Here is a 55,829-nt window from a genome sequence, read left to right as displayed (position 1 = left end):
CGGACGCGGACACGCGTTGGCGCACAGCGGGTGAGCGGATCCAGACGCTGCTGGACGCCAGTTCGGCCGGCGGCGCGGCGGCGCGGGAACGCGCCGAGCACCTGGTCGGCGAGGTCACCGACCTGTACGGCGCGGCCCTGGGCCGCCTGCTTCGCCTCGCGGTGGACGCCGACCCCGACCTGGCCGACGTCGTGGCAGCCGACCCGCTGGTCGCCAGCCTGCTGCTGGTGCACGGCCTGCACCCGCACAGCGTCGAGCGGCGGATCACCGAAGCGCTCGACACCGTGCGGCCCTACCTCGGCTCGCACGGCGGCGACGTCCACCTGATCGAGGTCGACGGGGACACCGCGCGGTTGCGCTTCACCGGTAGCTGCAAGAGTTGCCCGTCTTCGGCGGTGACCCTCGAGTTGGCGGTCGAGGACGCCGTCCGGGCCGCCGCGCCCGAGATCGGTCCCATCGACGTCGTTGCGGGCGAACGTGATTCACCCGACACGGTGATCCCGGCCGAGTCGCTGTTCACCCGGGTGCACACCCCGCCGTCCTGGCTACCGGTGCCGGGGTTGGCCGACCTCGAACCGGGTGAGGTCGGTGGGTTCGCGGTCGCGGGTGCGCCGGTCCTGGTCTGCCGGCTCGGCGACACCTTCTACGCGTACCGGGACCGCTGCGGCCGGTGCGACGCGTCGATGGCCGGCGCCCGCCTGCTCGGCACGGTGCTGCACTGTCCGCGGTGCGGCGCCGGGTTCGATGCGGTGCACGCGGGCGCGGGCCTCGCCGGCCCCGAACGCCTCGAACCCGTCCCCGTCCTGCGCCGCCAGGGCGTCTGGGCGGTCGCGATCCCCGAGAGCGTGGCCTCATGACGACCTCCGCGTACGACGTGCTGGCCCGTATCCGGGCCGCCCGCACCGCCCCGCAGCCCGCGGGTGAACGCTGCGAGATGTGCGCCGAACCGATCGCCGACGAGCACCAGCACGTCGTCAACGTCGAAGGCCGCCAACTGATGTGCGTGTGCCGCGGCTGCTATCTGTTGTTCACCGACACCCAGGCCACACTGCGCTACCGCGCGGTGCCCGACCGCTACCTCGTGCTCGAGGACTTCGCGCTCGACCGCGGCCGGTGGGAGGCACTGCAGATCCCGGTCGGTCTCGCGTTCTTCTTCCGGAACTCGGCACTCGGGCGGGTGGTCGCCCTGTACCCGGGCCCCGCCGGAGCGACGGAGTCCGAACTCGACCTCGACGCGTGGGAGGGCATCCGGGTGTCGGATCCGCGCGCGGACCTGCCCGCGGAGGACACCGAGGCGCTGCTGGTGCGGATACCACCGCGCGCCGACGCGCAGACCTCACCGCAGTGCTACCTGCTGCCGATCGACGCCTGCTACGAGCTGGTGGGCCGACTCCGGTTGCTGTGGCGTGGATTCGACGGCGGCGCGGATGTCGAGAAGTACCTGAGTGGCTTTTTCGAACAGATCGCCGAACGCGCCAGAGTGGTACCGCGATGACCGCCGATGTGACGTTCTCGGTGCTGAGCGTGACGCCCGAACCCTACGCCGTCACACCGGTTCTGACGGCGCGCCTCGAGATCACCGCGACCGGTGACGACCCGGTGCACGCGATGGCACTGCGCTGTCAGGTCCGCATCGACCCGCTCCGGCGCGGTTACACCGACGCCGAGGCCGAGGGCCTCGCCGACCTGTTCGGCCCGCGCGAGCGGTGGGGTACCACGCAACACACGTTCCTGTGGCAGCACAGCGCGACGATGGTCCCGGGATTCGCCGAGATCACCCATGTCGACCTGCCCCTGGAATGCACCTACGACGTCGAGGTCGCCGCCGCCAAGTACCTGCACGCCGTGCGCGACGGTGTCGTACCACTGCAGTTCCTGTTCAGCGGAACACTGTTCACCCGCGGGGAGCGCGGATTCGCCGTGACGCAGATCCCGTGGGACCGCGAGGACTCGTACCGACTCCCGGTGACGGTGTGGCGCGACCTGATCGCACTGCACTATCCGAACACCGGGTGGCTGCGGTTGTCGCACGACACGATCGCCGCGCTCACCGCATACCGGTCCGCACAAGGACTGCTGTCCTGCGACGACGCCGTGACCGCCCTACTGTCACAGGCCAGGCAGGAGGTGCCGTGACCGCCGACTGGGACAGGGCGCGCGCCGTCGCCGACGCGGTGCTCTACGAGGGTTACCTCCTGTACCCGTATCGCGCCACCTCGCGAAAGAACCAGGCGCGGTGGCAGTTCGGGGTACTCGGTCCGCCGGGAGCCGCCGCGGCCGGGTTCGGCGAGGACGATCGCCTCTCCGCCCAGTTGCTCGTCGAGCACACGGGAGCCGCCACGATCTCACTGGTGGTGCGCTTCCTGCAGCTGCAGCACCGACGCGCGGAGAGTTCGGCTCCCGGCGGCAGCTTCGTTCCCGTCGACGAACTGCGCACCGCGGACGGTTCCTGGGTGACGTGGGACGAGGCCGTCGCCCGTGAGGTCGCGGTCGACCCGGTACCGCTGGAGGAAGTGACGCTGACCGTGCCGATCAACGTCGGCTCCGGTCGCGACATCGAACACCTCGACGGTGGCCGCCTCGTCCGGACGCGATGCGACCTGCACGCCGAGCTCACGGTCCACGCCCAACCCGAGGGCGCCCTGACCGGGGTGACGATCACCGTGCGCAACACGGGTGCGACCGCCCGCGACAAGGAGGAGGCGATCTCCAGATCGCTGATCGGCACACACCTGATCGCCGAGGTCCACGACGGCAACTTCGTCTCCCTGCTCGACCCGCCGGCCGACGCCGCCGATGCGAGCGCCCGGTGCCGCCACCACCGCTGCTTCCCCGTCCTGGCCGGCCCGCCCGGTGTCCGCAACCTGGTGCTGATCTCCCCGATCATCCTCTACGACCACCCGGAGATCGCCGAACAGAGCGGCGGTGACCTCTTCGACTCGACGGAGATCGACGAGATCCTGACCCTGCGCGTCATGACCATGACCGACGAGGAGAAGGCACAGGCGCGCGCGACCGACCCACGGGCGGCGGCGATCGTCGACCGCTGCGATGCCATGTCGCCCGAGGCGATGCTCGACCTGCACGGCGTGTTACGCGATCCGCACGCCGCGCAACCGCCCGGCCTCATCCCCGAGGTTCCCGACGGCGTCGACTGGTGGGATCCGCTCGCCGACGACGCCGTCGCGCCCGACCGCGATGCCGTACTGGTCGGCGGCGTGCGGGTCAGCCGGGGAACGCGGGTGCGGCTGCACCCCACCCGGCGCGCCGACGCCCAGGACCTGTTCTACGCCGGCCGGTCCGCGCGGGTCACTTCCGTGCACGAGACCGTCGACGGCGATGCGCAGATCGGTGTCGTGCTCGACGACGACCCCGCCGCCGACCTGCACGACTGGTACGGCCGCTACCTGTACTTCGCACCCGACGAAGTCGAACCGATCAACGATGGGAGCCCGTCATGTACGTAGTCGGCTGGATCGCCGTCATCCTCGCGGCGATCGTCGCGCTGTTCGCGGCGACGCTGGGCCTGCGTTCCCTACCGGACGCCAAGCGCTATCTGAAGATGCGCCGGATGTAGCCGGGGGTGACATCACGTCTGACATCCTGATCGCCGGAATCGGCAACATCTTCCTCGGGGACGACGGCTTCGGTCCCGAGGTGCTCCGCCGGGCCACGCCGCTGATCACCGATCCCCGCGTCCGCGCGGTCGACTACGGCATCCGCGGCATGCACCTCGCCTACGACCTGCTCGAGCCCTGGGAGTTGCTCGTGCTCGTCGACGCCCTGCCGAACCGCGGTGCCCCCGGCACCCTGCACGTCTTCGAGGCCGATCACGACGGGCTCCGCACGACGGCGGGTCTCGACGCGCACGCGATGGACCCTGCGGCGGTCTTCGCCGGTCTCACCGCGCTGGGCGGCACCGCACCGCCCACGGTGGTGATCGGGTGTGAGGTCGCCGACGTCGCCGAGGGGATCGGGTTGTCCGCCCCCGTCGCGGCGGCGGTTCCAGAGGCGGTCCGGGCCGTCGGCGCAGTGGTGTCCGGGCAGCCGGCGCAGACGGGGCGGGGGTGACGCCATGTGCCTCGGGATCCCAGGACAGGTCGTCGGCATGCTGGACGGCTACGGCGGCCAACTCGCGCTCGTCGACGTCGCGGGCGAACACCGCAGGGTCAACGTCGGCATGCTGCCGGAAGAGACGTTCGGCCCCGGCGACTGGGTGATCATCCACATGGGGTTCGTCGTCGAGAAGACCGACCGCACCGGCGCCGACGCCGCGATGGCCGGACTCGAACTGATGGGCCGCGGAGCACCGCCGGATGGAAAGACCTCGCCGTGAACCGCCGGAGGATGCGACTGTGCGTGCGCGGGGTGGTGCAGGGTGTCGGATTCCGGCCCTTCGTGTACACCACCGCGACGGCGCTCGGACTGACCGGATCGGTGCGCAACGACAGCGCAGGCGCGGTCGTCGAGATCGAGGGGGCGCCCGACGCCGTGGCCGCCTTCCTCGAGCGCCTGCGCACCCGCCCGCCACCGCTGGCCGTCGTGGAAGCCGTTGACACCGAGGAGCTTCCACCCACCGGCGGCACGGGTTTCTTCATCGCCGACACCTCGCGCGGAGGCGGCCGCACACTGGCGTCTCCGGATGTCGCGATGTGCGCCCGGTGCGCCGCCGAACAACGCGACCCCGCCGACCGGCGCTACCGGCATCCCTTCGTCAACTGCACCGACTGTGGGCCCCGGTTCACCATCATCGCCTCACTGCCCTACGACCGCGCCGCCACCTCGATGGCCGGCTTCCCGATGTGCGCGGACTGCGCCCGCGAATACGCCGACCCGACCGACCGCCGTTTCCACGCACAGCCCGTGTGCTGCCCCGACTGCGGCCCGACACTGACCTTCCGTGACGCCGACGGACAGCACACCACGGGTGAGGACGGCCTGCGCAGGGCCCGGCGGCTCCTTCGCGACGGAGGCGTGGTCGCGGTCAAGGGCATCGGCGGGTACCACCTGGCCTGCGATGCGCACAGCGACACCGCGGTGACCGAGCTACGACGCCGGAAACGGCGCGGGGACAAACCCTTCGCGGTCATGGTGCCCGACCTGGCCACCGCGAATCGGATCGCCGCGCTCGACGACGCGGCCCGACAGCTGTTGAGCGGACCCCAGCGGCCGATCGTGCTGGCGCCGCGACGGACACCGACGCCGGTCGCAGACGCGGTGGCGCCGGGAAATCCGGACCTCGGTGTGCTGCTGGCGTATTCGCCGCTGCACGCACTGCTGTTCGGGCTGCCCGGCGACGACCCGGGCCCCCAGGTTCTGGTGATGACCTCGGGCAACCTCTCCGGGGAACCGCTCTGCCACACCGACGGGGACGCCGTCGCCCGGCTTACCGGACTCGCCGACGGCTGGCTGATGCACGACCGCGAGATCCGGGTTCCCTGTGACGATTCGGTGGTCCGGATGGTCGACGGCGCCGAACTCCCGATCCGCCGGTCCCGCGGTTACGCCCCGCTGCCGGTCGCCCTGCCCGTCGCGGTGGCGCCGACGCTGGCCTGCGGCGCCGACCTGAAGAACACCATGGCCGTCGCCGACGGCCGCTACGCCTGGCTCAGCCAGCACATCGGCGACATGGACGACGTCGCGACGCTCTCGGCGTTCGGCACCGCCGAACGGCATCTGCGGGCACTGACCGGCGTGGCGCCGCAGATCGTGGCCGCCGACGCCCACCCGCGGTACCGGTCGAGCCAGTGGGCCCGCCGACACGCCGGCGGCCGGCCGGTGCGGGCGGTGCAGCACCACCACGCCCACATCGCCGCGGTGATGGCCGAGCACGGGCTCGACGGTTCGGCGCCCGTCCTCGGATTCGCGTTCGACGGAACCGGTTACGGGCCCGACGGCGCGGTGTGGGGCGGTGAGGTGCTGCTCGCCGACTACAAGGGATACCGCCGGATCGCGGCGCTGAAATACGTCCCACTGGCCGGCGGTGACGTCAGCGTGCTGCGGCCCTACCGCATGGCGCTCGCGCACCTGTGGGCGGCCGGGGTGGCGTGGGCCGATGACCTGCCACCGGTGCGGGCGTGTCCCGCCGACGAGCGGCGGGTGCTGCGCCACCAGCTGGAGACCAGCCTGAACTGCGTGCCCACCTCCAGCATGGGGCGGTTGTTCGACTGCGTCGCCGCGCTGGCGGGCGTCCGGCAGACCGTCGACTTCGAGGCCCAGGCGGCGATCGAACTCGAGTCGCTCGCCCGCACCGTCGGCCACGATGCCGCGCCGTACACGTTCACCGCGGCCGACGCGTCGGCCCCGGCGCGCATCGACGCCACCGCCGTGATCGCGGCGATCGTCGCCGACCACCGGCGCGGCACCCCGCCCGCGGTGATCGCCTGGCGATTCCACCGCGCGGTCGCCGACCTCGTCGTGCGGTTCGCCGAGGGCACCGGCGGTCCCGTGGCGCTGTCCGGCGGAGTGTTCCAGAACCCCCTGCTGCTGCGCATGACGTTGCGCGGGTTGGCTGCCCGCGGCATCGAGGCGCTGACCCACCGGCGGGTGCCGCCGAACGACGGCGGTATCGCACTGGGCCAGCTGATGGTGGCCAACGCAGGGTGACGGCCGGAGTAGAGAAGGAGTCTCGCATGTGTCTTGCGGTACCGGGAAAGATCGACAGTGTCGCCGACCGTGACGGCACGCTGATGGCCGTCGTGGACTTCGGCGGCGTCAAGAAGGACGTATGCCTGCAGTACATCCCGGATGCACAGGTCGGGCAGTACGTCGTGGTGCACGTCGGATTCGCGATCCAGCGACTCGACGAGGAATCGGCCATGCGCACACTGCGGGAGTTCGAACACCTCGGTGTGCTCGACGAGGAGTTCGGTGACGGCTTCGAACTCGCCGCACGACAGGCCGGTCTGGCCAACCCGAATGGTGAGAGGGCACAGAAATGAAGTATCTCGACGAATTCAGCGACCCACAGCTCGCGGGCAAGCTGATCGAGCAGATCAAGTCCGTCACGACGCGGCGCTGGTCGATCATGGAAGTCTGTGGCGGCCAGACCCATTCGATCATCCGCCACGGGATAGACCAGCTGCTCCCCGATCAGATCGAGATGATCCACGGGCCGGGCTGCCCGGTGTGCGTCACCCCGCTGGAGATCATCGACAAGGCGCTCGAGATCGCGTCGCGTCCCGAGGTCATCTTCTGTTCCTTCGGCGACATGCTGCGTGTGCCCGGCAGCGACAGCGACCTCTTCCGGATCAAGAGCCGCGGCGGTGACGTGCGGGTGGTGTATTCACCACTCGACGCGCTCTCGGTGGCCAAGGACAACCCGGACCGTCAGGTGGTGTTCTTCGGCATCGGCTTCGAGACCACCGCCCCGGCCAACGCGATGACCGTCTACCAGGCCAAGAGACTGGGCATCCCGAATTTCTCGCTCCTGGTGTCGCACGTCCTCGTCCCGCCGGCGATCTCGGCGATCATGGAGTCGCCCACCTGCCGCGTGCAGGCGTTCCTCGCCGCCGGCCACGTCTGCTCGGTGATGGGCACCGACGAGTACCCGCCGCTGTGTGAGAAGTACCGAATCCCCATCGTCGTCACCGGTTTCGAACCGCTCGACATCCTCGAAGGCATCCGGCGCACGGTCGTGCAACTCGAGGCGGGCCGACACGAACTGGAGAACGCCTATCCGCGCGCGGTGCGCGCCGAGGGGAACCAGGCGGCCAAGGCCATGCTGACCGACGTCTTCGAGATCACCGACCGCAGCTGGCGCGGCATCGGGATGATCCCGCGCAGTGGCTGGCGGCTGTCCCCCGCCTACCGGGAGTTCGACGCGGAGTACCGCTTCGCGGTGACCGGCATCCACACCGACGAGTCCACGTTGTGCCGGTCGGGAGAAGTGTTGCAGGGTCTGATCAAACCGCACGAGTGCGCCGCGTTCGGCACGGTGTGCACACCGCGTAACCCGCTGGGCGCCACGATGGTCTCGTCCGAGGGCGCCTGCGCGGCCTACTACCTCTACCGGCGCCTCGAGGTCAGCCATGCGTGACGAGCAGGGCGCCACCGTCGACGCGGCGGCCGTCGACATGGAGAGCTGGGTGTGCCCGGCGCCGCTGCGGGACGCGCCGAACATCGTCATGGGTCACGGCGGTGGCGGCGCGATGTCGGGCGAGCTGATCGAGCATCTGTTCCTGCCCGCGTTCGGCCCGGCCGCCGACGCGGCGATGGGTGACTCGGCCATCGTCCCGGTCGGCGGTACCCGGTTGGCGTTCTCCACCGATTCGTTCGTCGTCAAGCCGATCGTCTTCCCGGGCGGCACGATCGGCGACCTGGCGGTCAACGGCACGGTCAACGACCTCGCGATGGCCGGCGCGGCGCCGTTGGCGCTGTCGACGGCCTTCATCCTCGAGGAGGGCACCGCACTCGACGACCTGGCGCGGGTCGCCCACGCGGTCGGCACCGCGGCGATGGCCGCCGGGGTGAAACTCGTCACCGGCGACACCAAGGTGGTCGACTCCGGGCACGGCGACGGGATCTACGTCAACACCAGCGGCATCGGGGTGATCGACCCGCGCGTCGACATCCGTCCGCAGCGCGCCGCCGAAGGCGACGCGGTCATTGTCAGCGGCGACATCGGTGTGCACGGAGTCGCGGTGATGAGCTGCCGCGAAGGTCTGGAGTTCGCGACCAGCGTCGCCAGCGACACCGCGCCACTGCACGGTCTGGTCGCGGCCATGATCGACACCGGCGCCGACATCCACACACTGCGCGACCCCACCCGCGGTGGAATGGCCGCCACGCTCAACGAGATCGCGAAGGCGGCCGGGGTGGGCATCGTGCTCGACGAACGGGCGATTCCGGTACCGCCGCAGGTCCGCGACGCCTGCGGCCTGCTGGGCCTGGACCCGATGTACGTGGCCAACGAGGGCAAGCTGGTGGCCTTCGTGCCGGCCGGCGACGCCGATCGGGTGCTCGAGGCGATGCACGCGCATCCACTCGGCGCCCGGGCCGCCGTCGTCGGGTCCTGCGTCACCGACCACCCCGGTATGGTCGTCGCGCGCACCGCGCTGGGCGGGACGCGCGTGGTGGATCTGCCCATCGGCGAACAACTTCCGCGGATCTGCTGACATGCCCCTTCGAACCCGGCACGACGGCCACACCCTGTTCGCGCAGTACGCCTACCCGCCCAACGAACTCGGGTACTGCGGCCCCGTGGGCCTCACGGCACCTCAGGCAGGCGCCGACCTGGGGGCCCGGGCCGGCGAATTCGACGGCGCCTGGCCGTATCTGGCGGCGCTCGCCGCCGCCGCAGGCACCGATATCCTCGACGGTGACGTCGTGCACGACTACTGGATCGGTGGCGCGCTGTTGGACGCGGTCGACCCCGGCCGACTCCTGACGGCGCTGCGGCGCGCATTCCGCGGACAGGTCACCGGTCTGCTCGACGCGGTGCCCGCCACCGGTCACGTCAGATGCCATCACAGCTTCCACGTGTTCGTCGTCTATCCGTGGATCCGCTTCCTCGACCGTGACCCGGCGACTCCGCTGCACATCCTGCAGAACTGCCGAATCCGATGGGGCACAGTCGAATCGGTGAGCGATGACCATGCCGCACTGGTGTCGCGCCCGTTGACGCTCGACGGAGCCACACTGGCCCTCGGCGCCGCCACCGGCGAACACGTGCGCTGGCGCCGAGACGGCGATTCGCTGATATCCGCACCACGGCCCGGTGACCGCGTCGCCGCGCACTGGGACTGGGCCTGCGGCACCCTGACCGACGACGACGTCGCCGCGCTGACCGCCGCGACGCAGGCGACCCTCGATCTCGTCAACGACGTTCGCACCCTCGAGAGGAGTTGAGATGAGCACCTCGAACGAACACCTGTCCGAGGAATCGCAGGAACAGCGCGGTGCGCCGGGCTCGCGGGACACCGGTTCGGACACGCCGTCGGGCGGTCCGGCCGACCGGCCGTCGGGCACATTGCGCGGCGACGAAACGGTGCCCGCCTACGCCGAGGAGGGCAGGCCCGGTCAGACCGGCGGCGAGAAGACCGAGGCGGCGCCGTCGGACGCGAAACCCGCCGTTCCGCCGTACGAGGGCCGCCAGGAGACGGCGAAACCGGACACCGGCACCGACGGCGGCGACGCGCGCACGGGCGGCGCGGTGAAACCAGGGACGGACACCGAGTACAAGGACCCGTCACCGCACGCCACGCCCGGCGGAGCGACGTCCTCCCCGGCCGACGAACAACCCGCGGCCGGCATGCCCGAGTCCGACCGGGACGACGACGCGGTCGGCCCGGCGCACTCCACCGGCACCGGGCGGGGCGAGGACAAGATCTGACCGGTTGTCACCACTGGTCACGCGGGACGTCGAAGTCGGCGCACAGCGCCCGCCACACGTCGCGCGGTTCGACGCCGTCCTCGATGGCCTGGGCCGCGGTGCGCCCGCCGAGTCCACTCAGCACGTGGTCGACGAGCAGCGATCGGCCACGGATGGTGCCGAACTGGCCGTCGACGAGTTCGCGGAATTCCGTCAGTCGCACGACACCAAATTACGCGAGCGCGCCGTGACACACGCGGACCGGATCGGTGACCTGGCCCGCGGTCGCCGCCGCCGACCGGGCCGCCGCCCGGTAGCCCGGATCGTCGAGAACCCCGCGCACCGCCGTCGCCAGCGCGTCCGCGCTCAGCGGCCGGACCAGCCGCGCACTGCCTTGACGCACAACCCGATTGGCGATCTCCCACTGATCACCGCCGCCCGGCACCACCACCATCGGCACCCCGGCCAGCAGCGTCTTGGCCACCATGCCATGGCCGCCGCCGCAGATCACCACGTCGGCGTGGGTGAGCAGCTCGTCCTGCCGGCCCAGCCCGACGACCGCCCAGGGTGGCACCGCGCCGTCGGGCCCCGACAGGCGGGAGACCACGACCCGCGCACCGGCGGGCAGGACCTCCCCAGGTGTCAGCGCCTCCAACGCGACCTCGGCGACGCCCCGCTCTCCCGTACTCGCCGTCGACGGCGCGACCAGCACCACCGGACCGTCACCGGGCGGCACCGCCAACACCTGCGAGGTCGGCTCGAAATGCAACGGACCCACCAGCACCGCCTCGGCAGGCCAGTCCGGGCGGGGCACCTCGAGCGCGGGCAGCGTGGCGATCAGCCGTCGCAGCGGGCCGGGATCGTCGGCGGGCAGGCCGATACCGGCCCGCGCCTCGGCGCGCTGCCGCAACCCCTCCCGCCACGATCGCGCGGTCAGCGCCCGCATCACGGTGTCGCGTAACCGGCCGCGCAGCCCCACCCCGGGGGCGAGTCCGCTGCCCAGTGGAGGCAGCCCCTTCGACGGACGGTAGAGGGGGTGCGGGTTCAGTTCGACCCAGGGCAGGCCGAGCAGCTCCGCGGCCAGGCCTCCACAAGCGGTGATCACGTCGGACACCACGAGGTCCGGCGCGAGCGCCTCGATCACCGGGACGTTGAGCACCGCCATCCGCGCGGCCCGCTGATGGATCTTGGCGCCGGCGTCGGAATCGTCGTCCACCGTGGTCGGATCCAGCCCGAGCAGTTCCTCGGCCGCCAGTCCCGCAGCCCGCGCGGTGTCGAGCCACTCGACCCCGGTGAGCAGCGTCGGCTCGTCACCGGCCGCCGCGAACTTGCGGCACAACGCGATGGCGGGAAACGCGTGACCAGGGTCGGGACCCGCGACGACGGCGACACGCACCCGCCCACCCTGCCACAACGATTTCGCTGGGGAAGCACGCAGGGGACGGACTACCCTGGCCACCATGACCGAATCGAGCAACGGCTCCACCTCGGCCCTGCAGAGCACGACCAACGCGCGCACGGTCGAGAACTTCCTCTTCGCGCTGCAGGACGACGATTTCGACACCGCCGAATCGCTGATGGCCGACCACATCGCCTGGCAGAACGTCGGGTTCCCCACCATCCGCGGTCGCCAGCGCATCAGCAAGCTTTTCCGCAGCGGGCAGGGACGGATGCAGTTCGGCGTCAAATTCCACCGCATCGCCGCCGAAGGTGACACGGTGCTCACCGAACGCACCGACGTCCTGGTGTTCGGACCGGTGCGGGTGCAGTTCTGGGTCTGCGGCGTCTTCGAGGTGCACGCGGGGCAGATCACGCTCTGGCGGGACTACTTCGACAAGCTGGGCTTCCTGGGGGCGGCCGTCCGCGGTCTGCTGGCCGTGCCGTTCCCGGCGCTGCGCACCACCCTCTAGGGGTCAGGCGCCACGGCGTAGGTGGCCCAGTTCGTCGAACGCCTGCGCCCAGCCCTGCAGCCGGTCGGTGGCGTTGACCAGTTCGTCGCGGTAGCGCCGGCCATGCATCGGCGAACTCGACATCGGGCCGTTGTTGGCCGCCGAGACGAGTTGCGCTGCGGCGTCGACCATCTCGTGGTACTGCCGCACACCCTGATCCATCTGGGCGGCGAACGCCCACACCGTCGACTGCAGATGGGCGCGCGACTGCGGCGCCGAGGCCATGGCGCGTTCCATCGAGACCACCTCGGCCGCGGTGGCGGCCATGGTCGCCGCACTCTGCCGGGCCGCCGTCGTCAGCTCCCGCAGTTCGTCCTGCGGCAGCATCCGGCCCCGCTCCATCACCCCGAGCAAGGAGAACAACCCCCGCTCGGCGGACGTCAGCGCGGCCATCGGCGCCCGCGCGGCCGAGTTGTACGGCGGTAGCCGGCGCGACCCGCGTACGCGGGCGGGCGGCAGCGGTTCGGCGCGCAACCAGCGGTAACGCAGCAGCAGCAGCGTGGCGGGGAACATGGCGCCGGCCGCGATAGCCCCGGTGATGATGAAGACCCAGAACGGCGTGCTCCATGCGGCCAGCACGGCGGTGACCAGGATCCAGAACACGCTGGTCACCGTGAAGAACAGCCCGAACCGCAACGCCCAGCGCCGCTTACGCAGCAGCTTGGCCCGCGGGTCGGCGGCGGCGTGCAGTCTGTCGGCCACGACGTCGGACAGTTCGGCAGCGGTGTCCACCCCGCGCTGCAGCATCGAGCGCCACGCCGTCGGGGCCTGTCTGGTCTGCGTCTTCACTGCCTCACCTCGCGAGAACTACTGTGACAACGGGTTTTCCGGCGTCGGCTGAGCCGGGTTGGCGGCCGGGGTGGCCGGGTTGGCCGCCGGGGTGGCGCCACCGGACGGCAGGGCCTCGCCGCGCATCGACGCGCGGATCTGTTCCAGCCGCGAGTGGCCGGCCATCTGCACGCTGGCCTGCTGGACCTCGAGCATGCGGCCCTGCACGGAGTTCTGTGCGAGCTCGGCCTCGCCCATCGCGTTGGCGTAGCGCCGCTCGATCTTCTGACGCACCTCGTCGAGGCTCGGCGTGGTGCCCGGGGCCGCCAGCTCGCTCATGGACCGCAGCGAGGAGCTGACCTGCTCCTGCATCTTGGCCTGCTCGAGCTGGCTGAGCAGCTTGGTGCGCTCGGCGATCTTCTGTTGCAGCATCATCGCGTTCTGCTCGACGGCCTTCTTGGCCTGGCCGGCGGCCTGCAGCGCCTGGTCGTGCAGCGTCTTGAGGTCCTCGACGCTCTGCTCGGCGGTCACCAGCTGGGCGGCGAACGCCTCGGCGGCGTTGTTGTACTCGGTGGCCTTGGCGGTGTCGCCGTTCGCGACCGCCTGATCAGCCAGCGTCAGCGCCTGGCGCACGTTGACCTGCAGCTTCTCGATGTCGGCGAGTTGGCGGTTCAACCGCATCTCCAGCTGGCGCTGGTTGCCGATGACCTGGGCGGCCTGCTGGGTCAGTGCCTGGTGCTGGCGCTGCGCCTCCTCGATGGCCTGCTGGATCTGCACCTTCGGATCGGCGTACTCGTCGACCTTCGAGCTGAACAGCGCCATCACATATTTCCACGCCTTGACGAACGGGTTGGCCATCGCTTCACTCCGCCTTCGGGTCTTGTCGACTGTGTTCTGGTGCCAACTTATCGGTTCTGCGCACGGCGCCACAGCCCCGTCGGCATATGGGGGACGTGTCAGGCCACCGCCATCGACACGGCCTGCGGAATCACGACCTTCGTCGTCACGTCGATGTTCGGGCCACGCGCGGCGGCCAGTTCCTGATGTGCCAGTTCCTCGCCCGCATCGGAGAGCACCCGCGACAGCGGTACCTCGAGCGCCCCGCAGATCGCGCTGAGCAGTTCGCTCGACGCTTCCTTGCGACCGCGTTCGACCTCGGAGAGGTAGCCCAGGCTGACCCGGGCGGTGTCGGAGACTTCCCGCAGGGTGCGGCCCTGCGACGTGCGGGCGCGGCGCAGCACGTCGCCGATCACCTCGCGCAACAATGCCGCCATCGTGCCCTCCTTCGTCGGCTGGGTTGCTACCTGCACAACGCGGCGGACGGCGACGCGGTTCCCAGCCGGGGAAGAGTTTCAGATCACTGGGCTTCGACGAGCGCGCGCAGGTGGGTGATCGCTTCGTCGACCGCCGCCTTGCGGATGTCCCAGCGCGAACCGCTCAGCCGCAGTTCGACCACCTCGGTGTCGACCGGTCCGGCCAGGCCCAGGAATACGGTGCCCACAGGATGGCCACCGTGCGGTTCCGGTCCGGCCACCCCGGTCAGCCCCACGCCCCAGGTGGCCCCGCACCGCTGCCGTGCGCCGACCGCGAGCGCCCGCGCGGTCGGGGCGGCGACGGGTCCGACGGCGTCGAGGACCTGGGGGGCCACCCCGGCGAGGGAGATCTTGGTGTCCTCGACGTAGGTGACCAGACCGCCGCGGAGCACCGCACTGGAGCCGGGGACACCGGCCAGCGTCGCGCTGAGCAGACCGGCGGTCAGCGACTCGGCGGTCGCGACGCTCTGATGGCGCACGGTCAGGTCGGCGACCAGTGCGCGGGCATCGTCAGTGAGCAGCGGGTCGTTCACGGGAGTCCCGGATCGCCGACACCACGTAGTCCAGCCCGGTGAGCAGGGTCAGCACGACCGCGGCCACCATGATCACCCAGGCCACCGCGAGCCACGGCCCGGGCCAGGCAGCCAGGGGCAGCACGAACAGCCCGATCGCGACCGCCTGCACGAGCGTCTTGAGCTTGCCGCCGCGGCTGGCCGGGATCACCCCGTGGCGCAGCACCGCGAAACGCAGCACCGTGACCCCGAGTTCGCGGGCGAGGATGACGACGGTCACCCACCACGGCAGGTCCCCCAGCACCGACAGCCCGATCAGCGCGGCGCCGATCAGCGCCTTGTCGGCGATCGGGTCGGCGAGCGTGCCGAATTCGGTGACCATGCCGTAGCTGCGGGCCAGCGCACCGTCGAAGCGGTCCGTGATCACCGCCACCGCGAACACCACGAAAGCGACCACGCGCCAGTACGTTTCGTGGCCGTCGCCGACGAACAGCGCGGCGAGGAACACCGGTACGAGGAGGAAGCGCACGCCGGTCAGCACATTGGCGATGTTCGCCACTCGGGCGCGCGGCACCACCGGATCAGTAGGAGACGGGCCCGACACCGCAACAGAATATCGGTTGCCTCTGGCGATATTGTCGCAGCGTGAGCGCAGCCGACCAGAACCCGGCCGACGAGGTCGTCGTGCGCCGGGCGCGCACCTCCGACGTCCCGGCGATCAAGGGGCTCGTCGACATCTATGCCGGCAGGATCCTGCTCGAGAAGAACCTCGTCAACATCTACGAGGCGGTGCAGGAGTTCTGGGTCGCCGAACTGGGCGACGAACTGATCGGCTGCGGCGCCCTGCACGTGCTGTGGGCCGACCTCGGCGAGGTGCGCACGGTGGCGGTGCACCCGAAGGTCCGGGGCCGCGGGGTCGGGCATCTCATCGTCGAGCGACTGCTCGACGTGGCGCGCGAACTGCGTCTGGAGCGGATCTTCGTGCTCACCTTCGAGGTGGAGTTCTTCGCCCGCCACGGCTTCGCCGAGATCGACGGCACACCGGTCACCGCGGAGGTGTACGAGGAGATGTGCCGCTCCTACGACACCGGCGTCGCGGAGTTCCTCGACCTGTCGTATGTGAAGCCCAACATCCTGGGCAACACCCGAATGCTGCTCACCCTCTAGCGCGTCGGCTTCCGCCGAAACGAACACATGGGCGCCAAAGTGCGAGTGGCCGCCGCCATTTCGTCGATCTCGGCGTCAGAAGTCGTCCGCGGCGTCCGCCCCGTTCGCATCCGCCCCGCCGCGGATCAGCGCCAGCGTGCCCGCCAGCTCGTCGGGTTTGACCAGCACCTCGCGCGCCTTGGAGCCCTCCGAGGGGCCCACGATCCCGCGGGTCTCCATGAGGTCCATCAGGCGGCCCGCCTTGGCGAAGCCGACCCGCAGCTTGCGCTGCAGCATCGACGTGGAGCCGAACTGCGACGACACCACGAGCTCGACGGCCTGCAGGAACACGTCCATGTCGTCGCCGATGTCGGGGTCGACGTCCTTGCGCTCGCCGGCCTTGGCGGCGGTGACACCCTCGATGAACTCGGGCTCGGCCTGGTCCTTGGTCGCCGAGACGACGCCCTGGATCTCCTCGTCGGTGATGAACGCACCCTGCAGGCGGATCGGCTTGCCGGCGCCCATCGGCAGGAACAGCCCGTCGCCCATACCGATCAGCTTCTCCGCACCCGGCTGGTCCAGGATGACGCGGCTGTCGGTCAGCGACGAGGTGGCGAACGCCAGCCGGGACGGCACGTTGGTCTTGATCAGACCGGTGACGACGTCGACCGACGGCCGCTGGGTGGCCAGCACCAGGTGGATGCCGGCCGCGCGGGCCTTCTGGGTGATCCGCACGATCGCGTCCTCGACGTCGCGCGGGGCGGTCATCATCAGGTCGGCGAGCTCGTCGACGATCGCGAGGATATAGGGGTACGGCTTGTAGACCCGCTCGCTGCCCAGCGGCGCGGTGATCTCGCCCGACCGCACCTTCTCGTTGAAGACGTCGATGTGACGCACCCGCGAGGCCTGCATGTCCTGGTAGCGCTGCTCCATCTCCTCGACGAGCCAGGCCAGCGCGGCGGCGGCCTTCTTCGGTTCGGTGATGATCGGGGTGATCAGGTGCGGGATGCCCTCGTACGGCGTCAGTTCCACCATCTTCGGGTCGATCAGGATCATCCGGACCTCGTCCGGTGTGGCCCGCGCCAGCAGCGACACCAGCATCGAGTTGACGAAGCTCGACTTACCCGAACCCGTCGAGCCGGCGACCAGCAGGTGCGGCATCTTGGCCAGGTTGGCGGAGATGAAGTCACCCTCGATGTCCTTGCCCAGCCCGATCACCAACGGGTGGTGGTCGCGGCGGGTCGACGGTGCGGTGAGCACGTCGGCGAGACGCACCATCTCGCGGTCGGTGTTGGGCACCTCGATGCCGACGGCCGATTTCCCGGGGATGGGCGCCAGCATGCGGACGCTCTCGGTGGCCACCGCGTAGGCGATGTTGCGCTGCAGCGCGGTGATCTTCTCGACCTTCACACCGGGCCCGAGTTCGACCTCGTAGCGGGTGACCGTGGGCCCACGAGTGCAGCCGGTGACCGCGGCGTCGACCTTGAACTGCTGCAGCACCGAGTTGATCGCCTCGATCATGCGGTCGTTGGCCGAACTGCGCAGCTTCGGCGGATCCCCGGCGACCAGTAGGTCCAGCGACGGCAGTGTGTACGGCCCTTCGACGACACGGTCGAGCGACAGGGTCTCCTGCTCGTCGACCGGCTTCTTCTCGACGGGCGCCTTCTTGCGCTTGGGCTTGGCCTCGGCCGCGGGCGCGGCGGGCGCGGCGGGAACCTCGGGCAGCGTGGGCGCGTCGGCGTCCTGCGGGTCGAGCGGATAGTTGTCCATCGGCGAACCCGACGGCCAGAGCTGCTCGTCGCGCGAGGTCGCCGGATCGTCGTAGTAACCGTCCGAGAAGTCATCGGCCGCATCAGCATCGGCGTCGTCGTACTCGTCGTCGTAGTCGTATTCGTCGTATTCGTCGTAGTCCTCGTCGCTGTATCCGCGCGTGGAGAACATCGCCCGTACCGTCTCCGGCACTTCCCTGATCGTCGTTCCGGTGACCAGGAGCAGGCCGAACAGCACCCCGATGAACAGCAGCGGTGCGGCGATCCAGGCGGTGAGCCCGTCGGCGAGCGGACCGCCGATGGCGAAGCCGATGAAGCCGGCGGCGTGCTGCCGCTCCCCCGGGGCCTGCGGGGAGCCCGACCACAGGTGCCAGAGTCCCAGCGCGGGCAGCGTGATCATCGCCGTGCCCAGGATCAGGCGCGGACGGGCCCCGGGGTCGGGTTCGCTGCGCATCAGCACGACGGCGACGGCGGCGAGCACGACGGGAACGAGCACCACCGCATCACCGACGAGTGTGCGCAGCACCGTGTCGATCCACTGACCGACGGGACGGGCGGCGTCGAACCACGATCCGGCGGCCACCACCACCGCGATCCCCAGCAGCGCGAGGGCGATCCCGTCGCGGCGGTGTCCGGGTTCGATCTCGCGGGCCCGGCCGACCGAACGCGCCGTGCTGCCCGCCCCCCGCGCCAGCATCAACCACCCGGCACGCGCTCCCCGGCCGACCGCGGCGCCCGCCGCGCCGACGGGTGACGGATGGCGCCGCGGCGCGGGTTTGCGCCGGGGTGCGGGTTTCGTGGGCCGCCCCGGCCGGGCGCCACTCCGCGTTCCAGCCTTTGACCTGCTCGTACGGGCGCCGGAGCGGGCGACGGTCTTACCAGCCATGGGTGCCAGCCTAGTCGCAATAGCCCCACAATCACCATCAGCCACACGGGTCACAGAATGGTTTCACCTGCGTCTCAGCCGCGTCGCCATGAGTAGGCTGGACACCTGTCCGGTCTGGCCCGTCACTCATCGAGGAGTTCACCCACCCATGCCCGTCGTCGTCGTCGCCACCATGACCGCCAAACCCGAGTCCGTCGACACCGTGCGCGAGGCCTGCAGAAAAGCCATCGAGACGGTGCACGGCGAGCCGGGTTGCGACCTCTACTCACTGCACGAGGCCAATGGCACCTTCGTCTTCGTCGAGCAGTGGGCCGACGCGGAGGCGCTCAAGGCGCACAGCACCGCACCGGGCGTCACCACGCTGTTCGCTGAGGTCGGCGAACACCTCGACGGCGCCCCCGACATCAAGATGCTCGAGCCGATCCCGGCGGGCGATCCGGCCAAGGGTCAACTGCGGCCCTGATCGGAGTGACAGCAATGCGTCCACTCGAGGGCAAGGTCGCCTTCATCACCGGGGCGGCGCGCGGTCAGGGCCGCGCCCATGCGGTCCGCCTCGCATCCGACGGCGCCGACATCATCGCCGTCGACCTCTGCGACCAGATCGCCTCGGTGCCCTATCCCCTGGCCACCCCCGACGATTTGGCGGCCACGGTCAAGCTCGTCGAGGACACCGGCGCCCGCATCGTCGCCTCGCAGGCCGACGTCCGGGACCGCGCGGCGCTCAAGACCGCGCTGATCGACGGTGTGGAGCGCCTCGGCGGCCGACTCGACGTCGTCGTCGCCAACGCCGGGATCGCCCCGATGGCCGGCGAGGACGCCTGGCAGGACGTCATCGACGTCAACCTGACCGGGGTCTTCCACACCGTCGACGTCGCGATGCGGCCGATGATCAAGGCGGGTAACGGCGGCTCGATCGTGTTGACCAGTTCGGTGGCCGGCCTCGTCGGTCTGGCATCGCCGATGGCCGGCTCGATCGGCTACGCCGCCGCCAAGCACGGCATCGTGGGCATCATGCGCGTGTACGCGAACATCCTTGCCACGCACAGCATCCGGGTGAACTCGGTACATCCCGCCGGGGTGAACACACCGATGATCGACAACGAGTTCACCCGCAGCTGGCTCGAGGGCCTGGCGCAGGAGACGCAGGGCGCGCCCAGCATGACGAACGCGCTGCCGGTCCAGACACTCGACGTCGAGGACATCGCCGCCGCCGTCGCCTTCCTGGCGTCCGACGAGGCGCGCTACATCACGGGCGTCACGCTCCCGGTGGACGCGGGTTTCGTCAACAAGCGCTGACGGACGCTTGCGTTATCGCGTTACAACAACGACGCTTGGTGTCATGAAGCCGTTCATCGCCGGGGTCTTCGCGATCGCCGCGTCCATCGGGGGTCCCGCCGTCGCGTCCGCCGAGCCGGCGGGATGGGACATCAACGCCTACGTCGTCTGCACCGAGCAGTTGAAGTACGCGTTCGTCGGCGGCGACTTCACGCCGAACGGCCGGATGGACACCCCGGCGATGCACACCGCCTACCGCACATGCTGCGACGTGGCCGGCGGGGCGTACGTGCCCCAGCGCGACGGGTCCGGGTTCACCTGCACGGCGCCGACCGGCCGACCGGTGTGAGCTGACGACCTTTGGATCAGAGGTGATCCATCATGCGGGCCAACTCTGAACTCTCCAGGTACACGCACCGCGACGGGTAGTAGTGCGACCTGTTGTCCGGGAGCGTGTGCGGCTGCGGAAGCGTGAACACGTGGTGCGCGGCGGCGACGAACCGCCCGGTCGGGGCGGTCCACCAGTGCACCGACGGCTGCGCCGCGGTGGGCGCGTCGACCGTCACGACCACCGCTGTGCGCCGGTGCGCGCCGGCATTCGTGGTCGCACGCTGCCAGGGATGGATGAGTTGGTGAGCATTCATGGCGGTCCTCTCGCTCAACGCATCGACCAGCGATCGGTTATTGACGCTGTGGTCTCACCAAACCATCCGCAGGCCCCGAGAACCTCGTCCGAACGGGTGAAATCTCGCTGACCGGGGTCAGATCTCGATGACCGTCGGCACGATCATCGGCTGACGGCGGTACGTCTCGCCCACCCATTTGCCGACGGTGCGTCGCACCGCCTGGGCGATCCTGGCCGGCTCGGTGACCGTGTCGGCGGCGAGCCTCTCCAGCTCGTCCTCGACCTTGCGCGCGGCCGGTTCGAGCGCCTTCGGATCCTCGGAGAACCCGCGCGCCATCAGGTGTGCCGGCCCTGCCGGCCGGCCCGTCCCCCGGTGCACGACGACCGTGACCGCGACGAAACCCGAAGACAGGACGAGGCGCTCGCCCAGCGTGGTCTCGCCGACGTCACCGGTGACCAACCCGTCGACGAACATCTTCCCGACACCGACCGCACCGGCGATGCTCGCCTTCCCGGCCACCAGATCGACACTGACGCCGTTCTCCGCCAACACGATCGACTCGGGCGGGACCCCGGTGCGGGCGGCCAGCGCGGCGTTGGCGCGCAGGTGCCGCCAGGTCCCGTGCACAGGCATCACATTGCGCGGTTTGACACCGTTGTAGAGGAAGAGCAGCTCACCGGCGTAGGCGTGACCCGAGACATGCACGCGCGCATGGGCATTCGTGACCACCCTGGCGCCGATCTTGGACAGCGAGTCGATGACGCCGTAGACGGCCTCCTCGTTGCCGGGAATCAGCGACGAGGACAGGATGATCAGATCGCCTGCGGTCAGCGTGATGCTGCGGTGCTCACCGCGCGACATCCGCGACAGCGCCGACATGGGTTCGCCCTGCGTTCCGGTGGTGATCAACACGACCTTCTCCGCGGGCATCATCTCGGCGGCGCCGATGTCGAGCAGATCGCCGTCGTCGACCTTGAGATAACCCAGGTCGCGGGCGATGCCCATGTTGCGGACCATCGACCGGCCCACGAACGAGACCCGCCGACCCAGCGCCACCGCCGCGTCGATGATCTGCTGCACGCGGTCGACGTTGGAGGCGAAGCACGCCACGATCACGCGGCCGTCGGCGCCGCGGATCAGCCGGTGCAGGGTCGGGCCGATCTCGCTCTCCGACGGTCCGACCCCGGGGCGGTCGGCGTTGGTCGAATCACACAGGAACAGGTCGACCCCGGCGTCGCCGAGGCGTGACATCCCCGGCAGGTCGGTGGGCCGCCCGTCGAGCGGGAGCTGGTCGAGTTTGATGTCACCGGTGTGCAGCACCGTGCCTGCGCCGGTGTGCAGCGCGACGGCCAGGCAGCCCGGCACCGAGTGGTTGACCGCGAAGTACTGGCACTCGAAGACGCCGTGGGTGCTGCGCCGGCCTTCGGCGACCTCGACGAAATGCGGTTTGATCCGGTGTTCGCGGCACTTCTCGCGGACCAGCGCGAGGGTGAACTGCGATCCGACGACGGGGATGTCGGGGCGCAGTTTGAGCAGGAACGGCACGGCGCCGATGTGGTCTTCGTGCGCATGGGTGAGCACCAGCGCCTCGACGTCGTCGAGGCGGTCCTCGATGTGGCGCAGGTCCGGCAGGATCAGGTCCACGCCGGGTTCGTCGTGGCCGGGGAACAGCACGCCGCAGTCGATGATGAGCAGCCGGCCGAGGTGTTCGAAGACGGTCATGTTGCGACCGATCTCGCTGATCCCGCCGAGAGCGGTCACCCGCAAGCCGCCGACCGCGAGCGGGCCGGGTGCGATCAGATCGCTGTTCACGGCGTCACCGCAGCACCGCCGCGGCGCGCATGTCCTCGGCCAGCGCGGCGAGTTCGTCGACTGTGGGCGGGATCTGCGGCAGCCGCGGTTGCCCGACGTCGAAGCCCAGCAACCCGAGACCGGCCTTCGACATCGTGACGCCACCCAGACGCGCCTGCGCGTCGCTCAGCCGGCCGAGCACGACGCTGATCTTGCGGGCGGTGGCCACATCCCCGGAGTTGAACGCCGACAACATCTCTCGCAGCTGACCGGCCGCGAAGTGCCCCCACACGCTGATGAACCCGACGGCGCCCATGGCCAGCCAGGGCAGATTCAGCGCGTCGTCGCCGCTGTAGTACGCCAGACCGGTCTCGGCGATGATCTGTGCGCCGCCGTGCAGGTCACCCTTGGCGTCCTTGATCGCCACGATGTTCGGGTGCTCGGCGAGCGTCCGGATGGTGTCCCAGGCGATCGGGACGATTGAGCGCGGCGGGATGTCGTACAGCACGACCGGCTTGTCGGTCGCGTCGGCGACGGCGGTGAAATGCGCCAGGAGCCCGTTCTGCGACGGGCGGGAGTAGTACGGCGTGACGACGAGCAGCCCGTGCGCACCCTCGGCCGCACACGCCTTGGCCAGGTGGACGCTGTGCGCGGTGTCGTAGGTGCCCGCGCCGGCGATGATGCTGGCCCGGTCGCCGACGGCCTCGAGCACGGTGCGCAGCAGCGTCAGCTTCTCGTCATCGGTGGTGGTCGGGGACTCACCGGTGGTACCGGACAGCACCAGACCGTCGCAGCCGGAGTCGACGAGGCGGTTCGCCAGACGCGCGGCGGCGTCCGTGTCGAGCGAGCCGTCGGGCTTGAACGGAGTGACCATCGCGGTGAGCACGGTGCCCAACCGGGCCGTCACGTCGAATCCGCTGATACTCACGGGTGACAAGATTACCCGCTTGACCTCACGCCTCGGTGACGAGCGGGGTTGTCGCCACCTCCGTGCCGTCGGACAGCGCGTAGATCTCGAAGTCGGCGAACACCGAGGGCGCGGCGGTGACCAGTTCCCGCAGGCAGGCGATGGCCAGCCGGCGAATCTCGAGGTCGGCGTGCTCGCTGGCCCGCATCGCTATGAAATGGCGCCAGGCGCGGTAGTTGCCGGTGACGACGATGCGGGTCTCGGTGGCGTTCGGCAGCACCGCCCGCGCCGCCTGCCTGGCCTGTTTGCGGCGCAGCGTGGCGTTGGGCATGTCGGCGAGCCTGTCCTCCAACTTCGCGAGCAGTTCGGTGTAGGCGGCGCGGCTCGCATCGGCCGCCGCGGTGAAGATCTCCTCGAGTTCGGCGTCGCCGTCGATGCCGGGCGGGACCACGACCTGCGCGTCGTTCTCGGGCACGTAGCGCTGCGAGAGCTGCGAGTACGAGAAGTGCCGGTGCCGGATCAGCTCGTGTGTGCAGGACCGCGAGATCCCGGTGATGTAGAAGGACACCGACGCGTGCTCGAGGACCGAGAGGTGCCCGACGTCGATGATGTGGCGCAGGTACGAGGCGTTGGTCGCCGTGCGGGGGTTGGGCTTGGACCAGCTCTGGTAGCAGGCGCGGCCGGCGAACTCGACGAGCGCGGACCCGCCGTCGGCGTCGGTGTCCCACGGCACGTCGGGTGGCGCCGTGAACTCGGTCTTGGCGATCAGCTGCACGCGCAGCGGCGCGGTCTCGGCCACGGCGTCACCCTAACGCGGCGGACCGGCGCAGGACCTCGGCCAGGTCACCGCGTTCCCCGACCGTGACGTCGGACAGCCCCAGCCACTCCGCCATCGTCTTCAGCTCGGCCGCCAGCGCCGTGGCCACCCGCACCCGGTACTCCCCGGGTTCGGCGAACGCCCCCACCACATGCAGCGCGTCGCGGGCCCGCTCCGCCTTGAGGTCGACGCGCCCGACCAGCCGGCCGTCGAGCAGGAACGGCCACACGTAGTAGCCGTACTGCCGCTTGGCCGCCGGCGTGTAGATCTCGATGCGGTAGTGGAAGCCGAAGAGCCGTTCGACGCGTGGGCGGAAGAAGATCAGCGGGTCGAACGGGCACAGCAGCGCCGTTCCCCGGTCGACGCGCGGAACGATCCGTCCGGCGCGCAGATACGCCGGCGCCGGCCAGCCGTCGACCTCGACCGGCTCGAGCTCACCGGCGGCGACCAGACCCGCGATCGCCGGTTTGACCTGTTTGGCGGCGAGCCGGAAGTAATCGCGGATGTCGGCCTCGGTGGCCACCCCCAACGCCCCGGCCGCGCGCAGACACAGCTCACGTACCGCCTCGTCGTCGTCGACCTGACGGGCCACCACGTCAGCGGGCAGCACCCGCTCGGTCAGGTCGTAGTGGCGGGCGAAGCCGACGCGCGTCGCGGTGGTGAGCACACCGGAGGCGAACAGCGCCTCGGTCACCCACTTGGTGTCGCTGCGATCCCACCACGGCCCTTTGCGGCCGCGTTGTTCAGCGCCGAGGTATTCCTCGATCTGGCCCGCGGTGGCGGGTCCGAGCGCGGTGACCGCCTCGACGACGTCCTCGACAAGTTGGGGGTTGGCCTTGACGATGTGGGTGCCCCACCGGCCGTGGGTGTATTCGCGCATCCGCCACCGCAGCAGCGGCCAGTCGTCGACGGCCATCAGCGCGGCCTCGTGTGCCCAGTACTCGACCAGCAGCCGCGGCGCGCGCGCCGAATGCGACCAGGCGGCGCCGTCGAGCACCCGGCTGTCGTAGGGGCCGAGCCGGCTGAACACCGGTGCGTAGTGGGCCCGGACCGCCACCGACACCGAATCGAGCTGCAGCACCTGGATGCGGTTGATCAGCCTGCGCAGGTGCGCACGCGTGACCGGACCGCGCGGCTTGGGTTCGGTGAACCCCTGCGCGGCGACGGCGATCCGGCGGGCCTGGGCGCCGGTGAGGGAGGCAGCCATCAGCACATCGTCGCCCACCGCACCGACAAATTGTGTTCCGAGAGTGCCGTCAGGCGGTGGCGCGCTGGTAGCTGTGGAACCGGTACCGCAGGCCGGAGGTACTGGTCAGCCAATCCCCCGTGGTACCGACCCAGGCCTCTCCCAGTACGGGCGCCACCGCGTCCGCGTCCTGACGGTGCAGTTCGATCTCGACCTCGGTGACCTCGCACCGCGTGGCCCGGGTGAGCGCCAGCGCGTAGACGCGCTCGCCGCCGATCACCCACGTCTCCTCGTCGCCCAACGCGTCGTCGAGGCTCGTCACGACCTCCGCTCCCTCGGCCAGGTAGTCGGGCCGCCGGGTGAGTACGACGTTCTTGCGCCCGGGGAGCGGCCGCACCCGCGGGGGCAACGATTCCCAGGTGAGCCGGCCCATCACCACCGGGTGACCGAGGGTGATCTCCTTGAACCGGGCCAGATCCTCGGGCAGCCGCCACGGGATCCCGCCGTCGCGTCCGATCACGCCCGAGGTGGACTGCGCCCAGATGAGCCCGACGGTCATACCGCCACCGGCGCTTTGATCGCCGGATGCGGGTCATAGTTCTTGACGACGATGTCCTCATAAGTGTAGTCGAAGATCGAACTACGTTGCGCGAGAACAAGTTCGGGATAGGGCCGCGGTTCACGGGCGAGCTGCTCCGTCACCTGCTCGACGTGGTTGTCATAGATGTGACAGTCACCGCCGGTCCAGATGAACTCCCCGACACCGAGCCCGGCCTGTGCGGCCATCATGTGCGTGAGCAGGGCATAGCTGGCGATGTTGAACGGCACCCCGAGGAACAGGTCCGCGCTGCGCTGATAGAGCTGACACGAGAGCCGGCCGTCGGCGACGTAGAACTGGAAGAACGCGTGGCAGGGCGGCAGCGCCATCTGCGGGATCTCCCCGACGTTCCACGCCGAGACGATGTTGCGGCGGGAGTCCGGGTCGGTCCTGAGCAGGTCGATGGCCGCGCTGATCTGGTCGACGTGCCCGCCCGACGGCGTCGGCCACGACCGCCACTGCACCCCGTAGACGGGGCCGAGGTCGCCGGTCTCGCTGGCCCATTCGTCCCAGATCGTGACCCCGTGATCCTGCAGCCAGCGCACGTTGGAGTCGCCGCGCAGGAACCACAGCAGCTCGTAAACCAGCGACTTGAGGTGCACCTTCTTGGTGGTGATGAGCGGGAAGCCGGCGCCCAGGTCGTAGCGCATCTGGTGACCGAACAGGCTGCGGGTTCCGGTGCCGGTGCGGTCCGCTTTCGGTGTGCCGCGCTCGAACACGAGACGCAGCAGGTCCTCGTAGGGCGTGGGGATCGGCCCGGAGATCGGCACGTCGGTCAGCTTACTTCCAGAGGCGGCGAGTAGAACGGATGGCATGCCGAGTATCACTGCGACCGTGACGACGCCGGATGGCGACTGCCCCGTCACCCTGCACACGCCGAACGGACCCGGACCGTGGTCGGGTGTGGTGATGTATCCCGACGCCGGCGGCGTCCGTCCCACGTTTCACGAGATGGCCGACCGTCTGGCCGGATTCGGCCACGCCGTCCTGCTGCCGGACGTGTACTACCGCAGCGGCGAATGGGCGCCGTTCGACATGCGCACGGTGTTCGGCGACCAGGCCGAACGCCGACGGCTGTTCGGGATGATCGGCTCCGTCACCCCGGACAAGATGGCCACCGACGCCACCGCCTTCTTCGACTTCCTCGCCGGGCGGCCCGAGGTGCGCGGCGACCGGTTCGGGGTGTGCGGGTACTGCATGGGCGGGCGGACGTCGCTGATCGTGGCGGGCCGGGTCCCCGACCGGGTGGCCGCGGCCGGATCGTTCCACGGCGGAGGGCTGGTCACCGACGACGAGACGAGCCCCCACCTGCTGGCCGACCGCATCACCGGGACCGTCTATGTGGCCGGCGCCGAGAACGACAAGTCGTTCACCACCGAACAGGCCGAGACGCTCGACAAGGCGCTCACCGCGGCGGGTGTGCAGCACACGGTGGAGATCTATCCGGCCGGCCACGGTTTCGCCGTGCCGGACAACGCTCCGTACGACGAGGAGGCGGCGCAGCGGCACTGGATCGCGCTGCAGGAGTTGTTCGCGAGGTCGCTGCCGGATTAGGCGGCGCCATGGCGGGTGCGCGAAGTCTTGCCCAGCGCGCGCAGTAGACCGCGCGCCGCATACACCCCGGCGACGATCGACAACACGATCAGCACGATGAACATCACCAGCCAGTTGGCGCGGTCATGGCTGACGTTCCACCACACGATCGTGAACAGGACCGCGCAGACGAACACGATGATGTCGCGCCAGTTGCCCTCGTAGGACATGGCCGCCATCCGCAGTTCACGGCCGCGTTCGGCCGTGGTGACGAGGTCCTCGATGCGCTGGTCGATGCTGCGCTTGAGACGTTCCCGAAGCTCGATCTGTTCGGCCGGAATGCGTTCGAGCAGTTCCATGTCCTTGGCGATCATGCCGCGGATGTCGGGGCCTCGCAGATTGCCCGCTGCGATACCGAGCAGCGCACCACCTGCGATGGGAGCTGCGCCCAGGGCGATCTCGGCGATACCCGGCATTCGTTCATCCCTTTCTTCGGTCACTGTGGGTCAGGATCCGTCCATCGATGTCGCGGCCACGGTGGCCCCTGATCTCCAGCACGCTATTGCGCCAGGAATCCGCCGTCGACGGGCACCACGGCGCCGGTGACGAACGACGCCTCGTCGGAGGCCAGAAAGGCGATGACGCGAGCGACCTCAGCCGGTTCACCAAGTCGGCCCATCGGGTGCATGCGCTGGATGTCGGCGAGGTATTCCGAACCGCCCGGCTCCTCCGGAAGCCGATTGACCCGCTCTGTCCGGATCGTCCCCGGCGCAACGGCATTCACTCGGATTCCGCGGTCAGCCCACTCGACCGCCAGGTGCTTGGTCAGGCCGGTGGCGACGAACTTGGCCGGTCCGTAGGCCGCCTGACGCTTCTGGCCGGCCAGCCCCGAGATCGACGAGAGGCAGACGACGGCACCACCACCGGTCGACACCATCGCTTCGATCGCGAATTTGCAGGTGAGGAACATGCCGCGCCCATCGATTGCCATGACTTCGTCCCAGCCGGCGGCAGTCACCTCCGTCGCGTCGCCGAGCGGAATGATGCCGGCGTTGGCAACGAGCACGTCGAGCCGTCCGTAACGATCGCTTGCGGCCGCGATCATCCGACGCGCGTCCTCCTCGACCGAGACATCACCGACGACCGTCTCGACTTCGGCACCGCCACGGCGCAATTCATCAGCCAACCCGAGCAGCGGTTCACGTTGGATGTCGGTCACGATCAGACGTGCGCCTTCGCGGGCGAAGACCTCGGCGGTCGCCCGCCCGATGCCCATCGCCGCCCCGGTGATCACCGTCGACTTGCCGAGGACACGTCCGGGTCCTTGAGTCACGACTCTGCTCCACATCCGCCGCAGGAACGAGTTCGCCGCCGCCGGGCAACCTCGTGCACCGTGAACAGTGCCAGTGATGCAGCGCTTCGGCCGCGCTAATCGGCTGATTGGTCGTCCAGCGACGCGGACCCGGCTATCCCATCAGCCGAGCGGCGACCGTGGCGCCGAGGTTCCAGCACCCTTCGACATCAGCTTTCGCCGGTTTGCCTGACACGACGACGGTCTCGGCGACACGCTCCCACCCCAACCCTGAGGTGATTCCGTCCAGGGCACGCTCGGCGCCTTCGGTGCCCTCGTTGCCGTGGAGATAGACGCCGAACGGTCGGCCGGCGGCGGTGTCGAGCAGCTGATAGTAGGACTGGTCGAACGCGTGCTTGAGGGCCCCCGACATGTACCCGAGGTTGACCGGGGTGCCCAGCACGTAACCGTCGGCCTCCAGCATCTCGACCGGCGAGACGATGAGCGCCTGTCGCCGAATGACCTCCACGCCTTCGATCTCGGGATCGGTTGCACCGGCCACGACCGCCTCCAGCATCTCCTGGCAATGAGGTGACGGAGTGTGGTGGATGATCAGCAGGGTCGCGCGAGCGCTCATCGGGACCGTCTCCTCTTCGCGCGAGCGCTCATCGGCCCTCCTGCAGTTCGACGGCCCTGCGCATGGCAGCGCGAGCCCGGCCCCGATCGCCGGCGTAGTCGTACGCCCGCGCGAGGCGGTACCACCGGATCCAGTTGTTCGGATCCTCCTGCAGTTCGCTCCGCACGACGTCGAACAGCGCGTCGGCGGCGTCCCGTTCGATCCGGCCGGACGGGCGACGCGGCAGGTCGCTCACGTCGAGGTCCATCTCCTGCTCCCGGGCCAACCGCACCAACCGCTGGTGGGCGAGGCCGGCCTGCAGGGTGCTGACCATGACCCAGATACCGATCAACGGCAGCGCCAACAGCGCGACACCCAGTCCGATCGCCGCCGGTTCTCCCGAGCTGATGAACGCGAACGCGATCCGGCCCAGAAGGAGGAAATAGACGACGAGCGCAACGCACATGAGGGCGATGAGCACCTGGGTGCGCAGGGCGCGCCGGTCGTCGGTCATGTCAGATCGAGAAGCGGTTCGATGCCGATGGTCAGGCCTGGGCGCTCGGACACCTTGCGCACCGCGAGCAGGACTCCGGGGACGAAGGAGGTGCGGTCGATGCTGTCGTGCCGGATGGTCAGCGTCTCCCCCTGCGTGCCGAACAGGACTTCCTGGTGCGCGACGAGACCGGCGAGCCGGATCGAGTGCACGGGAATACCGTCGACGTCCGCGCCGCGGGCCCCCTCCAGGCCGGTGCTGGTGGCATCGGGGTTGGGCGGCATGTCTTTTCGCGCGGCGGCGATGAGTTTCGCGGTGCGGGCCGCCGTGCCCGACGGGGCGTCCGCCTTGTGCGGGTGGTGCAGTTCGATCACCTCGACCGACTCGAAGAACCGTGCTGCCTGCTGGGCGAAATGCATGGACAGGACGGCGCCGATCGCGAAATTGGGCGCGATCAGGACGGCCGACTCGGCCTTTGCCGCCAGCCAGTCCTGCACCTGCGCGATACGCTCGTCGGTGAAGCCGGTGGTGCCGACGACCGCGTGAATGCCGTTGTCGATGAGGAACTTCAGGTTGTCCATCACCACACTGGGGTGGGTGAAGTCGATGACGGCGTCAGTCTGGGTGTCGACGAGCGCGCTGAGCGGATCACCGGCATCGACCCCAGCGGTGAACGTGAGATCGTCGGCGGCCTCGACCGCCTGCACCATCGTCGCTCCGACCTTGCCTTTCGAACCCAGCACGCCTACTCGCATGCGCTCACCCTAGTAGTTCGGCCTCACGCACCTCCCCGTCGTCACCTCTCCGCGCGAGGGTGCGTGTCTGCACCCGACGCGCCGCGGCTTGCGCAGCAGTTTGCGCACGCTCGCGACAGGCTCGAAGCAACCTGCGCCACAATGGTTTCAACCGTCACATCGCGGGCGGTTTTGTCGGACCCTCGAACTACTGTTCGAGGCATGGATGGGGCTTTCAGCGCAGCGGTCGACCGCCTGCGGGCGGCGGTCGCCGACCTACAGACCGTTCCCCTCGACGACCTGTCCCACCCGCAGGTGGTGGTCGAACTCGACCGCATCAAACAAGCCGTCTGGGCGGTCCCGTCGGTGGAGCACCGGCTGACCGCCCGCCTGATCGACGCCGACCCCCACACCCTGGGTGCGACCTCGATCCGCGAACTGTTGGCCAACCACCTACGCATCACGGTCACAGATGCCCGGGACCGCGTGAACGACGCCGCCCAACTAGGCCCACGCTTCACTATTCTCGGGGAACGCGTCCAAACCGAACTCGCCCACACCGCTGCCGCGGTGGCCCGCGGCGACATCGGGACCGCGCATGTGCGGGTCATCCAAGACTTCGTCAAGAAGCTGCCAGTGTGGGTGTCGGCCGCCCGCCGCGACGACTACGAACGCGACCTCGTCACCCACGCCATCGAGTTACGTCCCGACCAGTTCAAGAAGGTCGCCGAAACCCTGTTGGGGTTCATCGACCAGGACGGCACCGAACCCGACCACCACACCCACCAACGGCGCCGCGAGATCCGGGTCGGGCGCCAGCAGGCCGACGGGATGAGCCGCATCGAAGGCTGGCTCACCCCCGAAGCGCGCGCCCTCGGGACGTCATCGCCGCCAAATACGCCGCCCCCGGCGCGAACGTTCCTCACGACGACGCCGCCACCGGGCGCGACGACCGCACCCCGGGCCAACGCCACCAGACGCCCTCACCCGGGTGATGGGCGACGCGATCGCCTCCGGCTCGCTGGGCCAGGTCGCCGGGGTACCCGCCAGCATCGTCGCCGGCACCACGCTCAACGAACTCGAACGCGCCGCCGGCTGGGCCCACACCGGCGGCGGCAACCGCATCCCCATCCGCGACCTCATCCGCATGGCCGCCACGTCCCGGCACTACCTGGCCGTGTTCGACGACCACACCGAAGAACTCCTCTACCTCGGCCGCGCCAAACGCACCGCCACCACCGCCCAACGCCTCGCCCTCTTCGCAAGGGATCGTGGCTGCACCCACCCCCACTGCACCGTGCCGTTCTACTGGACCGAAGCCCACCACACTGACGACTACGCCCAAGACGGGCGCACCGACATCGACACCCTCACCCTGGCCTGCCAACCCGCCAACCTGCTCATCGAGAAGACCGGGTGGACCACCGAACGCCCCGGCGACGGCCGCACTCACTGGATCCCGCCCGAACACCACGACACCGGCCAGTCACGAACCAACAACCACTTCCACCCCCACCGCTACCTCACCGAGGGCGACGACGAGGGCGGAGACCCCGAATAGCGCTGGGCTTCGGACCGATTGCTCACCTACAACGGCGATGCGCCTCGCAGGTGCTCGAAGATCAGCGACGTCTGCGTCCCGGCCACATCCGTGTCGGCGTTGAGGTTCTCGACGACGAACGCCCGCAGGTCCTCGGTGTCCCGCGCCGCGACATGAAGAATGAAATCGTCGGCGCCGGCGAGGAAGTACACGTCCATCACCTGCGGCCTGCTGCGGATGTGCTGGATGAAGTCGAGGATCCTGCCCCGGGCATTCGACTGCAGGGTCACCGAGATCATCGCCTGGAGGGACAGGCCCAAGGCCGCCGGGTTGATGTCGGTGTAGAACCCCCGGATCACCCCGAGTTCCTGGAGCCGACGGACGCGACCGTGACAGGTCGACGGTGCGATCCCGATCGACTCGGCCAGGGCGCTGTTGGAGATCCGGGCGTCGGCGTGCAGCGCGGTGAGGATGCGGCGGTCGACTTCGTCGATGTCCGCGGGCCGAACATTCTTCGACGGGCGCACCGCCGTGAGCCCTGGGTTCGTCGATCCTTCAGGCATCGCACCAATATACCGAATACTCGTCATTGCGATTGTGCTCAGATCGAAGTTTCTTCACAATTTTAGCAACGTCTACGTGAGGAGCATCATGCGCGTCGGGATCCCGACCGAGATCAAGAACAACGAGTACCGCGTCGCCATCACGCCCGCGGGCGTGGCGGAACTGACCAACCGCGGTCACGATGTGCTGATCCAATCCGGCGCAGGCGACGGGTCTGCCATCTCCGACGCCGACTTCAAAGCGGCCGGCGCCCAACTCGTCACCCACGCCGACCAGGTGTGGGCCGAGGCCGACCTCCTGCTGAAGGTCAAAGAACCGATCGAGCCCGAGTACTCCCGGATGCGCGAGGGCCAGACCCTGTTCACCTACCTGCATCTGGCCGCGTCGAAGCCCTGCACCGACGCCCTGCTGGCCTCCGGCACCACGTCCATCGCCTACGAGACCGTGCAGACCGTCGGCTCGGACGGATCGACAGCCCTGCCCCTGCTGGCACCGATGAGCGAAGTGGCCGGCCGGCTCTCCGCCCAGGTCGGCGCCTACCACCTGATGCGCACCCAGGGTGGCCGCGGTGTGCTGATGGGTGGCGTCCCCGGCGTCGCCCCGGCCAAGGTCGTGGTGATCGGCGGCGGTATGGCCGGCGACAACGCCGCCGCCGTGGCCTGGGGTATGGGCGCGCACGTCACCGTCTTCGACCTCAACATCAACATCCTGCGCAAGATCGATGCCGAGTACGGCGGCGCCATCGAGACCCGGTACTCCTCGCGCCTCGAGCTGGACGAGGCCGTCAAGCAGGCGGACCTGGTGATCGGCGCCGTACTGATCCCCGGCGCCAAGGCCCCCAAGCTGGTCACCAATTCGACTGTCGCGCAAATGAAGTCGGGCGCCGTGCTGGTCGACATCGCAATCGATCAGGGCGGCTGCTTCGAGGACTCCCGGCCCACCACCCACGACGATCCGACCTTCGCGGTGCACGACACGGTGTTCTACTGCGTGGCCAACATGCCGGGGGCCGTGCCACGCACGTCGACGTTCGCGCTGACCAACGCCACCATGCCGTACGTGCTCAAGCTGGCCGACAAGGGTTGGCGAGCCGCCTGCCAGGCCGACCCCGCGCTGGCCAAGGGCCTGTCCACCCACGCCGGCGCGCTGCTCAGCGAACAGGTTGCCGCCGACCTGGAACTGCCCTTCACCGATCCGGCGACCGTTCTCGCCTGACCGTCAGTCGACGTCGCCGTCGACGTAGAACCAGCGCCCGGCCCGAACGGCGAACCGGGACCGCTCGTGGAGGGCGCCGCCTCGCCGGCCCCGGCGGTAGTGCGCACGGAACTCCACTTCCCCGGTGTCCTCGCCGCGCCCACCACCGGTCACGTCGACGATCTCCAGGCCGATCCACTGCAGGTCCGCATCCGGGGTCAGCGCGGCGGGACGGGTGCGCGGATGCCAGGTCCGCCAGACATAGTCGAGATCGCCGACCGCATAGGCGCTGTAGCGCGACCGCATCAGTTCTTCGGCGGTGCCGGCCTGACGCTCACCCGCATGAAGCGGCAGGCAGCACCGCGCGAACGCCTCGCCGGTGCCGCACGGACACGGGTCGGTGGGTTGCTGATTCGCCAACGTTCTACCCGCGGCGCAACAGCTCCGGGAACACCGCCGCGGTCACCTCGCCGACCAACGGCCGCATGTTCTCGGCGTCGGGATCGTCGGTGGCCGTCTTCGTCATGACCGCAAGCAGCAGCCGCTGCCCTTGCGGGCCGTACGCGATGCCGACGTCGTTGGTGGTGCCGTAGTCACCGCTGCCGGTCTTGTCGGCAGTGGTCCACCCCGGCGGCAGCCCCGCCCTCATGCTCGACGTCTCGTTGGCCCGCATCCAATCCTCGAGCAGGCGGCGCTGGGGTGGGGCGAGCGCTTCGCCGGTCAGGATGGCCCGGAACCCGCCCGCCAGCGCCTCGGGCGTGCTGGTGTCCCGCGGATCCCCCGGGACCGCCGAGTTCAACTCGATCTCATACCGGTCCAGGCGTGAACGCGGATCGCCGATGCCGCGGGCGAACGCCGTGACCGCCGGTGGCCCGCCCACGTTGCGCAGCAGGATGTTCGCGGCGGCGTTGTCGCTGACCTGCAGGATCGCCTGGCACAGTTCGGTCAACGTCATCTCGCCACCCACCCGTGGTTCGGTGCGCGGCGAATTGGGCTGGAGGTCAGCCGCATTGACGGACAGCCTCTGGTCGAGCGACCGCTCACCCCGCCCGACGAGTTGAAGGATCTGCGCCGCCAGGTAGGCCTTGAACGTCGAGCACATGGCGAACGACTCCTGTGCCCGGTGCGCCACAGTGCGACCGGTGTCGAGATTTTGCGCGAACACCCCGATCACCGCGTTGTTGGCGCGTTCCAGGTTTTCGACGCCCCCAACCGGCGGTTGCGCGAACGCGGGCCGGCCGGCGTACGTGGCGAACGCCGCCGCACCGCCGAGCACGGCGGTGGCGGACAGGAGTCTTCTACGGGTGACGGAGTGGGCCATGCCTCGATGTCATCACGGCGCCGCCTCCGGCGCAACGGGTTACCGACCGACGGTCTGAAGTGGCTTCGGCAGCGACGTTTTCGTGCGGTGCGGACCCAGAACCGCCGCACCGTAGGACCGGGTGAGCAGCTGCCGCGCGACCGCGTTGACCTCGTCGAGGGTGACCGCACTGATCTGCTCGAGCGTGTAATCGATGCTGCGGTGCTTACCGTAATTCAGTTCACTGCGGCCGATTCGGTGCATGCGCGAACCGGAATCCTCCAGTCCGAGAACCAAACCACCGCGCAAGGACCCCTTCGCGATCCGGCACTCCGACTCGGAGATCCCGTCGCGGGCCACGTCCTCGAGCACGGCCGTCGTCACCCGGACCACCTCGTCGAACCGTTCCGGTTGGCACGCCGCGTAGATCGACAGTGCTCCGCTGTCGGAGAACGTGTCCACCGTGGAGTACACCGAGTACGCCAGGCCACGGGTCTCCCGGATCTCCTGGAACAACCGGGAACTCAGCCCACCGCCCAGTGCGGTGTTGAGGACGGACAACGCCCACCGGTGATCCCAGTGCCGGCCGGGGGTGCGCACGCCCATCGACAGATGGGTCTGCTCGGCGTCGCGGTTGATCAGCTGCAACGTCGGGCGTCCCGGCACCCGCCCGGTGCCCTTGCGCGGGGGCACCGCCGAGTGGCCACGAACCAGCCTGGGCCCGAAGTGCTTCCGCGCCAACGCCACGACGTCGTCGTGTTCGACGTTGCCGGCGACCGCCAGCACCATCCGTTCGGGCACATAGCGCCGGACGTGGAAGGAGTGCAGTTGGTTGCGGGTCATCGCCTCGATCGACTCGATGCTGCCGATCACGGGCCGACCGACCGGGTGGGAGCCGAACATCGCGGACAGGAAGACGTCGCCGAGTGTGTCCTCGGGATCGTCGTCGCGCATGGCGATCTCTTCGAGCACCACGTCGCGCTCGACCTCGACGTCCTCGACAGCACACCGGCCCCGCAGCACGACGTCGGCGACGAGGTCGACCGCCAACTCGAGGTCGGCGTCGAGCACGTGCGCGTAGTAGCAGGTGTGCTCGCGGGCGGTGAAGGCGTTCAACTCGCCGCCGACCGCGTCCACCGCCTGCGCGATGTCCACGGCGGTGCGGGTCGGCGTCGACTTGAACAGCAGATGTTCCAGGAAGTGCGCGGCGCCGGCCACCGTCGGACCCTCGTCGCGGGATCCGACGTTGACCCACACCCCGACCGATGCGGAGCGCACCGACGGGATGCGCTCGGTGACCACCCGCAGGCCGCCGGGCAGCGTGGTGCGGCGCACCGTGGTGTCATCCACGGTGGCCGCCTCCACGCTTGCTGTGCTGCGCCGCAGCGATTGCCGACTAATTGCCGGTCGTGGCGGCATCGGCGGTCGCGGGCGCCTCCGCCTTGTCCGAGGTGTCGCCCGCACCGTTGGCGGCGGCCTCCTCCTCGGCGACGAGGACGAGGGAGATCTTGCCGCGATTGTCGATGTCGGCGATCTCCACGCGCAGCTTGTCGCCCACCTTGGCCACGTCCTCGACCTTGGCGATGCGCTTCCCGCGTCCCAGCTTGGAGATGTGCACCAGACCGTCGCGGCCCGGCAGCAGCGAGACGAAGGCGCCGAAGTCGGTCGTCTTCACCACAGTGCCGAGGAACCGCTCACCGATCTTGGGCAGCTGCGGGTTGGCGATCGCGTTGATCTTGTCGATCGCGGCCTGGGCGGCCTCGCCGTTGGAGGCGCCGACGAACACGGTGCCGTCGTCCTCGATGGAGATCGACGCGCCGGTCTCCTCGGTGATCGAGTTGATCATCTTGCCCTTGGGCCCGATGACCTCGCCGATCTTGTCGACCGGGACCTTGATCGTGGTGATCCGCGGGGCGTACGGGCTCATCTCGTCCGGAGCGTCGATGGCCTCGGCCATCACCTCGAGGATCGTGATCCGGGCGTCCTTGGCCTGCGCCAGCGCCCCGGCCAGCACCTGCGACGGGATGCCGTCGAGCTTGGTGTCCAGCTGCAGGGCGGTGACGAAGTCCTTGGTGCCCGCGCACTTGAAGTCCATGTCGCCGAACGCATCCTCGGCGCCGAGGATGTCGGTCAGCGTCACGAAGCGTCTCTCGACGCCACCACCCTCGACCTCGACGTCGTCGGACACCAGGCCCATCGCGATACCGGCGACGGGCGCCTTCAGCGGCACACCGGCGTTCAGCAGCGACAGCGTCGACGCGCACACCGAGCCCATCGACGTCGAACCGTTGGAGCTCAGCGCCTCGGAGACCTGGCGGATCGCGTACGGGAACTCCTCGACGCTCGGCAGCACCGGCATCAGGGCCCGCTCGGCGAGCGCACCGTGGCCGATCTCGCGGCGCTTGGGCGAACCGACGCGGCCGGTCTCACCGGTCGAGTACGGCGGGAAGTTGTAGTGGTGCATGTAGCGCTTGCTGGTTTCCGGCCCCAGCGAGTCGATCTGCTGGGCCATCTTCACCATGTCCAGGGTGGTGACGCCCAGGATCTGGGTCTCGCCACGCTCGAACAGCGCGCTGCCGTGGGCCCGCGGCACGATCGCGACCTCAGCGGACAGCGCACGGATGTCGGTGACACCGCGGCCGTCGATGCGGAAGTGGTCGGTCAGGATGCGCTGGCGCACAAGCTTCTTCGTCAGCGAACGGAACGCCCCACCGATCTCCTTCTCGCGGCCGGCGTACTGCTCGGCGAGCCGCCCGAGCACCTCGACCTTGATCTCGTCGGTGCGGTTGTTGCGCTCTTCCTTGCCCGCGATGGTCAGCGCCTCCGACAGGGCGTCGGTGGCCACCGAGGCGACCGCGTAGTAGACGTCCTCGCCGTACTCCGGGAACAGCGGGTAGTCGGCGGTCGGCTTGGCGGCGCGCTCGGCGAGCTCCTGCTGGGCGGCGCACAGCGCGGCGATGAACGGCTTGGCCGCCTCCAGACCCTCGGCGACGACGGTCTCGGTGGGCGCCTGGGCACCGCCGGCGACCAGGTCGACGACCTTGTCGGTGGCCTCGGCCTCGACCATCATGATCGCGACGTCACCGTCGGCGAGCGCCCGGCCCGCGACGACCATGTCGAACACCGCACCCTCGAGCTGCTCGACGGTCGGGAAGGCGACCCACTGGCCGTCGATCAGCGCGACCCGCACGCCGCCGACCGGGCCGGAGAACGGCAGGCCGGCGATCTGGGTGGACGCCGAGGCGGCGTTGATGGCCACCACGTCGTACAGATCCTTGGGATCCAGGCTCATCACCGTGACGACCACCTGGATCTCGTTGCGCAGCCCGGAGACGAACGTCGGACGCAGCGGACGGTCGATCAACCGGCAGGTCAGGATGGCGTCGGTGGAGGGACGGCCCTCACGACGGAAGAACGAGCCGGGAATGCGACCCGCGGCGTACATCCGCTCCTCGACGTCGATGGTCAGCGGGAAGAAGTCGAAGTGGTCCTTCGGGCTCTTGCTGGCCGACGTGGCCGACAGCAGCATGGTCTCGTCGTCGAGGTAGGCGACGACGGCGCCGGCCGCCTGCTGGGCCAAGCGGCCGGTCTCGAAGCGGATGGTGCGGGTGCCGAAGCTCCCGTTGTCGATGACGGCGGTCGATTCGTACACACCGTCTTCAATTTCAACTACAGACATTGACGTCCGTACAGCCTCTCTGAATTCATTCAGCTGTTTCGCGTCGTCACGCCGGGAACACTCACAGCGGATGGACCACCGGCCTTGATGCGGCTACGGCCGTCGATCGAAGCGGCCGGGGACTCACAGGTCACCGGCAGCCACTACCGAAGACCGCCCGATCAGGCGGCTCCTGGCATGACACACGGGAACGAGACCCGCGGAACTGCGCGTATCGCACCCAACATGCGTTCGAACATGAGCGTCGAACACATCCATGCTACATGGCGGCCCTCTGCGATCGGACCCTGGATGACCCCGGCGGCGATTCGCCCGGATACGAAAAAACCGCGGCCGGGCCCGACGCATGGCGGGCCCGGCCGCGGCCGAGTCGGGACGGGACGCGTCAGCGACGCAGACCCAGCCGGTCGATCAGCGAGCGGTAGCGCTCGACGTCGACCTGGGCGACGTACTTCAGCAGCCGGCGGCGACGACCGACGAGCAGCAGCAGTCCGCGCCGCGAGTGGTGGTCGTGCTTGTGCTGCTTGAGGTGCTCGGTGAGGTCCGAGATGCGCTTGGTCAGCAGGGCGACCTGCGCTTCGGGTGAGCCGGTGTCCGACTCGTGCAGGCCGTACTGGCCCAGGATCTCTTTTTTCTGCTCGGCGGTAAGCGCCACGAAACTACTCCATCCATCGGTCCGCGGGTGACAAAGAAAGGCGACGTGGCCGCCGCGAACTGCAGCACACGTCGTTGACGTCGAGCAGTCTACCGCGCGTCGGCGCTCAGACAGAATTGCGCAGGATCGTGCGAGCCCGGTCGGTGTCCGTCCCCATCGTCGCGATCAGGTCGTCGACGGAGTCGAACCTCTCCTGCCCGCGGATGCGGGCCACGAAGTCGACCGCGACGTGCTGTCCGTAAAGGTCGGCGGAGGTGTCGAGGACGAACGCCTCGACGGTGCGGGTGCGCCCCGAGAAGGTGGGGTTGGTGCCGACGGACACAGCCGCCTGGTAGCGCTCGCCGGGGACCACCGTGCCCATCACCGGACCGTGCCCGAGGACGGTGAACCACGCGGCGTACACGCCGTCGGCCGGGATGGCCGAGTACATCGGCGGCGCCACGTTCGCGGTCGGAAAGCCCAGCCCGCGACCTCGTCCGTCACCGCGGACGACGACGCCCTCGACGCGGTGCGGGCGGCCCAGCGCCTCCGTGGCGGCGACGACGTCGCCGGCGTCGACGCAGGATCTGATGTAGGTCGACGAGAACGTGACGGTCTCGTCGCGGTGGTGTTCGGCCACCAGCGACAGGCTGTCGACGGCGAAGCCGAACCGCTCCCCCGCCTTGCGCAGCAGGTCGACGTTGCCTGCCGCCTTCTTGCCGAAGGTGAAGTTCTCCCCGACGACGACCTCGACGACGTGCAGCCGTTCCACGAGCAGTTCGTGGATGTAGCGCTCGGGGGTCAGCTTCATGAAGTCCGCCGTGAACGGCATCACCAGGAAGACGTCGATGCCCATCTCCTCGACCAGCTCCGCCCGGCGGGTCAGCGTGGTCAGCTGAGCCGGGTGGCTGCCCGGGAAGACGACCTCCATGGGGTGCGGATCGAACGTCATCAGCACCGTCGGCACCCCGCGGGACCGGCCGGACTTGACCGCGTTGTCGATCAACTCCGCGTGCCCACGGTGGACACCGTCGAACACCCCGATGGTGACGACGCACCGCCCCCAGTCCGTGGGGATGTCGTCCTGACCCCGCCAGCGCTGCACGACCGCAAGCCTACGGCGCGCCACGCTCGCCGGTTCCGCTAGATCACCGGATCGGGCGGTGAATGCCTAAACTTTGTGACTGTGAGTCCTGACAGCAACCCCCGCGACCTGACGACGGTCGCGCAGGACTACCTCAAGACCATCTGGACCGCGCAGGAGTGGTCGCACGAGAAGGTCAGCACGAAGTTGCTGGCCGAGCGGATCGGTGTCTCCGCCTCGACCGCCTCGGAGTCGATTCGCAAACTCGCCGACCAGGGTCTGGTCAACCACGAGAAGTACGGCGCGGTGACGCTGACGGACGAGGGCAGGCACGCCGCCCTCCAGATGGTGCGCAGGCACCGGCTGATGGAGACGTTCCTGGTCAACGAGCTGGGTTACAGCTGGGACGAGGTCCACGACGAGGCCGAGGTGCTCGAGCACGCGGTGTCGGATCTGATGCTGATGCGCATCGACGCCAAGCTGGGCCACCCGACCCGCGATCCGCACGGCGATCCGATCCCGGCGGCCGACGGCCGGGTGCCCACCCCGCCTGCGCGTCAGTTGTCCGAGTGCGAGGACGGCGACGCGGGCACGGTGGCCCGGATCTCCGACGCCGACCCCGAGATGCTGCGGTACTTCGACAGCGTGGGCATCAGCCTGGACTCGCGGTTGCGGGTGCTGGCACGGCGCGATTTCGCCGGCCTGATCACGGTCGCCATAGAAAGCCCCGAGAGCGCCGACGGCGGTGACGCCACCGTGGATCTGGGCAGCCCGGCCGCCGAGGCGATCTGGGTCGTGTCCCGCTAGGTCACCGGACGCCCGCCGCCGGGTCGACCGCACGTGTCGGATCTCCGGCTTGGAGCAACGCCTCGAGTTCGGCGTGGAAGCCCTGGGCCAGCGACCACGCGTCCGGCACCAGCCGTCGGCAGGCGGTGATCCCGATGTGCAGCTTGCCGCCCACCGAGATCCCCGTGATGTTGAGCCCGGTGCCGTGAAAGACCGGTCCCAGCAGGTACATCGCGTCGACCCGGCAGCCGAGGAAATAGAGCGTGTCCTGCGGCCCGGGAACGTGAGAGATCACCACGTTGTGGACGGGTCGGCGACGCGCCAGTCCCAGAGCGGAGTAGACCTGCAAGCCGGTAGACAGCAGAGTGCGGCCCGCGAGTTGTGCCCAGTCCAGCAGCAGCGTCGGTCCGATCGCGTCGCTGTGCTCCTTGGCGGCCGAGTTGCTGCCGGCGATGGCTCGGAGCCTCTCCGCGGGGTCGTCCAGCTGGCTTTCGAGGCGCGTGAACAACAGCGACAACTGATTGCGGCCCGGCCGGCCCGACCTGCCGTGCACCGGGACCGGCATCGCCGCGACCAGCGACTTCTCCGGTAGGCGGTCGCGGGCGATCAGGTAGCGGCGTAGCACACCCGAGCACAGGGCCGTCACCACATCGTCGGCCGTCACGCCGAAGAGTTCCCTCACTCGGTCCACGTCCTGCAGGTCGAGCGAGGTGTAGGCGACGACGCGCCGTCGGGTGACCGCGTCGTTGAACGGGGTGGCGGGCGCTCGGAACGGCGCCGCCATCGTCGACCCCGCCATCGACCGGCGCGCGATGTCGACCACGGTGGACAGCGTCGTCGCCGTCGTCTCCGCCAACCGCACGGGGCGCGTCGCCAGCTTCTTCAACCCGTCCACGGCCAGCCGCACCGTGCTCGCGCCGCCGGGTCGCGCCACCGTCTTCTCGCGGGGCAACTCGGGTTCGGTGCTGCACAGGCGAGCCAGCACGTCGGCGCCCATGACGCCGTCCACGCTGGCCCGGTGGATCTTGGTCATGATCACCAGCCGGTCGCGGCCGCCGCCCGCCCCTTCGATGACCCACATCTCCCACAGGGGCCGCTCGCGGTCCAGTGGGTAAGCGGCGATGCGCGCGTAGAGGTCCGCCAGCTCGGCACGCCCTCCCGGCGTCGGCACGGCGACGCGATGCAGATGTCTGTCGATGTCGAAGGTGTGGTCGTCCACCCATACCGGGTGATCCATGTTGAGCCGATGATCGGCCAGTTTCTGCCGGAACTCTGGGATCGCCGAAATCTGCAGGGCCAAAACCTCTTTCAACCGGTCGAACTGGTAGCCGCCCGGCATGGTGGAGGTGTTCAGCTCGAGGATCGAGCACACGTGCAGTGGTTGCGCCGGCGTCTCGGCGTACAGAAAACTGGCATCCAGCCCGCTGAGTCTCTCCATCGACCGGTCCCCTCGTCTTCGATGACGCGACGCAGGCGTTCCCGCACCGGTATGTCGTGACGATGCTCGACGGCGAGGCCTGCAGACCCCGACACCGTCGGCCTGCCGTGCGCCACGTCTGATCGGGTCAGTGTGGCTGTTCGAGTGTGACCCGACCCACATTCGGCGTACCCGGCACCGCCGCGGGCTGAAACCTCCACCGCGCTCACAGGGTGGCGGGTCGCAACACCACCACCGATTTCGTGCGCCGGGCGCCGTCCTCGAGCAGGGCGAGCACCGAGCCGTCCGAAGCGGTGGCCGCGTACACCCCGCTCAGACCCGCCGGTTCCAGCGGCCTTCCGTGCCTCGTGGACTCCGCCTCCTCGGCGGACAGGTCGCGGCGCGGGAAGGCCAGCAGGCACGCCTCATCGAGCGAATGGCTCAGGCGCGGCTCGTCGGCCAGCGCGTCGAGCGCGTACGCCTCGTCCAGCCCGAACCGCCCGACGCGAGTGCGCCGCAGCGCGGTCAGATGCCCGCCGACCGCCAGGGCGGCGCCGACGTCGCGGGCCAGCGCGCGGATGTAGGTGCCGCTGGAGCAGTCCACCGCGACGTCGACGTCGACGAACGCGTCGACCCGGCGGACCCCGAGCACGTCGAAGCGGTCGATGCGCACCCGGCGGGCGGCCAGTTCGACCGTCCGCCCCTCCCGCGCGAGCTTGTAGGCGCGCTGCCCGCCCACCTTGATCGCGCTGACCGCCGACGGCACCTGGTCGATCTCCCCCCGCAGCGCTGCGACGGCGTCGGCGATCTGCTCATCGGTGATCCCGGTCGCCGGTGTGGTCTCGACGACCTCCCCCTCGGCGTCCTCGGTCGTGGTGGTCTGCCCGAGCCGGATGGTCGCCGCGTACGACTTGTCGGTCGCGGTGAGCAGCCCGAGCAGTTTGGTGGCGCGGTCGATGCCCACAACGAGCACGCCGGTGGCCATCGGGTCGAGCGTGCCCGCGTGACCGACCTTGCGCGTGCCGAAGATCCGCCGGCACCGGCCGACCACGTCGTGGCTGGTCATGCCTGCGGGTTTGTCGACGACGACGATGCCGCCACCGACCCCGGCACCGGTCACAGGACGATCGCCGTCAGCGCCAGCCCGTCCCGCACCGACCATCTGCCCTCCAGGGCGCCCAGCGGCGGCCCGGTCTCGGCGACGGGATCGATGAGCACCTTGGAGACGAACCGTCCGGTCTCCCCTGACCCGTCGACGTCGAAGGTGATGTGGGCGTCCTCGAAGCCGAGCCACCGATGCGTCAACGGGAACCAGGCCTTGTACGTCGCCTCCTTGGCGCAGAACAGGATCCGGTCCCAGTGCAGGCCGGCGGGCAGCGCCGCCAGGGCGCTGCGTTCGGCGGGCAGGCTGATCGCGTCGAGCACCCCGTCGGGCAGCACGCCGTGCGGTTCGGCGTCGATGCCGATGGAGCGGACGTCGCCGCGGCGCGCGACGGCGGCGCCGCGGAAACCCTCGCAGTGGGTGAGGCTGCCCACCACGCCGTCGGGCCAGCACGGTTCACCCTTGTCGCCCTTGAGGATCGGAACAGGAGGCAGGCCCAGTGCACCGAGCGCCTCCCGCGCGCAGTGCCGGACGGTCACGAACTCGTTGCGGCGTTTGGCGACCGAGCGCGCGATCAACGGCTCCTCTTCGGGCAGCGGGGCGATGTCGGGCGGATCGTCGTAGCGTTCGGCGGAGATCACTCTCTGCCCCAGCACCTCCGGCAGCAGCGTCACTCGCGGGGTCATCCGCGCCTCGCCTTGATCCGCTCCTGCATCTTCGCGGCGTTCTCCCGCATCTCCTGCGTGATCTGGAAGTGCCCGCCGAACTCGTTGAGATAGCCGGGCGGGTACTTCGGTTCGGGCAGGATCTGGCGCAGCCACCGATAAGGCTTGCGGCGCCGCCATTCCCGCGGATATCCGACCGACACCTCTTCGAAGCGCACGTCGTCGTACCAGGTGGTGCGCGGAATGTGTAGATGCCCGTACACCGAACACGCCGCGTTGTACCGGATGTGCCAGTCCGCGGTCGCCGTCGTGCCGCACCACAACGAGAACTCCGGGTAGAACATCGCCTCGCAGGGTTCGCGCACCATCGGGAAGTGGTTCACCTGGATCGTCGGCGTCATCCAGTCCAGGTCCTCGAGGCGCTTTCGGGTGTAGTCGATCCGGTCGCGGCACCAGGCGTCCCGGGTGGCGTAGGGCTCGGCGGACAGCAGGAACTCGTCGGTGCCGACGACGTTGCGCTCGCGCGCGATGGCCAGCCCCTCGGCCTTGGACGCCGCGCCCCGGGGCAGGAAGCTGTAGTCGTAGAGCAGGAACATCGGCACGATCGTCGCGGGGCCACCCTCCTCGGTCCACACCGGGAACGGGTGCTCCGGGGTGACGATGCCCATCTCGTCGCACATCGTGACCAGGTAGTCGTAGCGCGACTTACCGAAGATCTGCATCGGATCCCTGGTGGTCGTCCACAGCTCGTGGTTACCCGGCACCCAGATGACCTTCGCGAAACGCTTCCGCAGCACATCCAGTGCCCAGCGGATCTCGTCGGTGCGCTCACCGACGTCGCCGGCGACGATCAGCCAGTCGTCCGGGGAGGACGGGTAGAGCGACTCGGTGACCGGCTTGTTGCCGGTGTGACCCGTATGCAGGTCGCTGATCGCCCACAGCACCGGTCGCCGGTCGCGGGGGCTCTGGGGTGACGCCACAACCGACCAGCCTACTGATGCGCCGCCCGACGCCGCCGCGAGCAACTAGAACGTGTTCTCATTCCGGGTTCTTCGGGGCCGTGCCGACGGCTACACTCCCCGAAGGGTCGGACACGACACGCGGCGGACTGAGCCGTCTGACAACAGGGGGTGACATGGCCGCCAAGCTGAGAGTGCTCTCGGCGTTGTGTGCGCTGTTCGCGGCAGTCATGGTGGTGTTCGCGACCAACCCGACGGGCGGGCCCGCCCCGGACAGGGTGGACCTGCGCTCGACGTTCCTGCCGCTGACCGGGTCGACGACCATCAAGTACCCGGTGCTCGACACCATCGATCCGTCCCCGTTCGACCCGTGCCGCGACATCCCGCTCGACGTCGTCCAGCGCGCGGGGCTGGCCTATACGCCGCCCGCCCCGGAGGACGCGCTGCGCTGCAAGTACGACGCGGGCAACTACCAGATGACCATCGAGGCGTTCGTGTGGCGGACCTACGAGGAGACGCTGCCGCCCGACGCCGTCCAGCTCGACATCGCCGGGCACCGGGCCGCGCAGTACTGGATCATGAAGCCCACCGACTGGAACAACCGGTGGTGGATCACGTGCGCGATCGCCTTCGACACGAGCTACGGCGTCATCCAGCAGGTGATGTTCTACTCGCCGATCTACTCGCAGCCCGACGTCGACTGCATGCAGACCAACCTGCAGAAGGCGCACGAACTGGCGCCGCACTACATCTATTAGAGGCGGCCGGCGCGGCTGGCTACCCTGGGCCGGATGACGTCAACCGGTTCCGCTGTGCTGCGCCGTTCGGTCGGCGACGCCGTCAGCCGCATGCTCGCCGTCCCTCCGCGCACCAGTGAGTTCACCGTCGAGCGCGGCGTGCGGGTGCCGATGCGCGACGGTGTCGACCTGATCGCCGACCACTACATCCCGGACTCCCCGACGCCGGCGGGCACGCTGCTGGTACGAGGCCCCTACGGCCGCGGCTGGCCGTTCTCGCTGCTGTTCGCGGTCGTCTACGCGACGCGGGGCTACCACGTCGTGGTGCAGAGCGTCCGGGGCACGTTCGGCTCGGGCGGCGCGTTCACCCCGATGGTCCACGAGAAGGACGACGGCGCCGACACCGCGGCCTGGCTGCGCGAACAGCCATGGTTCACCGGTTCTTTCGCGACCGTCGGGCTGTCCTATCTCGGGTTCACCCAGTGGGCGCTGCTCACCGACCCGCCGCCAGAGCTGAAGGCCGCGGTCATCGCCGTCGGCCCGCATGACTTCCGCGCGTCGTCGTGGGGCACCGGGTCGTTCTCGCTGAACGACTTCCTGGGCTGGAGCGACATGGTCAGCCGCCAGGAGGACACCCGCGGTGTCGCGGCGCTGATCCGGCAGATGCGGGCGCGCCGGGCACTCGCCCGCGCCACGGCCGACCTTCCGCTCGGTGAGGCCGGACGCCGTCTCCTCGGCGACGGTGCGAACTGGTTCGAGTCCTGGATCGAACAGGCCGACGACGCCGCGTTCTGGGACGATCTGCGGGCCAACGAGGCGCTCGACCGGGTCGACATCCCCATCCTGCTGTTCGGCGGCTGGCAGGACCTCTTCCTCGAGCAGACGCTCGCCCAGTACACCCATCTGCGGCGCCGTGGCGTGCCTGCCGCGCTGACGGTCGGGGCGTGGACGCACACGCAGCTGATGACGAAAGCCGCCCCCACCGTCGTGCGCGAGACGCTGGACTGGCTGGACACCCACCTGAGCGACGCACCGGCATCCGGGCGCTCACCGGTGCGCATCGAGATCAACAACGACCGGTGGCACGACCTCACGGACTGGCCGCCGTCGATGCCCGAACTGCAGCTGTTCCCGCACGCAACAGGCGAATTGGCCACGGCGCCACCGGATCCGGGCGCCGCGCCCTCGGTGTTCACCTTCGATCCGACCGACCCCACCCCGACCATCGGCGGCCGCCTGCTGTCCGCGCAGGCCGGCTACCGCGCCGACCGCCGGCTGGCCCGCCGGGACGATGTGCTGACCTTCACCGGCGACCCGCTGCCCGCGGACCTCTATGTGGTCGGAACGCCCGTGGTCGAGCTCGCGCACTCGTGCGACAACCCGCACCGCGACCTGTTCGTGCGCCTGTCCGAGGTGGATCGGAAAGGCCGCTCCCGCAACGTCACCGACGGCTTCCGGCGCCTGACGGGTGAGGACGGCATCGTCCGGCTCGACCTCGACGCGGTGGCCCACCGCTTCCGCGAGGGTTCCCGGCTGCGCCTGCTGGTCGCCGGTGGCTCCCATCCGCGGTTCGCCCGCAATCTCGGGACCGGCGAACCGCCGATCAGCGGCAGCAGGACCGTCCCGGCCACCCACACGGTCCACCACGGCCGGGGCGGGGTGTCGCGTCTGGTGCTGCCCGCGGGTCCGACGCCCCCGTCAGCCGACTGACCGGCGCACCGTCTCGGCGACCGCGGCGAGCGTGGCGTCGTCGTGCACGGGCGGCTCCCACGCCGGGCGCACCGGCAGGTCGGCCCAGCTCGTGCAGCCCCCGTACTGCGGGGTGCGGTCGATGCGGACCGGTTCTGTCAACGGGCTGACCTGTACGACCAGCACGGTCAGCCGGTGTCTCGGCCGGAAGTCGAGCCGGTCGGCCCGTACCGACTCGGCGGTCCAGATGTGCATCGGCTCGAGGGCGCCGATGGCCTCGGGACGGTTCACCTCGACCGCGGCGACGACTCTCGCGCCGGCGCGCAGCGTCAGCGTCCCCTCGGTGCTGTCGGCCGCGGCCGGGCCGAGGAGGTCGCGGTGTTCGGGGCGCACCCGTTCGGCGTGACTGTGGGCGACCGTCGGAAACAGCAGGAACCGGTCGGCCCGAACGTCAGCGCCGAGATGGAACCGCTTCTCGCTGATGCCGCCCTTGCGCAGGAGGACGGTCTGCCTGCCGTCGAGCATCGCGTGCACAGCGGCACTCCACTCCTTGAGCGCCGGGGTGCTCACGCCTGCGCACGCGAGGAGCGATCAAGCCCTGGATCGAGCCGAGCCCGCACCTCGGGCCGGCGCAACGGCGGCACGCTCTTGGGCGGTTGGCGTCGCGGGGGCAGCGCGGACAGCAGACGGGTGGTCGTCGCGGTGACCTCGGCGACGGCCGTCTCGAACGCGTCGGCGTTGGCCGCGGTGGGACGCGTGACTCCGCTGACCTTGCGGACGTACTGCCGGGCCGCCGCCTCGATCTCCTCAGCCGTGGCCGCCGGCTCCAGACCGCGCAGTTCGGTGATGTTTCGGCACATGACAGCCACGATAGGCGCGGGGGCTAGCGTCTAGCACCATGAGCAACGCTGACACCCCTGACGTTCTGGCGATCGAGACCACCGATCGGGTCCGCACCCTGACGCTGAACCGGCCGCAGGCCCGCAATGCGTTGTCCGCGGCGCTGCGTGAGGCGTTCTTCGGTGCGTTGCGCGACGCGGAGTCCGACGACGAGGTCGACGTGGTGATCGTGACCGGAGCCGACCCGGTGTTCTGCGCGGGCCTCGACCTCAAGGAACTTGGGGATCAGACCCAGCTGCCGGACATCTCGCCGAAGTGGCCGTCGATGACCAAGCCGGTGATCGGTGCGATCAACGGTGCGGCGGTGACCGGCGGTCTCGAGATCGCGCTGTACTGCGACCTCCTGATCGCCTCCGAACTGGCCCGGTTCGCCGACACCCACGCCCGGGTCGGTCTGCTGCCGACCTGGGGTCTGTCGGTGCGGTTGCCGCAGAAGGTGGGCGTCGGCATGGCCCGCCGGATGAGCCTCACCGGCGACTACCTGTCGGCGACCGATGCGCTGCGCGCCGGCTTGGTCACCGAGGTCGTCCCGCACGCCGAACTGCTGCCGACCGCGCGGGCGATCGCGGCGTCGATCGTCGGCAACAACCAGCGCGCGGTGCGCTCGCTGCTGGAGTCCTACCACCGCATCGACGAATCCGAGACCGCCGGCGCGTTGTGGCTGGAGGCGGACGCCGCGCGCCGGTGGATGGCGTCGGCCACCGGGGACGACGTCGCCGCGAGCCGCTCCGCGGTGTTCGAGCGGGGCCGCGCCCAGGTGCGCTAGGCGGTCGGTTGCGCTTCATCACCTCGGGACAACGGAACCTGCTGTCTCCCAGTCTGTTCGGCGGCGAGCTCCGCCACGCTCATCCCGTCGACGAGACGGTCCAGCGCGCCGGTCATGGCCGGACACTCCCGGGCGGGGTGGTCGGCCGGGCACCTCAGCGCATGGCTGAGGAACTGCTGGGCACCCTGTGCTCGGGCGATCACCCGGTCCAGTTCGGCGATCTGGTCGCGCACCGTCTGGCGCCACTGCTCACTCGGTGCGTCGAGTACCGCCACCGCGGTGTCGAGCGGGAGACCGAGCCCGTGAACGATCTTGAGCAGTGCCAGCCGCCGCAGCTCGTCGGGCCCGTACATCCGCCGCCCCGACCGCCGCGCCTGCGGGCGCACCAGTCCGCGATCGTCGTAATAGCGCAGTGCCGACGTCGTCATCCCCAGCCGGGCTGCCGCCTCACCGATCGGAATCGACTCCACCCGGCCATTTGACTTCAACCCGACTTGAACCGGCAAGGTCGTCTCATGACCGAATCCACCACCGTGGTCAACCACCACGCCGGCCAACCCGGCTTCGCCGGCCCCATCGGCGTCCTGTTCGCCGTCGTGTTCCTGCTCACCGGACGCGGCCACGCCCGTCTGGCCGCCGACGTCGCCGCGGTGTCGTCGCAGGACCGCGTCGTCGACATCGGGTGCGGTCCCGGCACCGCCGCCCGGCTGGCCGCCCGGCGGGGCGCCCGGGTCACCGGTGTCGACCCGTCAGCGGCCATGTTGCGGGTGGCGCGGGCGGTGACCCGGCGCCGCACCGCGGTGAGGTGGGTCCGGGGCGGCGCCGAAGCGCTGCCCGTACCCGATACGTCCGCGACGGTCGTGTGGGCGTTGGCCACGGTGCACCACTGGCCCGATGTGGTCGCGGCGCTGACCGAGATACACCGCGTTCTGTCTCCGGGCGGGCGGCTGCTCGTCGTGGAACGTCAGGTGCAACCCGAGGCCACGGGGTTCGCCAGCCACGGCTGGACCGCTCAACAGGCCGAGGCGTTTGTCGTGCTGAGTGAGTCCGCGGGCCTGACCGATGTGCGCGTGACCGCACACGGGCGCGGACGCCGAGCCGCCTGGGTGGTCCGCGGTGTCCGGCCGTCAGCGCGTGCCGGGGATCAGCCAGCGTCCGGACAGCGCCCGCCAGCCGACGAACACCAGGCGCAACACCATGAACGTCGACAGTCCGGCCCAGATGCCGAGCAGTCCCCACCCGAACCCCAGCGACAGCCAGATCAGCGGCAGAAACCCGACCAGCGCGCTGATCAGCGTGGCGTTGCGCATGAACGTCGCGTCACCGGCGCCGAGCAGCACACCGTCGAGCGCGAACACCACACCGGCGACCGGTAACTGACCCACCAGGAACCACCACGGCACACCGATCTCGTCGAGCACCGACCGATCGTCGGTGAACACGCCCGGCAGCACCGACGACCCGACGGCGAACACCAGCGCCAACAGCCCGGCGGCCACCGTCGAGAAGACGGTCACCCGCCACGCCACGGACTTCGCGTGCGGAAGGTGACCGGCCCCCAGCGCCGCGCCGACCAGTGACTGCGCGGCGATGGCGAGTGAATCCAGCACGAGCGCAAGGAAATTCCACAGCTGCAGCACAACCTGGTGGGCGGCGACGGCGGCCGCGCCGAACCGCGCGGCCACCGCGCCCGCGGAGACGAAGCAGGCCTGGAACGCCACGGTCCGCAGGACCAGATCACGGCCCATCACCACCTGCGCGCGCAGCACCGACGGCTGCGGACGCAGCGGCGCCCGCTCCACGATCAGCGCCCGGCAGAACAGGATCGCGGCCAGCCACTGCCCGACGACGTTGGCCACCGCCGAACCCGCCAGCCCCATCTCGGGCGCGCCCAGCCAGCCGTACACGAGCAGCGGGCACAGCACCGCGGACACCGCGAAACCGAAGACGACGTAGCGCAGCGGCCGCATCGTGTCCTGCACCCCGCGCATCCACCCGTTGCCCGCCGCCGCGATCAGGATCGCGGGCACCGCCAGACTGGCGATGCGCACCCACGGCAGTGCGGCGTCGGCGATCTCGCCGCCTGCGGCCAGGGCGGAGACCAGCGGCACCGCCGTCGCCTGCACGGCCACCACGATCGTCGTCCCGATGGCCAGGGCCAGCCAGGTGGCCTGCACGCCCTCCCCCACGGCGGCCGTCCGGTCGCCGGCGCCGTAGAACCGGGCCGCGCGCGCCGTCGTGCCGTACGAGAGGAACGTCAGTTGCGCACTGAGCACACCCATGACGAGCGCGCCGATGGCGAGCCCGGCCAGGCTCAGTGCGCCGAGGCGCCCGACCACCGCGAGGTCGAACAGCAGATAGATCGGTTCGGCGGCGAGCACACCCAGCGCCGGGAAGGCCAGCGCCGCGATGCGCCGGCTGGTCGCCGGCTCGACGGGCGGTACGCCGTCGAGCTCAGCCAAGTGCCGCTCTCAGCGCCGCGACCACGTCGTCGGCGGGTCCGCTGGCCGAATAGCCGGCCGCCAGCCGGTGGCCGCCGCCGCCGAACGCACTGGCCACCGACGTGAGGTCGATCGACTTCGCGCGCATCGACACGGACCACTGTTGCGGCTGGAGTTCCTTGAACACCGCGGCCACCTCGGCCTGCTGCGTGGTGCGCACGATGTCGACGATGCTCTCGACTTCCTCGGGCCGCGCGTCGGCCAGCTCCTCGTGGGTCACCACCGCGTACACCAGGCCGCGGCCGTCCACCGCGTCGGGCAGCAGCCGGGCCGACGCCAGCACGCGCGAGAGCATCGGCAGCCACGCGAACGGGTGGGTGTCGAGCAGGGTCCGGCTGATCGCGGCGTTGTCCACGCCGATCTCGACCAGCCGCGCGGCCAGCCGGTGCGCGCGTGCGCTCGCCCAGCGGAACGAGCCGGTGTCGGTGGTCAGGCCGGCGTAGAGACAGTGCGCCACGCCGAGGTCGATCGGCTTGTGCCATGCGTCGAGGAGTTCGGCGACCAGCATCGTGGTGGAGTCCGCCGACGGGTCGACGTAGTTCGCCGTCCCGAACAGCTGGTTGGACGCGTGGTGGTCGATCACCAGCACGCGCCGTCCCGGCGCGGCCAGGTCCGCCAGCGCGCCCAGCCGGTTGACGCTCGGGATGTCCACGGTGACCACCAGGTCGGCGTCGCGGAGCATCGCCTCCGGCGCCACCAGCAGGTGACCGCCGGGCAGGGATTGCAACGACTCCGGCAGGTCGGCGGGTGCGGCGAAACTGACCTCGACACCCTTGCCGGCGTGGTCGAGGACCAGCGCCAACGCCAGGCCGGCGCCGATGGTGTCGGCGTCCGGGTAGACGTGACAGACCACACTGACGGTCGAAGCCGCGGCCAGTATGTCGGCCGCCCGGTATGCGTCTATGCGCGCGCCGGCTGGTACGTCAGTCGTCTTGTCGATTGCGGTCACCGGTGTCCTCAGCGTCGAGCTCGTGGTCCGATTCCCCGGGAGTCTCCTCCGCCCCACTCACACGGTACGGGTCGGCATCGCCCGCGTGCTTGGCGCCCTCACGAACTCTCGCCAAATCCTCATCTGCGGCGCGGGCGCGGGCCAGCAACTCCTCCATCCGGTGCGCGGTGTCGGGCACCGTGTCGCGGACGAACGCCAGGGTCGGGGTGAACCGCACCCCGGTCCCGGCGCCCACCTTGGTGCGCAACACACCCTTGGCCTTGTCCAGTGCGGCCGCCGCCCCGGCGTAATCCGGTTCGTCGTCGAGGCTGCGGCCCAGCACCGTGTAGTACAGCGTCGCGTCGTGGAGATCGTTGGTCACCTTGGCGTCGGTGATCGTCACACCGGCCAGCCGTGGATCCTTGATCTCGTACTCGATCGCCGAGGCGACGATGGTGGAGATGCGCTTGGCCAACCGCTTCGCTCGTGCCGGGTCAGCCATGCCTTAGGTCCTCGCCTTCTCCACCAGTTCGTACGTCTCGATGACGTCGCCCTCTTTGATATCCGAGTACGTCAGCGTCAAACCACATTCGTAGCCGTCGCGCACCTCGGTGACGTCCTCCTTCTCCCGCCGCAGCGAGGAGACGGTGAGGTTCTCGGCCACCACGACGTTGTCGCGCAGCAGACGGGCCTTGGCGTTACGCCGCATGATGCCCGACTGGACCAGGCAACCGGCGATGTTGCCGACCTTCGACGACCGGAAGATCGCGCGGATCTCGGCGCGGCCGAGTTCGCGCTCCTCGTAGATCGGCTTGAGCATGCCCTTGAGCGCGCTCTCGATCTCGTCGATGGCCTGGTAGATCACCGAGTAGTACCGGATCTCCACCCCTTCGCGGTTGGCCAGTTCGGTGGCCTTGCCCTCGGCGCGAACGTTGAACCCGATGATGATCGCGTCCGAGGCCGACGCCAGGTTGACGTTGGTCTCGGTGACACCACCGACACCGCGGTCGATGACGCGCAGCTCGACCTCGTCGTCGACCTGGATGCCCAGCAGGGCCTCCTCGAGCGCCTCGACCGTACCGGCGTTGTCGCCTTTGAGGATCAGGTTCAGCTGGCTGGTCTCCTTCAGCGCCGAATCCAGGTCCTCCAGGCTGATCCGCTTGCGGCTGCGCGCGGCCATCGCGTTGCGCTTGCGCGCGCTGCGGCGGTCGGCGATCTGGCGGGCGATGCGGTCCTCGTCGACGACCAGGAAGTTGTCACCGGCACCGGGCACCGACGTGAAGCCGATGACCTGGACCGGCCGCGACGGCAGCGCCTCGGTCACGTCCTCGCCGTGCTCGTCGACCATGCGGCGCACGCGGCCGTAGGCGTCGCCTGCCACCACCGAGTCGCCGACCCGCAGCGTGCCGCGCTGGATCAGCACGGTCGCGACGGGGCCGCGGCCACGGTCGAGGTGCGCCTCGATCGCCACGCCCTGGGCCTCCATGTCCGGATTGGCCCGCAGGTCCAGCGAGGCGTCGGCGGTCAGGATGACCGCCTCGAGCAGCGCCTCGATGTTGGTGCCCGCCTTGGCGGAGATGTCGACGAACATCGTGTCGCCGCCGTACTCCTCGGGCACCAGGCCGTACTCGGTGAGCTGACCGCGGATCTTCGCCGGGTCGGCGCCCTCCTTGTCGATCTTGTTGACCGCCACCACGATCGGCACGTCGGCGGCCTGCGCGTGGTTGACGGCCTCGACCGTCTGCGGCATGACGCCGTCGTCGGCGGCCACCACCAGGATCGCGATGTCGGTGGCCTTGGCGCCGCGGGCACGCATGGCGGTGAACGCCTCGTGACCCGGGGTGTCGATGAAGGTGATGGGCCGCTCGTTGCCGTCGAGGTCGACCGTCACCTGGTAGGCGCCGATGTGCTGGGTGATGCCGCCGGCCTCGCCCTCACGGACGGTGGCGTTACGGATCGTGTCCAGCAGGCGCGTCTTGCCGTGGTCGACGTGACCCATGACGGTGACGACCGGCGGGCGGATCTCGAGGTCCTCCTCGCCGCCCTCGTCCTCGCCGTAGGTGAGGTCGAACGACTCGAGCAGTTCGCGGTCCTCGTCCTCGGGCGAGACGACCTGCACGACGTAGTTCATCTCGCTGCCGAGCAGCTCGAGGGTCTCGTCGTTCACCGACTGCGTCGCGGTGACCATCTCACCGAGGTTGAACAGCGCCTGGACCAGCGAGGCCGGGTTGGCGTTGATCTTCTCGGCGAAGTCGCTCAGCGACGCGCCGCGTGCCAGCCGGATGGTCTCGCCGTTGCCGTGCGGCAACCGCACGCCACCGACGACCGGGGCCTGCATGTTCTCGTACTCGGCGCGTTTCGCCCGCTTCGACTTGCGACCGCGCTTGGGCGCACCGCCGGGACGGCCGAACGCACCGGCCGCGCCACCGCGCTGACCGGGGCGGCCACCGCCGCCACCGGGACGACCGCGGAAACCTCCACCTGCCGGGGCGCCACCGCCACCGCCGGCGCCGCCGCCGCGGTAGTTACCACCGCCGCCACCGCCGCCGGGACCACCGGGGCGACCACCGCCGCCACCGGGTCCACGACCACCGGGGCCGGGGCGCGGGCCGCCTGGACGTCCCGCGGGAGCACCCGGACGGGGACCGGCGGGACGCGGCGGCATGTTGTTGGGCGACATGCCGGGACGCGGCGTGCCGGGCCGGGGGGCTCCGGGACGCGGCTGCGGCCGAGGAATCGGCCGCTCCACCGGCTGTTGCGTCGAGAACGGGTTGTTGCCGACGCGCGGGGTGCGCGGTGCGGGCTTGGGCGCCGGGCCGGGGCGGGGACCGGGTGTCGGTCCCGGCCGCGCCGGTGCGGGGG

Annotated in this window: 62 protein-coding genes and 2 pseudogenes (1 of these 64 running past the window's edge); 26 read left to right on the top strand and 38 right to left on the bottom strand. The window is 69.8% G+C overall.

Annotated elements, in window-relative coordinates; translation table 11 throughout:
* The 13 genes in view from AU195_RS21800 to AU195_RS21745 are tightly spaced (at most 26 nt apart) and all read left to right on the top strand, a layout consistent with a single transcriptional unit that may run on beyond the window.
* Positions 1-857, top strand: the 3' portion of a protein-coding gene (locus tag AU195_RS21800; protein WP_059161115.1) for a NifU family protein. The gene continues 25 nt to the left of window position 1, outside the view; only the last 857 of its 882 coding nucleotides appear in the window; its start codon lies off the left edge, out of view; the stop codon is at positions 855-857.
* On the top strand, positions 854-1,495 hold the full coding sequence (locus tag AU195_RS21795; protein ID WP_059161114.1) for a DUF5947 family protein: 642 nt from the start codon (positions 854-856) through the stop codon (positions 1,493-1,495). The genes AU195_RS21800 and AU195_RS21795 overlap by 4 nt, the downstream gene beginning before the upstream one ends.
* Positions 1,492-2,136 carry a DUF6084 family protein gene (locus AU195_RS21790; RefSeq protein ID WP_059161113.1) on the top strand — a complete coding sequence of 215 codons (645 nt, stop codon included), beginning with the start codon at positions 1,492-1,494 and terminating at the stop codon, positions 2,134-2,136. Before AU195_RS21795 ends, AU195_RS21790 begins: the two co-directional genes overlap by 4 nt.
* Entirely contained in the window at positions 2,133-3,467 is a 1,335-nt protein-coding gene (locus AU195_RS21785; RefSeq protein WP_059161112.1) for a hypothetical protein, read from the top strand. The genes AU195_RS21790 and AU195_RS21785 overlap by 4 nt, the downstream gene beginning before the upstream one ends.
* Positions 3,458-3,577, top strand: a complete 120-nt coding sequence (locus AU195_RS26505; protein ID WP_502687372.1) for a DUF6893 family small protein — start codon at positions 3,458-3,460, stop codon at positions 3,575-3,577. Before AU195_RS21785 ends, AU195_RS26505 begins: the two co-directional genes overlap by 10 nt.
* Before the next feature lie 11 nt (positions 3,578-3,588).
* On the top strand, positions 3,589-4,071 hold the full coding sequence (locus tag AU195_RS21780; protein ID WP_216636406.1) for a hydrogenase maturation protease: 483 nt from the start codon (positions 3,589-3,591) through the stop codon (positions 4,069-4,071).
* A gap of 4 nt (positions 4,072-4,075) precedes the next feature.
* Positions 4,076-4,336, top strand: a complete 261-nt coding sequence (locus AU195_RS21775; RefSeq protein WP_059161110.1) for a HypC/HybG/HupF family hydrogenase formation chaperone — start codon at positions 4,076-4,078, stop codon at positions 4,334-4,336.
* 11 nt (positions 4,337-4,347) lie between these two features.
* On the top strand, positions 4,348-6,606 hold the full coding sequence (gene hypF, locus AU195_RS21770; RefSeq protein ID WP_059161109.1) for a carbamoyltransferase HypF: 2,259 nt from the start codon (positions 4,348-4,350) through the stop codon (positions 6,604-6,606).
* Positions 6,607-6,632: 26 nt separating this feature from the next.
* Positions 6,633-6,941, top strand: a complete 309-nt coding sequence (locus AU195_RS21765) for a HypC/HybG/HupF family hydrogenase formation chaperone (RefSeq protein ID WP_059161108.1) — start codon at positions 6,633-6,635, stop codon at positions 6,939-6,941.
* Positions 6,938-8,038, top strand: coding sequence for a hydrogenase formation protein HypD (gene hypD / locus AU195_RS21760; protein WP_059161107.1), 1,101 nt, complete (start codon positions 6,938-6,940; stop codon positions 8,036-8,038). The genes AU195_RS21765 and hypD overlap by 4 nt, the downstream gene beginning before the upstream one ends.
* A complete protein-coding gene (gene hypE, locus AU195_RS21755) occupies positions 8,031-9,116 on the top strand; it encodes a hydrogenase expression/formation protein HypE (RefSeq protein WP_059161106.1) in 1,086 nt (361 codons plus the stop codon). Before hypD ends, hypE begins: the two co-directional genes overlap by 8 nt.
* 1 nt (position 9,117) lies before the next feature.
* Entirely contained in the window at positions 9,118-9,849 is a 732-nt protein-coding gene (locus tag AU195_RS21750; RefSeq protein ID WP_059161105.1) for a DUF6390 family protein, read from the top strand.
* Position 9,850: 1 nt separating this feature from the next.
* A complete protein-coding gene (locus AU195_RS21745; RefSeq protein ID WP_059161104.1) occupies positions 9,851-10,333 on the top strand; it encodes a hypothetical protein in 483 nt (160 codons plus the stop codon).
* A gap of 7 nt (positions 10,334-10,340) precedes the next feature.
* Here AU195_RS21745 and AU195_RS21740 read toward each other — a convergent pair whose 3' ends face one another.
* Positions 10,341-10,535 (bottom strand): DUF3046 domain-containing protein, encoded by a 195-nt coding sequence (locus tag AU195_RS21740; protein ID WP_059161103.1) that lies wholly within the window; start codon positions 10,533-10,535, stop codon positions 10,341-10,343.
* Between the two features lie 9 nt (positions 10,536-10,544).
* On the bottom strand, positions 10,545-11,708 hold the full coding sequence (locus tag AU195_RS21735; RefSeq protein ID WP_059161102.1) for a glycosyltransferase: 1,164 nt from the start codon (positions 11,706-11,708) through the stop codon (positions 10,545-10,547).
* A gap of 64 nt (positions 11,709-11,772) precedes the next feature.
* Between AU195_RS21735 and AU195_RS21730 the strand changes: the two genes are divergently transcribed.
* Positions 11,773-12,222 (top strand): limonene-1,2-epoxide hydrolase family protein, encoded by a 450-nt coding sequence (locus tag AU195_RS21730; RefSeq protein ID WP_059161101.1) that lies wholly within the window; start codon positions 11,773-11,775, stop codon positions 12,220-12,222.
* 3 nt (positions 12,223-12,225) lie between these two features.
* Here AU195_RS21730 and pspM read toward each other — a convergent pair whose 3' ends face one another.
* The 5 genes from pspM to pgsA all read right to left on the bottom strand — a co-directional run bounded on the left by pspM (position 12,226) and on the right by pgsA (position 15,458).
* Positions 12,226-13,008, bottom strand: coding sequence for a phage shock envelope stress response protein PspM (gene pspM / locus AU195_RS21725; RefSeq protein WP_502687371.1), 783 nt, complete (start codon positions 13,006-13,008; stop codon positions 12,226-12,228).
* 60 nt (positions 13,009-13,068) lie between these two features.
* A complete protein-coding gene (pspA, locus tag AU195_RS21720) occupies positions 13,069-13,887 on the bottom strand; it encodes a phage shock protein PspA (protein WP_059161099.1) in 819 nt (272 codons plus the stop codon).
* Between the two features lie 98 nt (positions 13,888-13,985).
* Entirely contained in the window at positions 13,986-14,303 is a 318-nt protein-coding gene (gene clgR, locus AU195_RS21715) for a transcriptional regulator ClgR (protein ID WP_059161098.1), read from the bottom strand.
* An 83-nt stretch (positions 14,304-14,386) separates the two neighbouring features.
* Positions 14,387-14,875 (bottom strand): CinA family protein, encoded by a 489-nt coding sequence (locus tag AU195_RS21710; protein WP_059161097.1) that lies wholly within the window; start codon positions 14,873-14,875, stop codon positions 14,387-14,389.
* Entirely contained in the window at positions 14,853-15,458 is a 606-nt protein-coding gene (gene pgsA, locus AU195_RS21705; RefSeq protein WP_059161096.1) for a CDP-diacylglycerol--glycerol-3-phosphate 3-phosphatidyltransferase, read from the bottom strand. The genes AU195_RS21710 and pgsA overlap by 23 nt, the downstream gene beginning before the upstream one ends.
* Positions 15,459-15,499: 41 nt before the next feature.
* Here pgsA and AU195_RS21700 point away from each other — a divergent pair, with 41 nt between their 5' ends.
* Complete coding sequence (locus tag AU195_RS21700; protein WP_172800676.1) at positions 15,500-16,021, top strand: amino-acid N-acetyltransferase; 522 nt, start codon at positions 15,500-15,502, stop codon at positions 16,019-16,021.
* Between the two features lie 75 nt (positions 16,022-16,096).
* On the opposite strand, the gene AU195_RS21695 is transcribed toward AU195_RS21700, so the two are convergent.
* A complete protein-coding gene (locus AU195_RS21695; protein WP_172800675.1) occupies positions 16,097-18,655 on the bottom strand; it encodes a DNA translocase FtsK in 2,559 nt (852 codons plus the stop codon).
* Positions 18,656-18,803: 148 nt separating this feature from the next.
* Here AU195_RS21695 and AU195_RS21690 point away from each other — a divergent pair, with 148 nt between their 5' ends.
* From AU195_RS21690 to AU195_RS21680, 3 genes are read left to right on the top strand one after another with little or no spacing between them, the layout of a single operon-like run.
* Positions 18,804-19,118 carry a putative quinol monooxygenase gene (locus AU195_RS21690; RefSeq protein WP_059161094.1) on the top strand — a complete coding sequence of 105 codons (315 nt, stop codon included), beginning with the start codon at positions 18,804-18,806 and terminating at the stop codon, positions 19,116-19,118.
* Positions 19,119-19,132: 14 nt separating this feature from the next.
* Positions 19,133-19,951 (top strand): mycofactocin-coupled SDR family oxidoreductase, encoded by an 819-nt coding sequence (locus tag AU195_RS21685; protein WP_059161093.1) that lies wholly within the window; start codon positions 19,133-19,135, stop codon positions 19,949-19,951.
* 43 nt (positions 19,952-19,994) lie between these two features.
* Positions 19,995-20,279, top strand: a complete 285-nt coding sequence (locus tag AU195_RS21680) for a hypothetical protein (RefSeq protein ID WP_059161092.1) — start codon at positions 19,995-19,997, stop codon at positions 20,277-20,279.
* A 16-nt stretch (positions 20,280-20,295) separates the two neighbouring features.
* Here the strand turns inward: AU195_RS21680 and AU195_RS21675 are convergent, their stop codons facing one another.
* From AU195_RS21675 to AU195_RS21645, 7 genes are all read right to left on the bottom strand, one after another.
* A complete protein-coding gene (locus AU195_RS21675; protein ID WP_059161091.1) occupies positions 20,296-20,574 on the bottom strand; it encodes a hypothetical protein in 279 nt (92 codons plus the stop codon).
* Between the two features lie 117 nt (positions 20,575-20,691).
* Positions 20,692-22,368, bottom strand: coding sequence for a ribonuclease J (locus tag AU195_RS21670; RefSeq protein ID WP_059161090.1), 1,677 nt, complete (start codon positions 22,366-22,368; stop codon positions 20,692-20,694).
* Positions 22,369-22,372: 4 nt separating this feature from the next.
* Complete coding sequence (gene dapA, locus AU195_RS21665; protein ID WP_059161089.1) at positions 22,373-23,275, bottom strand: 4-hydroxy-tetrahydrodipicolinate synthase; 903 nt, start codon at positions 23,273-23,275, stop codon at positions 22,373-22,375.
* Positions 23,276-23,300: 25 nt separating this feature from the next.
* Entirely contained in the window at positions 23,301-24,053 is a 753-nt protein-coding gene (gene thyX / locus AU195_RS21660) for an FAD-dependent thymidylate synthase (protein WP_059161088.1), read from the bottom strand.
* A gap of 4 nt (positions 24,054-24,057) precedes the next feature.
* Positions 24,058-25,278, bottom strand: coding sequence for a winged helix-turn-helix domain-containing protein (locus tag AU195_RS21655; RefSeq protein ID WP_059161233.1), 1,221 nt, complete (start codon positions 25,276-25,278; stop codon positions 24,058-24,060).
* A 49-nt stretch (positions 25,279-25,327) separates the two neighbouring features.
* A complete protein-coding gene (locus tag AU195_RS21650; protein ID WP_059161087.1) occupies positions 25,328-25,816 on the bottom strand; it encodes a dihydrofolate reductase in 489 nt (162 codons plus the stop codon).
* Positions 25,813-26,670 (bottom strand): thymidylate synthase, encoded by an 858-nt coding sequence (locus tag AU195_RS21645; RefSeq protein WP_059161086.1) that lies wholly within the window; start codon positions 26,668-26,670, stop codon positions 25,813-25,815. The genes AU195_RS21650 and AU195_RS21645 overlap by 4 nt, the downstream gene beginning before the upstream one ends.
* Between AU195_RS21645 and AU195_RS21640 the strand changes: the two genes are divergently transcribed.
* On the top strand, positions 26,669-27,409 hold the full coding sequence (locus AU195_RS21640) for a dienelactone hydrolase family protein (protein WP_059161085.1): 741 nt from the start codon (positions 26,669-26,671) through the stop codon (positions 27,407-27,409). The genes AU195_RS21645 and AU195_RS21640 overlap by 2 nt on opposite strands.
* On the opposite strand, the gene AU195_RS21635 is transcribed toward AU195_RS21640, so the two are convergent.
* The 5 genes from AU195_RS21635 to dapB form a co-directional block, all read right to left on the bottom strand.
* Positions 27,406-27,864 carry a hypothetical protein gene (locus AU195_RS21635; RefSeq protein WP_059161084.1) on the bottom strand — a complete coding sequence of 153 codons (459 nt, stop codon included), beginning with the start codon at positions 27,862-27,864 and terminating at the stop codon, positions 27,406-27,408. The two genes, AU195_RS21640 and AU195_RS21635, sit on opposite strands and share 4 nt — an antisense overlap.
* Before the next feature lie 83 nt (positions 27,865-27,947).
* Complete coding sequence (locus tag AU195_RS21630; protein ID WP_286149446.1) at positions 27,948-28,736, bottom strand: SDR family NAD(P)-dependent oxidoreductase; 789 nt, start codon at positions 28,734-28,736, stop codon at positions 27,948-27,950.
* Between the two features lie 118 nt (positions 28,737-28,854).
* Positions 28,855-29,316, bottom strand: coding sequence for a flavodoxin family protein (locus tag AU195_RS21625; protein WP_059161082.1), 462 nt, complete (start codon positions 29,314-29,316; stop codon positions 28,855-28,857).
* A 28-nt stretch (positions 29,317-29,344) separates the two neighbouring features.
* Positions 29,345-29,809, bottom strand: coding sequence for a hypothetical protein (locus tag AU195_RS21620; RefSeq protein WP_059161081.1), 465 nt, complete (start codon positions 29,807-29,809; stop codon positions 29,345-29,347).
* Positions 29,806-30,543, bottom strand: coding sequence for a 4-hydroxy-tetrahydrodipicolinate reductase (dapB, locus tag AU195_RS21615; protein ID WP_059161080.1), 738 nt, complete (start codon positions 30,541-30,543; stop codon positions 29,806-29,808). The genes AU195_RS21620 and dapB overlap by 4 nt, the downstream gene beginning before the upstream one ends.
* A gap of 201 nt (positions 30,544-30,744) precedes the next feature.
* Here dapB and AU195_RS26395 point away from each other — a divergent pair.
* Positions 30,745-32,083: pseudogene (locus tag AU195_RS26395) on the top strand (HNH endonuclease signature motif containing protein).
* A gap of 26 nt (positions 32,084-32,109) precedes the next feature.
* On the opposite strand, the gene aldR reads toward AU195_RS26395, so the two are convergent.
* Entirely contained in the window at positions 32,110-32,625 is a 516-nt protein-coding gene (gene aldR / locus AU195_RS21605; RefSeq protein WP_059161079.1) for an HTH-type transcriptional regulator AldR, read from the bottom strand.
* A gap of 88 nt (positions 32,626-32,713) precedes the next feature.
* Between aldR and ald the strand changes: the two genes are divergently transcribed.
* On the top strand, positions 32,714-33,841 hold the full coding sequence (ald, locus tag AU195_RS21600) for an alanine dehydrogenase (protein ID WP_059161232.1): 1,128 nt from the start codon (positions 32,714-32,716) through the stop codon (positions 33,839-33,841).
* Positions 33,842-33,844: 3 nt separating this feature from the next.
* On the opposite strand, the gene AU195_RS21595 is transcribed toward ald, so the two are convergent.
* From AU195_RS21595 to AU195_RS21570, 6 genes are all read right to left on the bottom strand, one after another.
* Entirely contained in the window at positions 33,845-34,240 is a 396-nt protein-coding gene (locus tag AU195_RS21595; RefSeq protein ID WP_059161078.1) for a YchJ family protein, read from the bottom strand.
* Positions 34,241-34,244: 4 nt separating this feature from the next.
* Positions 34,245-35,141, bottom strand: coding sequence for a class A beta-lactamase (gene bla / locus AU195_RS21590; RefSeq protein WP_059161077.1), 897 nt, complete (start codon positions 35,139-35,141; stop codon positions 34,245-34,247).
* Positions 35,142-35,180: 39 nt separating this feature from the next.
* Positions 35,181-36,539, bottom strand: a complete 1,359-nt coding sequence (locus tag AU195_RS21585; protein ID WP_286149445.1) for a M16 family metallopeptidase — start codon at positions 36,537-36,539, stop codon at positions 35,181-35,183.
* Positions 36,517-38,799: a polyribonucleotide nucleotidyltransferase gene (locus AU195_RS21580; protein ID WP_059161076.1), complete on the bottom strand. Its 2,283-nt coding sequence runs from the start codon at positions 38,797-38,799 to the stop codon at positions 36,517-36,519. The genes AU195_RS21585 and AU195_RS21580 overlap by 23 nt, the downstream gene beginning before the upstream one ends.
* Positions 38,800-39,184: 385 nt before the next feature.
* Positions 39,185-39,454: a 30S ribosomal protein S15 gene (rpsO, locus tag AU195_RS21575; RefSeq protein ID WP_059161075.1), complete on the bottom strand. Its 270-nt coding sequence runs from the start codon at positions 39,452-39,454 to the stop codon at positions 39,185-39,187.
* 106 nt (positions 39,455-39,560) lie between these two features.
* Positions 39,561-40,538 (bottom strand): bifunctional riboflavin kinase/FAD synthetase, encoded by a 978-nt coding sequence (locus AU195_RS21570; protein ID WP_059161074.1) that lies wholly within the window; start codon positions 40,536-40,538, stop codon positions 39,561-39,563.
* An 81-nt stretch (positions 40,539-40,619) separates the two neighbouring features.
* Between AU195_RS21570 and mntR the strand changes: the two genes are divergently transcribed.
* Positions 40,620-41,324 carry a manganese-binding transcriptional regulator MntR gene (gene mntR, locus AU195_RS21565; RefSeq protein WP_059161073.1) on the top strand — a complete coding sequence of 235 codons (705 nt, stop codon included), beginning with the start codon at positions 40,620-40,622 and terminating at the stop codon, positions 41,322-41,324.
* A 1-nt stretch (position 41,325) separates the two neighbouring features.
* On the opposite strand, the gene AU195_RS21560 is transcribed toward mntR, so the two are convergent.
* The 4 genes from AU195_RS21560 to pptH all read right to left on the bottom strand — a co-directional run bounded on the left by AU195_RS21560 (position 41,326) and on the right by pptH (position 45,467).
* Positions 41,326-42,741: a WS/DGAT/MGAT family O-acyltransferase gene (locus AU195_RS21560; protein WP_059161072.1), complete on the bottom strand. Its 1,416-nt coding sequence runs from the start codon at positions 42,739-42,741 to the stop codon at positions 41,326-41,328.
* 205 nt (positions 42,742-42,946) lie between these two features.
* Positions 42,947-43,840: a tRNA pseudouridine(55) synthase TruB gene (truB, locus tag AU195_RS21555; protein ID WP_157531218.1), complete on the bottom strand. Its 894-nt coding sequence runs from the start codon at positions 43,838-43,840 to the stop codon at positions 42,947-42,949.
* Positions 43,837-44,508, bottom strand: a complete 672-nt coding sequence (gene pptT, locus AU195_RS21550; protein WP_059161070.1) for a 4'-phosphopantetheinyl transferase PptT — start codon at positions 44,506-44,508, stop codon at positions 43,837-43,839. The genes truB and pptT overlap by 4 nt, the downstream gene beginning before the upstream one ends.
* The gene (pptH, locus tag AU195_RS21545; protein ID WP_059161069.1) at positions 44,505-45,467 is read right to left on the bottom strand and encodes an ACP phosphodiesterase PptH; all 963 of its coding nucleotides are present in this window, start codon (positions 45,465-45,467) and stop codon (positions 44,505-44,507) included. The genes pptT and pptH overlap by 4 nt, the downstream gene beginning before the upstream one ends.
* Positions 45,468-45,622: 155 nt before the next feature.
* Here pptH and AU195_RS21540 point away from each other — a divergent pair, with 155 nt between their 5' ends.
* Together AU195_RS21540 and AU195_RS21535 are read left to right on the top strand one after the other, a co-directional pair.
* Positions 45,623-46,204, top strand: a complete 582-nt coding sequence (locus AU195_RS21540) for a DUF3558 domain-containing protein (protein WP_059161068.1) — start codon at positions 45,623-45,625, stop codon at positions 46,202-46,204.
* A gap of 33 nt (positions 46,205-46,237) precedes the next feature.
* On the top strand, positions 46,238-47,893 hold the full coding sequence (locus AU195_RS21535; protein ID WP_059161067.1) for a CocE/NonD family hydrolase: 1,656 nt from the start codon (positions 46,238-46,240) through the stop codon (positions 47,891-47,893).
* On the opposite strand, the gene AU195_RS21530 is transcribed toward AU195_RS21535, so the two are convergent.
* Complete coding sequence (locus tag AU195_RS21530) at positions 47,882-48,442, bottom strand: DUF1802 family protein (RefSeq protein ID WP_059161066.1); 561 nt, start codon at positions 48,440-48,442, stop codon at positions 47,882-47,884. The two genes, AU195_RS21535 and AU195_RS21530, sit on opposite strands and share 12 nt — an antisense overlap.
* Complete coding sequence (locus AU195_RS21525) at positions 48,439-48,732, bottom strand: DUF2277 domain-containing protein (protein ID WP_059161065.1); 294 nt, start codon at positions 48,730-48,732, stop codon at positions 48,439-48,441. Before AU195_RS21525 ends, AU195_RS21530 begins: the two co-directional genes overlap by 4 nt.
* 38 nt (positions 48,733-48,770) lie before the next feature.
* Here AU195_RS21525 and AU195_RS21520 point away from each other — a divergent pair, with 38 nt between their 5' ends.
* Entirely contained in the window at positions 48,771-49,538 is a 768-nt protein-coding gene (locus AU195_RS21520; RefSeq protein WP_059161064.1) for an enoyl-CoA hydratase, read from the top strand.
* Here AU195_RS21520 and AU195_RS21515 read toward each other — a convergent pair.
* On the bottom strand, positions 49,535-50,008 hold the full coding sequence (locus tag AU195_RS21515; protein WP_059161230.1) for a MerR family transcriptional regulator: 474 nt from the start codon (positions 50,006-50,008) through the stop codon (positions 49,535-49,537). The two genes, AU195_RS21520 and AU195_RS21515, sit on opposite strands and share 4 nt — an antisense overlap.
* A gap of 45 nt (positions 50,009-50,053) precedes the next feature.
* Between AU195_RS21515 and AU195_RS25425 the strand changes: the two are divergent.
* Positions 50,054-50,665, top strand: a pseudogene (locus AU195_RS25425) (class I SAM-dependent methyltransferase); the annotation flags it as partial.
* Here AU195_RS25425 and AU195_RS21510 read toward each other — a convergent pair.
* The 4 genes from AU195_RS21510 to infB form a co-directional block, all read right to left on the bottom strand.
* Positions 50,666-52,000, bottom strand: coding sequence for an MATE family efflux transporter (locus AU195_RS21510; RefSeq protein WP_059161063.1), 1,335 nt, complete (start codon positions 51,998-52,000; stop codon positions 50,666-50,668).
* Positions 51,993-52,988 (bottom strand): DHH family phosphoesterase, encoded by a 996-nt coding sequence (locus AU195_RS21505; protein ID WP_059161062.1) that lies wholly within the window; start codon positions 52,986-52,988, stop codon positions 51,993-51,995. The genes AU195_RS21510 and AU195_RS21505 overlap by 8 nt, the downstream gene beginning before the upstream one ends.
* Complete coding sequence (rbfA, locus tag AU195_RS21500; protein ID WP_059161061.1) at positions 52,963-53,469, bottom strand: 30S ribosome-binding factor RbfA; 507 nt, start codon at positions 53,467-53,469, stop codon at positions 52,963-52,965. The genes AU195_RS21505 and rbfA overlap by 26 nt, the downstream gene beginning before the upstream one ends.
* A 3-nt stretch (positions 53,470-53,472) precedes the next feature.
* On the bottom strand, positions 53,473-55,829 hold a 2,357-nt coding region (infB, locus tag AU195_RS21495), incomplete at its 5' end, for a translation initiation factor IF-2 (protein WP_082703159.1).

This window comes from Mycobacterium sp. IS-1496 (genome assembly GCF_001499995.1).
GTDB lineage: Bacteria > Actinomycetota > Actinomycetes > Mycobacteriales > Mycobacteriaceae > Mycobacterium.
Note: the sequence above shows the minus strand (reverse complement) of the source record. Positions and strands in the feature narration are given on the sequence as shown.

Bases quoted from the DNA above. Each gene is read 5' to 3' on its own strand.
- AU195_RS21795 (WP_059161114.1), top strand. From the start codon at position 854: ATGACGACCTCCGCGTACGACGTGCTGGCCCGTATCCGGGCCGCCCGC.
- AU195_RS21790 (WP_059161113.1), top strand. From the start codon at position 1,492: ATGACCGCCGATGTGACGTTCTCGGTGCTGAGCGTGACGCCCGAACCC.
- AU195_RS26505 (WP_502687372.1), top strand. From the start codon at position 3,458: ATGTACGTAGTCGGCTGGATCGCCGTCATCCTCGCGGCGATCGTCGCG.
- AU195_RS21775 (WP_059161110.1), top strand. From the start codon at position 4,076: ATGTGCCTCGGGATCCCAGGACAGGTCGTCGGCATGCTGGACGGCTAC.
- hypF (WP_059161109.1), top strand. From the start codon at position 4,348: ATGCGACTGTGCGTGCGCGGGGTGGTGCAGGGTGTCGGATTCCGGCCC.
- AU195_RS21765 (WP_059161108.1), top strand. From the start codon at position 6,633: ATGTGTCTTGCGGTACCGGGAAAGATCGACAGTGTCGCCGACCGTGAC.
- hypD (WP_059161107.1), top strand. From the start codon at position 6,938: ATGAAGTATCTCGACGAATTCAGCGACCCACAGCTCGCGGGCAAGCTG.
- hypE (WP_059161106.1), top strand. From the start codon at position 8,031: ATGCGTGACGAGCAGGGCGCCACCGTCGACGCGGCGGCCGTCGACATG.
- AU195_RS21750 (WP_059161105.1), top strand. From the start codon at position 9,118: ATGCCCCTTCGAACCCGGCACGACGGCCACACCCTGTTCGCGCAGTAC.
- AU195_RS21745 (WP_059161104.1), top strand. From the start codon at position 9,851: ATGAGCACCTCGAACGAACACCTGTCCGAGGAATCGCAGGAACAGCGC.
- AU195_RS21730 (WP_059161101.1), top strand. From the start codon at position 11,773: ATGACCGAATCGAGCAACGGCTCCACCTCGGCCCTGCAGAGCACGACC.
- pspM (WP_502687371.1), bottom strand. From the start codon at position 13,008: ATGCTGCAGCGCGGGGTGGACACCGCTGCCGAACTGTCCGACGTCGTG.
- pspA (WP_059161099.1), bottom strand. From the start codon at position 13,887: ATGGCCAACCCGTTCGTCAAGGCGTGGAAATATGTGATGGCGCTGTTC.
- clgR (WP_059161098.1), bottom strand. From the start codon at position 14,303: ATGGCGGCATTGTTGCGCGAGGTGATCGGCGACGTGCTGCGCCGCGCC.
- AU195_RS21695 (WP_172800675.1), bottom strand. From the start codon at position 18,655: ATGGCTGGTAAGACCGTCGCCCGCTCCGGCGCCCGTACGAGCAGGTCA.
- AU195_RS21690 (WP_059161094.1), top strand. From the start codon at position 18,804: ATGCCCGTCGTCGTCGTCGCCACCATGACCGCCAAACCCGAGTCCGTC.
- AU195_RS21685 (WP_059161093.1), top strand. From the start codon at position 19,133: ATGCGTCCACTCGAGGGCAAGGTCGCCTTCATCACCGGGGCGGCGCGC.
- AU195_RS21680 (WP_059161092.1), top strand. From the start codon at position 19,995: ATGAAGCCGTTCATCGCCGGGGTCTTCGCGATCGCCGCGTCCATCGGG.
- AU195_RS21675 (WP_059161091.1), bottom strand. From the start codon at position 20,574: ATGAATGCTCACCAACTCATCCATCCCTGGCAGCGTGCGACCACGAAT.
- AU195_RS21655 (WP_059161233.1), bottom strand. From the start codon at position 25,278: ATGGCTGCCTCCCTCACCGGCGCCCAGGCCCGCCGGATCGCCGTCGCC.
- AU195_RS21650 (WP_059161087.1), bottom strand. From the start codon at position 25,816: ATGACCGTCGGGCTCATCTGGGCGCAGTCCACCTCGGGCGTGATCGGA.
- AU195_RS21640 (WP_059161085.1), top strand. From the start codon at position 26,669: ATGCCGAGTATCACTGCGACCGTGACGACGCCGGATGGCGACTGCCCC.
- AU195_RS21645 (WP_059161086.1), bottom strand. From the start codon at position 26,670: ATGCCATCCGTTCTACTCGCCGCCTCTGGAAGTAAGCTGACCGACGTG.
- AU195_RS21635 (WP_059161084.1), bottom strand. From the start codon at position 27,864: ATGCCGGGTATCGCCGAGATCGCCCTGGGCGCAGCTCCCATCGCAGGT.
- AU195_RS21630 (WP_286149446.1), bottom strand. From the start codon at position 28,736: ATGTGGAGCAGAGTCGTGACTCAAGGACCCGGACGTGTCCTCGGCAAG.
- AU195_RS21625 (WP_059161082.1), bottom strand. From the start codon at position 29,316: ATGAGCGCTCGCGCGACCCTGCTGATCATCCACCACACTCCGTCACCT.
- AU195_RS21620 (WP_059161081.1), bottom strand. From the start codon at position 29,809: ATGACCGACGACCGGCGCGCCCTGCGCACCCAGGTGCTCATCGCCCTC.
- dapB (WP_059161080.1), bottom strand. From the start codon at position 30,543: ATGCGAGTAGGCGTGCTGGGTTCGAAAGGCAAGGTCGGAGCGACGATG.
- aldR (WP_059161079.1), bottom strand. From the start codon at position 32,625: ATGCCTGAAGGATCGACGAACCCAGGGCTCACGGCGGTGCGCCCGTCG.
- ald (WP_059161232.1), top strand. From the start codon at position 32,714: ATGCGCGTCGGGATCCCGACCGAGATCAAGAACAACGAGTACCGCGTC.
- bla (WP_059161077.1), bottom strand. From the start codon at position 35,141: ATGGCCCACTCCGTCACCCGTAGAAGACTCCTGTCCGCCACCGCCGTG.
- AU195_RS21585 (WP_286149445.1), bottom strand. From the start codon at position 36,539: ATGCCGCCACGACCGGCAATTAGTCGGCAATCGCTGCGGCGCAGCACA.
- AU195_RS21580 (WP_059161076.1), bottom strand. From the start codon at position 38,799: ATGTCTGTAGTTGAAATTGAAGACGGTGTGTACGAATCGACCGCCGTC.
- AU195_RS21560 (WP_059161072.1), bottom strand. From the start codon at position 42,741: ATGGAGAGACTCAGCGGGCTGGATGCCAGTTTTCTGTACGCCGAGACG.
- pptT (WP_059161070.1), bottom strand. From the start codon at position 44,508: ATGACCCCGCGAGTGACGCTGCTGCCGGAGGTGCTGGGGCAGAGAGTG.
- AU195_RS21540 (WP_059161068.1), top strand. From the start codon at position 45,623: ATGGCCGCCAAGCTGAGAGTGCTCTCGGCGTTGTGTGCGCTGTTCGCG.
- AU195_RS21535 (WP_059161067.1), top strand. From the start codon at position 46,238: ATGACGTCAACCGGTTCCGCTGTGCTGCGCCGTTCGGTCGGCGACGCC.
- AU195_RS21525 (WP_059161065.1), bottom strand. From the start codon at position 48,732: ATGTGCCGAAACATCACCGAACTGCGCGGTCTGGAGCCGGCGGCCACG.
- AU195_RS21520 (WP_059161064.1), top strand. From the start codon at position 48,771: ATGAGCAACGCTGACACCCCTGACGTTCTGGCGATCGAGACCACCGAT.
- rbfA (WP_059161061.1), bottom strand. From the start codon at position 53,469: ATGGCTGACCCGGCACGAGCGAAGCGGTTGGCCAAGCGCATCTCCACC.